A 57,671-nucleotide genomic window follows, 5' to 3' on the forward strand; every position below is an offset into this window, starting at 1 on the left:
TCGAAAACTCGTGCGTGTGATCGATGCGCTGCTACGCAACGGTCAAATCTACACGCCAAGAAAGGGGGAAGATCGATAGGGGTATCGATCTAACTGATTTTGTATCAAAACCCAGTTAATGACATCGGACAAGACTAGGCTTCTTAAGTATTGTCTTTTTTCGGATCATCGGACAATCGAATTTCCAATTTCGATGATTTTTCACCTTGACATATTACCGCAGGACTTTCCCCTCCATTATATCCCTTCTCTCTTTCTTCTTCACCGCCAACTTGTGTCGGAACCCCGCCATTTTTTGGCGGTGCGCACGCCAATTTTGGCGAACTAGACAAAAACACCCTCATCCATCCGATGAGGACGTTAACAACATATAATGCTCTGGAATGAATCCCAATTGTTTTGCTTTTTCCACCGCTTCTATCCGAGAGGATACACATAATTTTGAAAAAATACGCGATAGCTGTCTTTCTAGGCTCCGCTGGCTCATGCAGTGCTTTCTTGCAATCTCTTTATTGCTTAAACCGTTGGCAACCTCTATCAATATATTTTGTTCAAACATGTCGAGCGCGATATGTTCCACCTCTTCTCCCATCCTAGCTTTCACTTCGAAAAGCCGCAGCTGACGCAGAACATGTACAGGAATGACCGCCTCATCTCGTAGCGCACAGCGAATCGCTGTAATTAATTGCTCACTTGATGCGGTTTTACTGACAAAGCCTGTAATGCCTGATTCAATGAAATAATTTAAAAAAGGAACAATATCATATCCGGTATAGATGACAATTTTCGCATTCGGCTGTTTTTCGAGAATTCGTTTACTCAATTCGATACCGCTCATATCCGGCATACACCAGTCAAGTAAACATACATCATACGCACGTTGCTCGATCATTTGTTCTGCTTCGCTCGCAGATGTCGTAATGTCTACTTGAAAATCCCCTTCACATTCGAGCACATTTTTCGTACCTTCACAAACAAGAAGATGATCGTCGACAATTAAAATACGAGCCATGCTTCTCTCCTTTCCATACGTCTATAATGGGATGGTGATCGTTATCTCTAATCCAGAGCCATAGGATGACGCGATTTGGCATGTTCCACCTAATCCTTGCACACGCTCTTTTATTCCAAATAATCCTAAATTACCATGATGATCATTTAATTTTTCCATCTCTATTCCTACTCCATCGTCCACATAACGAAGTTGAACAGCCTCATCTTGCGTATCCAATACGAGTTGGAGCGTCGATGCTTGTGAATGTTTTACGGCGTTGTTTAACAATTCTTGTATGATCCGATAAATCGCCAGTTCCTGTTCTTCTCCTAATTTAGCTTGTATGTGAACATTCCACTTTACTTTTATATTCGTACGTAAATGAAATCGGTCAATAAGCTGCGAGATTGCTTGTTTTAGTCCCATTTGACTCAAAAATGGCGGTCTTAATTCATGACATATTTCTCTCGTTACATCAATTACATCTAAAATTTCCTCTTCCATGTCGCTTAGCCGCTTTTGCATATCTTCCGTGCCCATATATTGAATACGCAAGTTTTCGACTTTCTTTTTTAACAAAATTAAATCTTGAAGCAATGTATCATGCAAATCGATCGCAAGTTTTTTTCTTTCGCGTTCTGACCATTGGAACATCAACCGTGTAAACAAAATGGAATGTTCTTTTTCTTTTAAGCTGTCTAACTCTTTCAGTAACTCCTCTACTTTTAACATGTTTTCGATCGTCATACTCGTATAATAAACAATGGTAGATAGCCAATCTTTTTGCTCGGTGCGAAAGGAAAGAGGACGTTTCTTTTTCCCTACTAGCCATAAAGGTGTTTGACGAAATGAACCGATAAACACGACAAATAAGGAGCGATGTTCCGTTACGCGACCAATCGAAAGTGGAGCACCATTTATTTTTTGGACGATATTCGCCCAATGTTCTTCATTGTACTCAAAAGAAAGCGGTTCGTTTATGGACTGTATTACCTCTATTTTTTCTACGTCCAAAATTTCTTGCAATTCCTTTTCCAAACAATACATGGCTCCTTCTACTGTACGTTGTTTTTTCAGTTGTTCACTTATGCGATACAAACTCTCTTCATAAAAATGTTTTTGCATACGTAATTTTGCCCGCCATTTGCGGTCTAACCATTCTTTTATGTAAAAAGCAGCAAGAACGATGATATAAACGATAGAAAATAAAACAACAAGTTCAGCCCATTTGCTAGAGCGATGGATCCATTGATTGTACACAATCATCATAAAAAAAGATGGGAATAATGCAAACAAACCGAGATACTTTAACCGCTCGATGGAAAATGGCAGTTGAAACAGTTGATCTGTTGCCATTAAATAAAAGAAAACGATCGGTAAGGCGAAAAGAAAGCTAACTGTTAATTCCGCTGGCAATATCCATTTTTTCATCACTAGCATAGGAAGGCTATAAAAGAAAAGAAATGGGATCGTCGATAAACTAATTGCCAATAACAATCCTTTTACGGTATGTTGCTGTTCATCTTTTTTCAGATCAACGAACCCTTTTCCTAACAAAGCAAGAATGATAACCATATTGATAAAAAATGCCGTCAATAACACTTCCGTTTCACTTATCGAACGAAACGGTATAGACATCAGTGAAATAATAAACATCACAACGTTAAACCCATAAAGGGAAAAGACGATTTTTTTCGCAAACCATATCTTCTTTTCTTTTTCAAAATAGTTGTAAACAAAATGCAAAAATAGCGGAGGCAGCATGAAAAATACACCGCTGAATATTTGCCTTCCAAAAGGCGCATGTTTCGCCGATAAGCTGGCACTGATATAACAAAGCCCTGTCGATAACAACAAGTAAATCAGCACGGTCGCCGAACTACTATCTGGTCGCAAACGAAGCAAAAATATGCTTAAACGAACAGCGAATAGAAAAAAACATGTCGGCAAAATAATATAATACAACCACTGTTCCGTTCCATGCGCTAGATAGTCAATCACCAAAGTTTGGATTTGATTTCCTCTTTGAATAGTGATTGCTTTTGCTTGTTCAATCGTTTTGTATTTCTGAACCGTAAAATGGGACAGCGGAGGCTTTCCATCTATTTTTAACACTTGATCATAAATATGAATCCCATGTTTTTTTGCCCAGCCAAACTCATAAAGATCGTTAACAACCACAGCGCCCTTCTTTTCTACTACATCCATGCCGATCAATGGATGTTTCACATTTAAAACGGTTAAATATAGCGCTAAAATCGAAGCAAAAATCATGGCAATAACTGTTCGATTCATCGTGATCTACATCCAATATCCAAGCGGTCTAGTCGATTCGCTAAACACCTTTATCACCGCTTTTACCTCTAACTCACTTAAACCGATCAGGCTCACCGTACCATTTTGTAATTTTTCGATGACTTCCGGATGTTCGACTAAAAAGCGAATGATTTGTTGCATCACAATCTCCCTCCAACATCCTTAAATAAATGTTTTCAGCACAGATTTATACGCATCATCTACGTCTAGTTTTTCGATTTCTTGCAACGCTTTTTCCTTGTAAATTTGGCTCATCACTTTTGCGTAATAAAACGCTCCTTCCTGTCCCATTTGCTGAAGTGCTTTTTCTTTTTGGACATACATCCGATCGTAGTCCATATCGTTGTTGAAATACTGCTTCCACAAGTTATTTTGTTTGCTTTCTAGCATATACAAAATCGGAAGCGACTTTTTCTTTGCTTGAATATCAGCTTTTTTATCCCAGTTGTATAGCGCATCAAGGTCATTGTCGATTTGTGCTGCAATGCCGATGTAGCGAGCATACGTTTCAATCGCTGCGATGTCCTCTTTTCCTGCTAATAATGCTCCGATGACACAAGCCATCGCAACAAGAGAGCCTGATTTTTTCTCTACCATTTTTATATATTCTGCTTCTGTTTGTACGTCACACGCCACATCAGTCTGTTGTCCGTGTACACTTTGCAACAAGCAAGACGTAACATATGACAGTGCCTTTAATTTCTTTTCATCAGCAATGTGTGAATGAGCAATTACTTGCTGACCTAATAACAAAAACCCAATCGCAGTATGTACGGTAATCGCATCATCTTTTAACCGATCTTGATCGACTACATCATCCAATAAATCCCCAGCAAGCACGATCAATTCAATAGCCGCTGCGATATATGTTGAGTGATCTCCTTGTGTCGAAAACAAGTCATAATGCAAATAAGCCAACCGCCCAAACAACAAATCGCTCTCTTTCATATGTGACTCGATTGCCACCAGCATGTGTGCTTTCAGTCGCGGTTCCGACACCAATTGTTCCACGATTTCTTTCATTTGCTTCGCTATTTTTTCTTTTTCACTCATCCTATCGCACCTTGCACAAATATTTACAAATAGGGAATATTCGACAATTTCAATAAAATTCCTTCCTGAAAAATAAAAAGACTTGTCGAAGATTGTGACAAGTCTTTTGCTTTGCTATCACTTACTACCCAATAGAACGATTAGCATTGCAATAAAATTCTATACTTGTTGAAATCGTATATGTTGCACCATTATAGGAATATTTCCCTGACACAGTAATGACGTATGTGCGACCACCATCAATTAATTCCGCATTATATCCTGTCTGTGTCCACGTCCCACTGCCAGACGCTTTTGAGGAGATCGATTTAACTCCCGAAAACAGTTGTCTTTTATGAACATCACTATACTGAGTTTCAAAAGTCCCTGTCACATACAAAGTTTGAACGGTTTGTCCAACTTGGATCGTTGTTGTTTTTGTCTTTGAGGCAATCGATTGAGGAGTAATCGTCCCCGATTCTTTTATCCCCGTTTGATTGGAATTTGCCAATGAATCTTTTCCTATGCCAAATAAAATTCCTCCAACAAGCATTACCGTTACTGCTATGCTTACAAATTGACGAATCATTTTAAAAATTCCTCCTTTCGTTTTGATAGTTTGATTATAATTCACTTTTTTCCATTATTCACCGCCAACATGTTGTCGAACCCCGCCATTTTTTTGACGGTGCGCCCACCAATTTTGGCGGACTAGACAAAAATTTCCTTACCGATCCGACAAGGACATAAAAACCCCCATCCAATGCTCATGCATCAGATGGGGGACGTTTTATGCGCGCAATGTGGCGCCGAATTGTTGTTCGACAGCTTTGATCACTTGTTCGTGAACGTTTGTTACTTCTTCATCCGTTAATGTCCGTTCTGGGTCGTAGTAACGGAGCGAGAAGGCGATCGATTTTTTGCCTTCTGGAAGGCGATCGCCTTTGTAGACGTCGAAAATCGATACGTCCTTCAACAGTTCGCCGCCTGCTTCGATAATCGCTTTTTGCAACTCACCCGCGACGACATGTTCATCGACGACAAGGGCAATGTCGCGTGCAATCGATGGGAAGCGTGGAATCGCGGTATAGCGAATGTCGTCTACTTCCGCTTTCAGCAACGCTTCAAGGTCTAGCTCAAACACGTACGTTTCTTTCAAATCAAATTGTTTTTGCACGACCGGATGTAGCTGACCGATAAAACCAATTGTTTTGCCGTCTAGCAACATATCGGCTGTGCGCCCTGGATGAAGGTGCTCGCGTTTTGCTTGTTTGTATTCCACGCGGTTTTCTAATCCTAGCAACGCAAACAAACCATCTAAAATCCCTTTTGCAACATAAAAATCAACCGCTTTTTTCTCTCCTTGCCACAAATGCGCATGCCATACGCCTGTCACAACGCCTGCGAGGCGCTCTTTTTCGTTTGGCAGTTCGTGCTCTCCGTTAGCTAAGTATACCGAGCCAATTTCATATAGCGCAACGTTTTCGACTTGGCGGGCGCGGTTGTAGCTTGCCGCTTCCAATAAGTGCGGCACTAAGCTTTGCCGCAAGACGCTGCGTTCTTCACTCATTGGCAATGCCAAACGAATCGATTCCGCCGTTTCAAGCGCAAACATCGGCGCTTTTGCTTCATTTGTAAGCGAGTACGTAATCGCTTGGAACAAGCCCGCATCTTCTAAATAACGGCGCACGTGGCGGCGCTTTGCTTGATATGGGGTGAGTTTCCCTGGCTTTGCTTCCCCGACTGGAAGCGTTGCTGGCAAGTTGTCATAGCCATAAAGGCGCGCCACTTCTTCAATAATATCTTCTTCAATCGTAATATCGCGGCGGCGCGATGGAACGGTAATCGTAAACGTCCCGTTATCTTCTGTGAACATAAATTGCAAGTTGGTTAAAATGCCTGCGACTTCTTCTTTCGTAATTGTTGTGCCAAGCACGTTATTGATACGGTCTAATGTAATCGTGACAACAACATCTTTTCGTTGCAGCGTGTTCACTTCGACAACACCGCCAATGACTTCGCCGCCAGCATATTCCGCCATTAAAGCAGCGGCTCGGTCAAGCGCTTCTTTCGTGCGCGCTGGGTCGATGCCTTTTTCAAACCGTGTGCTCGACTCGCTGCGCAATCCGTGATCTTTGACCGCCTGACGAATGACAGGACTTATGAAATACGCGGACTCAATAAATACGGTCGTTGTGTCGTTTTTCACTTCCGAATTGGCACCGCCCATCACACCAGCTAAGGCGACAGGCTCTTTCCCGTTTGTAATGACAAGATGCTCCTCTGTTAACGTGCGCTCTACATCATCAAGCGTCACGATTGTTTCACCGGCTTTTGCGCGGCGAACGACAATTTCTTTTGAACCGAGGCGGTCATAGTCAAACGCATGAAGCGGCTGACCGTACTCAAGTAAAATGTAGTTCGTAATATCAACGACATTATTATGTGGGCGAATGCCGGCCGCCATTAAACGCGTTTGCATCCAAAGCGGTGACGGACCGATTTTCACGTTTTTCACAATGCGCCCTGCGTATAACGGATTGTCTTCTGGTGCATCGACGCGAACGGAAATGTAGTCGTGGACGTTTTCGCTGTTTTCTTGTAGCTCAACTGCCGGAAGCTTCACGCTCCGCCCTAAAATCGCCGCCACTTCATAAGCGACACCGATCATGCTTAAACAATCGGCGCGATTTGGCGTCAATCCTAACTCCAATACTTCATCGTCCAAGTTGAGCAATTCAAGCGCATCGACACCGACTGGCGCATCGCTTGGGAAAACGAAAATGCCGTCGGCGTATTCTTTCGGCACTAATTTTGACTCCACGCCGAGTTCTTGCAACGAGCAAATCATGCCATTCGATTCTTCGCCGCGCAATTTCGCACGTTTGATTTTCAAATTTCCTGGCAAAACTGCCCCGACTTTGGCGACAGCGACCTTTTGTCCTTTTGCCACGTTCGGTGCCCCGCAAATAATTTGCACCGGCTCCCCTTCCCCGATATCGACAAGACATTTGCTTAATTTATCAGCATTTGGATGCTGCCCGCGCTCAAGCACATGGCCGATGACCACTCCTTGCGCTCCTTTATTTAACACTTCCACACTTTCCACTTCAATCCCGCTTTTCGTAATGCGGTCGGCTAATTCTTTTGCGGTAATGCCTGCTAAATCGACATATTCCTGTAGCCATTTATATGAAACGAACATCCATTAAACCTCCCTTTACACCCGGTTAAATTGTTGCAAGAAACGAACATCGTTTTGATAAAAATGACGGATGTCGTCAATGCCGTATTTGAGCATCGCAATACGCTCCGGTCCCATCCCAAACGCAAAGCCCGTATATTTTTTCGAATCAAATCCTGCCATTTCAAGTACGTTCGGATGAACCATCCCGGCACCTAAAATTTCAATCCAACCTGTTCCTTTACATACGTTGCAGCCGTGCCCACCGCAATTAAAACACGACACATCGACTTCAACAGACGGTTCTGTAAATGGGAAAAAGCTTGGACGGAAGCGAATGTCGCGATCTTCGCCAAACATTTTGCGAGCAAACTCGCGCAACGTTCCTTTTAAGTCGCTCATGCGAATATGTTCATCGACGACAAGCCCTTCAATTTGCGTAAATTGATGCGAATGTGTCGCATCGTCGTTGTCGCGACGATATACTTTTCCCGGGCAAATGATTTTTACTGGACCGCGTCCTTGATGTTTTTCCATCGTGCGCGCTTGCACAGGTGACGTATGCGTGCGCAATAAAATTTCCTCTGTAATATAAAAGGAATCTTGCATATCGCGCGCTGGATGACCTTTTGGCAAATTGAGCGCTTCAAAGTTGTAATAGTCTTTTTCGACTTCCGGTCCTTCAGCAATCGTATAGCCCATGCCGATAAATAAATCTTCAATTTCTTCAATGACGCGCGTTAACGGATGATGATTGCCGCGTCTAATCGGACGTCCTGGAAGTGTCACGTCAATCGCTTCCGCCGCTAATTTTTTCTCGACTTCTGCTTGTTCAAGGGTTGCTTGCTTTGCTTCAAGCGCTGTTTGAATCACTTCGCGCACTTCGTTCACAAGCGCTCCCATGACAGGACGCTCTTCAGGAGACAATGCTCCCATGCCGCGCAGCACTTCTGTAATTGGACCTTTTTTGCCGAGATATGCGACGCGCACGTCATTGAGCGCTTTTAAATCGTTTGCCTGTTCAATTTTTTCAAGCGCTTCTTGTTGAAGCTGTTGTAACCGTTCTTTCATGTGAAATCCCTCCTTATTATGTATAAAAAATAAAAAACTCGCCCCTCACATAAGGGACGAGTGCACTCGCGGTACCACCCTTGTTAGCTATGCCGTTCGCATAGCTCACTTCATTCAGATAACGGCTTCCACCGGAACGCCTTTACATTTTGCATGCGCAAAATGGTCCAAGCGCCAACTCCCGAGGTGAATTCACTTGCTTCTACCATAAAAACGCTCGCAGTCTATGGCGTTTCCTCCCTGAATGGTGATCGGCAAGCTACTCTTCTCGATCATTGTCTTTCATATAATGAAATTCTTCATTTATTATAAGCAAATGGGGAATAACGTGCAAGGTAATCGTGCAAACATACGTTTATTTTTTCTGTAAATGATACAGTAAAATGCCTGTCGCAACGGCTACGTTTAACGATTCTGCCTTCCCATAAATCGGCACATATAAGTTTGTTGTCGTCTGTTGCAGCCACTTATCGCTTACTCCACTTCCTTCATTTCCAACAATTAATGCAAACGATGACGAAGGAGCGACAGAACGGTAGTCTACCCCATGTTGAAGCGATGTGCCATAAATGGGGATATGCTTGTTTTGGAAGCGAGCGATCCATTGACCAATATTTCCTTTTACAACTGGCAAATGAAACAACGAACCTTGCGTAGCACGCATGACTTTTGCGTTATATATATCGGCACTCCCCTCTCCGACAACAACAACATCTATCCCTGCCGCATCAGCGGTGCGAATAATCGTTCCTAAGTTTCCCGGATCTTGAACCGCGTCGATGAACAATGCCGTTTGTACACTATCGACGCTCCAATGTAGGTGCTTGCACACTGCGATAATTCCTTGTGGTGTTTCCGTATCGCTTAATTCACCGATCACCGCTTCAGTGACAATCACTATCGGAATATTGTCCACGTTCCAGCTTGTCGGAATCGTTTTCGTTTCAGCTAAAATAAGCTGTTCAACGATGTTGCTTTTTAAAGCTTCTTCGACTAAATGGAACCCTTCCACTAAAAATAGCCCCGTTTTCTCGCGTTCTTTTTTCGTGAGCAATTTTTTCCATTGCTTCACTTGCGGATTTTTCGTTGATTCAATGCGTTTCAATGCGTTTTCTTCCTTTCCTCTTCTCTCTCTATACATAATAACCGAAAAGCGCGCCAAAAATAAACGTGTAATACATAAAGCGAGGTGAAAAGACATGAATTTAAATTTGCGCCATGCGATTATGACGAACGTCGCTAACAATACGAAAGAACAGTTAGAGGACACGATTGTCGACGCCATTCAGCGCGGCGAGGAAAAATATTTGCCAGGACTTGGCGTCTTGTTTGAAGCGATTTGGAATCATTCTAATGAGCAGCAAAAAGAAACGATGCTTTCGACGCTAGAACAAGCAGTAAAGCAATGAACAAAGGGGAAGTGGCCACCCACTTCCCCGATTTTTTTAATCAAATGTAATTTCCTGCACCTTTTTCGCATCGAGCCGCTTGATGACTTCAACAAGCAACTTCACGGTTTGTTCGTAGTCGTCGCGATGAAGCATGGCTGCATGCGAGTGAATGTAGCGCGTCGGGATAGCGATAGTGAGCGCTGGAACACCGCTTGCCGTTAAATGAATCGCCCCTGCATCGGTGCCTCCGCCCGGCATCGCATCAAAATGATACGGAATGTTTAACTGTTCCGCAACATCAATGACAAACTCGCGCAATCCTTTATGCGACACAAGCGTTGCATCGTATAACACGATATGCGGACCCGCACCAAGTTTGCCCATCGCTTCTTTTTCCGACACGCCTGGGGTGTCGCCAGCGATGCCGACATCCACCGCAAAGGCAATGTCTGGTTGAATCGTGTGCGCCGCTGTTTTCGCCCCGCGCAAGCCCACTTCTTCTTGCACCGTACCAACGCCATATACCACATTCGGATGCTCCACATCTTTTAATTGTTTCAATACGTCAATGGCAATTGCGCAACCGATGCGGTTGTCCCATGCTTTGGCCAGCAACATTTTTTCGTTGTTCATGACGGTAAATTCAAAGTACGGCACAATCGAATCGCCTGGACGAACGCCCCAAGCAAGCGCTTCGTCACGGCTGGAGGCGCCAATGTCAATGAACATATCTTTGATTTCCACTGGTTTCTTGCGCGCTTCCGGCGGTAAAATGTGCGGCGGCTTCGAGCCGATGACGCCGGTGATGTCGCCTTTCTTCGTCATGATCGTTACACGCTGCGCAAGCATGACTTGCCCCCACCAACCGCCAAGCGGCTGGAAGCGGATGAAGCCTTTCTCATCGATTTGCGTCACCATAAATCCTACTTCGTCTAAGTGACCGGCAACCATAATTTTCGGACCGTTTTCGTTCCCTATCTTTTTCGCAATTAAACTGCCAAGACCATCGGTCGTTACTTCGTCGGCGTAAGGCGCGATATGTTTTTTCATCACTTCCCGGGCTTCCCGTTCATTGCCTGGGACGCCTTTAGCGTCCGTCAATTCTTTTAACATTTGTAACGTCGGATCTAATTTTGCCATCTTCAATCCCCTTTCACCGTCTCTTCCTCATTATACCGAAAACAATCGACGATGTACAAAAATTGGTTAATAATGTTGCGTTTGCCGTTCATGGTTCACTTCATTTTTCGCGATGTATGCGCGCTCGATTTGCTCCGGCGTAAATTGCAGCGCATGCCCAAGCGCCGCATACGAGCGCAGCAACGCTTCGTACGTTTCGAAAGTTAGCGACTGCCCAAACAAATGAATGGCTTGAAAAACGGTGAAAAACTGGGCAACGAGCGGTTTGCTTTCTTCAACGTTCGGCCACTCTATGCGCTCTGCCAACTGTAAATCTAACCCGAGCGATAAAATAAAATGCAGCCCATCCACGTATTCTTCTAAGATTGTTTCAAAAGAAGCAGGCGGTTTCGAGCTCCAAAATTTAAAACAGCGCGTTTCGTTTGCCAGTTCCCCTACTTCGACTAACAGCGCCAACAGTTTGCGCTCGACGAGATTTTCTCCCTTTAATCCGCGCTCGGTTTCAATTCGCTCATCTAGCTGCCGCTGCATCGTGTATAGACGGCGAATGTCCATGTACTCTCCCCCTTTAAAAAATGACCATTCTCTTAAGGAGAATGGCCATTCCATGCTTATTTATTTAAGTTTTCTTTTGCGATGTTTGCTAGTTGTGTAAACGCTGCCGCATCGTTTACTGCTAAATCTGCAAGCATTTTACGGTTCACTTCTACGCCCGCAAGCTTTAAGCCGTGCATTAAACGGCTGTAAGAAAGACCGTTCATGCGAGCAGCTGCGTTAATACGCGTAATCCAAAGTTTACGGAAATCACGTTTCCGTTGACGACGGTCGCGATATGCGTACATTAATGATTTCATTACTTGTTGGTTCGCGACTCTATATAAACGATGTTTAGAACCGAAATAGCCTTTTGCAAGTTTAAGAATTTTTTTACGACGTCTGCGCGTTACTGTTCCGCCTTTTACACGTGGCATGTATATTCCCTCCTACGAATGATCGTTATTTTACGTTGTCAAGCAATTGACGAATGCGTTTGAAGTCGCCAGAAGATACAAGCGTTGCTTTGCGAAGTTTGCGTTTTTGTTTTTGTGTTTTGTTGGCGAATAAATGGCTAGTAAATGCATGAGAACGTTTTAATTTCCCAGTGCCCGTCTTTTTAAAACGCTTTGCAGAGCCTTTATGTGTTTTCATTTTTGGCATAAGGTGTATCCTCCTCGTTCGATTATTTATCGTTTTTCGGCGCTAACACTAAAAACATGCTGCGTCCGTCCATTTTTGGTGCCGATTCCACGACACTAATATCAGCGCATGCTTCAGAAAAACGGTCTAATACACGTTGACCAATTTCTTTATGCGTAATTGCCCGCCCTTTAAAGCGAATCGTCGCTTTCACTTTGTCTCCTTTTTCAAGGAATTTGCGTGCGTTGCGGAGTTTCGTGTTAAAATCGTGCTCTTCAATCGTCGGGCTTAAGCGCACTTCTTTGACGTTAATGACTTTTTGCTTTTTGCGCGCTTCTTTTTCTTTCTTTTGTTGCTCGAAGCGGAATTTGCCGTAGTCCATAATGCGGCATACCGGCGGTTTCGCGTTTGGCGCCACCATCACTAAATCAAGGTTCAGTCTTGCAGCGATTTCTAACGCCTCTTGCTTTGATTTAATGCCTAATTGTTCGCCGTTTTGGTCAATTAAACGAACTTCACGTGCACGAATGCCTTCGTTAACGATAAAATCTTTGCTAATAACTAGCCACCTCCAAGGTTTTTTCCGAATGACTTGTTTGTTTTTTGCACCCTTTGCGAAAAGCTTCTTCATTTCGAAATAAAAAACGTGGATGCATACGACACCCACGCTCATTACGCTCTATAACCGAACCGTAACAACCTGCCAACAGCGAATGGCGTCAGCCAGGTGAGAAGCGGGTGCTTCTGCTTTTGTCACAAACAAGTATTCTATTCGACTTATGTAGTATACCATGTTGGAAGCGGCATGTCAATTTTTTATTCCCTGCTTTCGCACAACATGTTTCATTATACCGAATGTTATTACTGTTGGCAACTATTTTTTTAAAACCTGCGGAAGAAACTTCCGCAGGTTCGGTTAACGGCGCGCTTCTCTTTTTAACGTTGCGATAAAGTCTTCAAGCGCCATCGTTTCGCTTTTTTGTTCTCCGTATTTGCGGACGTTGACCGTTCCTTCTTTCATTTCGTTATCTCCGACTACCAGCATATACGGAATTTTTTGTATTTGTGCTTCGCGAATTTTATAGCCGATTTTCTCATCTCGCTCATCGACTTCCACGCGGAATCCTTGTGCTTGAAGCGCTTCTTTTACTTTGTATGCATAGTCAACATGGACGGCAGGCGACACTGGAATGACTTCGACTTGCACCGGCGCAAGCCATGTCGGGAACGCTCCCTTATATTCTTCAATTAAAAACGCCACAAAGCGTTCCATCGTCGAAACAACGCCGCGGTGAATGACGACCGGACGATGCGGTTTTCCGTCTTCGCCAATATACGTTAAATCAAAGCGCTCCGGCAGTAAGAAATCAAGCTGAACGGTCGAGAGCGTTTCGTCTTTTCCAAGCGCTGTACGTACTTGCACGTCTAATTTTGGCCCATAAAACGCTGCTTCTCCTTCTGCTTCGTAATAGTCGAGCCCTAGCTCGTCCATCGCTTCACGCAACATCGTTTGCGCTTTTTCCCACATCGCATCGTCATCGTAATATTTTTCTTTATCTTGCGGGTCGCGATATGACAGACGGAAGGAATAGTCATCAAGCCCAAAATCTTTATACACTTCAAGAATTAAGTTGACGACGCGCTTGAATTCGTCTTTGATTTGATCTGGACGGACAAAAATGTGCGCATCGTTTAGTGTCATTCCCCGCACGCGTTGTAAGCCGGTCAACGCCCCAGACATTTCATAGCGATGCATCGTTCCAAGCTCAGCAATGCGAATCGGCAGCTCACGATAGCTATGCATTTTGTTTTTGTAAATCATCATATGGTGCGGACAGTTCATCGGACGAAGCACGAGTTGCTCATTGTCCATTTCCATCGGTGGGAACATGCCATCTTTATAATGATCCCAGTGTCCAGACGTTTTATATAGCTCGACACTGCCAAGCACCGGTGTGTAGACGTGTTGGTAGCCAAGTTCTAATTCTTTATCGACGATATAGCGCTCAATTGTACGACGAATCGTCGCCCCTTTTGGCAGCCAAAGCGGCAATCCTTGTCCTACTTTTTGCGATGTCGTAAACAGCTCTAATTCTTTTCCTAGCTTACGATGGTCGCGTTCTTTCGCTTCTTGCAAGAGGCGAAGGTATTCGTCGAGCGCTTCTTTTGTAAAGAACGCCGTACCGTAAATGCGCTGCAACATTTTATTGTTGCTGTCGCCACGCCAATATGCTCCGGCGATGTTTAGCAGCTTAAACTCTTTAATTTTTCCTGTCGATGGGACATGAACGCCGCGGCAAAGGTCAAAAAATTCGCCTTGTTCATAAATCGAAACGACTTCTCCTTCTGGGATGTCGTGAATTAATTCAATTTTCAAATGATCGCCGATTTCTTCATATCGTTGAATTGCTTCTTCACGGCTTACTTCTTTCCGGACAATTTCTAAGTTTTCTTTGACAATTTTCCGCATTTCTTGTTCGATTTTCGGAAGGTCTTCTGGTGTCAACGACTCTTCCATGTCAATATCGTAATAAAAGCCATTTTCAATAACAGGACCAACGCCAAGTTTTACATTTTTATACAACCGTTTAATCGCCTGTGCCATTAAATGGGCAGTGCTATGACGTAAAATGTCCAGCGCTTCTGGCATCTCTTGTGTAATAATGGAAATTGCTCCGTCTTCCGTAATTGGCGTCCGCAAATCAAGTAACCGCTCGTTGAGTTTTCCAGCAATCGCTTTTTTCTTTAGTCCTGGGCTAATCGATGCAGCAATTTCTTCAGTCGTAATCCCTTTCGGAAACTCCTTTACCGCTCCATCTGGAAACGTAATTTTCACTACTTCTGACATCATTTTCACTCCTTTTCGATAAATAAAAAAACTCCTCCCTCACACAAGGGACGAGTTTGTTTCGTGGTTCCACCCTTCTTCCCATCGCCAACAGCGATGGCTCGAATAGCATAACGGCGCCTTCTCCGTCACCTATTACTCGAACAAGTCTTTCACAGGTGAAGTTCCGAGGTGGTAAGTGCATTTTTCGTGTTAGGAAGGTTCCAGCCTAGCCTTCCCTCTCTGGAAACCGTAAAAATACACCCATGTCCTCATCATCACTTTTCCGTCGATCCATTATGTACGTAATTATAAAATGAGAATGTGGAAAAATCAAGTCACTCTACCGAAAACGAATGGCGGAACGCCTGACTTGGGCAAAAGCGAAGCCGCTCTTGAAATACATTTTGCAACGTTTGCAGCATACCGTCATCCGGCTCGTCCGTATACACGTAAATCGTCTTTGGCGCAAGCGACACGAGCGGCGCTAAGACGGTAGAATCAATATACATTGGCTGATTAACTAGCTTGCGGTCAATCCATTGTTTCAGCTCTGTCTTAGGCACATAATGAAACTGTTCGTCAAAAAAGAAAAATTCCGGCGGACGATGCACGAGATGAACAACTGACCATTTTGTCTCGCGCATCGCAACATAGTCGCGCAACAGCTGCACAAACGTTTGATATTCCTGCTCTAATTTGTACTCATCAATCGCTAGTTCGACATAATGGGACAGTAATTCAATATACGGTTTTAATCGAAACGTCACGAACGATGCTAAAGAAAAGGAAAGCCCATCTTTTAAAAACGGCAATAGCGCGTCCATAATAAGCGCCTCGCGCGACTGTCCGTGCTGGTTTCCATTTCGATAGTCATGCCTTTCCCCGTCAAGAAAAGAATGGGCAAGCTGCAAAATTTGTTGCTGTTCTTCTTCGTCATTATAATAAAACGTACCTGAAATAATCGATAATAATAGCCGGTCTTCCATAAAACGCAAAATAAACTGAGCAACCGTTCGTGCGACCGCAGCCAATCCATTTTCTTCTGCACGTTCGAGATGAATAGTCACTACCCGATCGTCGCTATGCTCACAGCTAAAGAGCGGGTCAGCGTCTGCTTGCAACAAGCAAAGAAATTTTTCTAGCTCGTTGGTTTGTTCAAAATAAATGTTGATCAATGTCGTCCCCCCTTTATCAGTGAATGCTTGTTCTATATATATGGGGGGACAACTTTATTTAGAATCAGAAAAAGCTAGTTGCGGCCATCTACGTTTCCATGCGGCGGTTTCGTCCTTTAATTTCGACGGGCTGTGCTAAATAACGGATGCGCTCCATAATGCGCGCCGCTTTCATTTGTTCTTCTTCGCCTCGTTGCGAATACGTTAAATGATGGGCGAGTTGCTGCAAGTCAAAATTCGAGGTAAAGAAAGTCGGCAAATTTTCTAACATCCGGTATTGTAAAATCGGCCCCAATAAATCGTCGCGAACCCAACTCGACATCGATTCTGCACCGATGTCATCAAGCATAAGCACCGGCACTTTTTTCACGTATTCTAGCTTCTCATTAATCGTCTGGTCGTGAAGCGAACTTTTTAGCTCACGGAAAAATTCGGGCACATACACGATAAGGGACGCAATATTTTTTTTTGCTAATGCGTTCGCAATTGCACCAAGAATGTATGTTTTTCCAACACCAAACGAGCCGTATAAATATAGCCCTTTCATTTTCTTCCCTGGCTCGTAGGTAGAAACGAACGTTTCTGCCAATTCAATTGCCTTCATTCGTCCTTCATCAGTCAAATCAACGTCTGATAACGAAGCTTGCAAAATTTCCCTTGGGACAAATAAACTTTGAATTAATGCTTCTTGCCGCTTGCGGTCATCGTGCTTCACTTTTGTCGGGCAGCGGTCGTACTGAACGTCAATCGCATTGCCTTGCCAAACGAGGCGGGGATGATACCCTTTCAACAAATTTTGGCACGATTCTAAGCTCGGACACCGCTGGCAGTTTGTCGTTTGTTCCATAAATTCGTATAGCTTCACAAGGCTGCGGTCGAGAATGTCTTCGGTTATTTTTTCTTTATGTGCACGCAAAAACGCTTGAACTTCCCGATGGGAGAGCACTTGTTGCTTTAGTTGTTCGTAGCGCTTTCGGAAATCTTGCCGATGAAGCAGGCGGCCAAGCAGTTGGTTCATATGTTCCATCTTCCCACATCCTATTACTCATTTCGATATTTTTTCAGCCGCTCTTCTAGTTCGCGGCGTTTTGCTTCGAGGTCGCTCGGTGTTTGTTCGCTTTCTTTTTGACTATAATCCATGTTGAGCCAATCCGGCAACATTTCTTTGCGCACCGTTTTCCGGGCAGGTTTTTTCTCTTTGTCGATTGCCCAACTTTGGTATTTTTGCGCTTCTTTTTTCGCCAACTCCATTGCTTCTTTGACAGTGCGAATTTTTTTTCGCGCCCAATGGCTAGCAATTTTTTCGACATATGCTTTCGATAGCTTCATATCGGTGCGAAGCATAACGTAATAAATTAAGACGTTGACAACACCAGGCAACAGCTTTTGTTGGAACATAATGTCTTCAATAAGCTGTAAATCGCTCATCGACGGTTCTGCTCCACCAGAAATTTCCATTAATAGCTGACGCGGAGAAATCGTTTCCAACTGCTTTATCAGCTGTTCTTCCTTCGTTTTCGGCTCGACGTCCGTCATCGTCCGATACGCAAACGGTTGGACACGCATGCTTAAATGCGGCAATTCGTCGCCACGTTCAAACTGATACCAGTCGCGCGCCGCCTTTCGCAGCGCTTCAATGTCGATATGTTCCGTCGGATCGATGACATCCATGACAAGTTTTTGCATTTCTAGAGGGTTAATTCCATACAAAAACGCAAGCTTTTTAATCGCTTCCCGCACTTTTGCCGTAATCGCTCGCTTTGGAACGATTTGTTTCGAAAGCCCCGCAAAAAATAGCTCAAAATCGAATACTTCTTCTCCAAGCGCATACGTTTCATTGCTTCGGTCGAGATAGGTGCGTTCTTGCGAGAGGGATAAGTCGTTTTTCGCCTCTTCATTCATCGTAGTAACCATTTGCTCTGGATGAACGGACGCAAACACGTCATTAAACGAACGGGTAATCGGAGAAAAATGCTGCGTATCAAGCGCCGGTATGGAGAAAAATTGTTTTAGCTTTTGGAATTTTGTCCGCCCAACGCGATTATAAAGAAAGACGTTTAACATCCCGTCATTAAAAAATTTTTCGGGCGAAAGCGGTGGCTGCAATTCATAAATAAATTGTTTCGGGTCTTTCGATTCGTTGACGTACGTTTTTAATAGCCCGATCCCTTCTAATTTTAGCCGCTCTTCGTAAATGTCTTTTAAGCTGCATTGCATAATCGCCATTAAACTATGGTGCGTTGTTTCTGACGTGAGAAACTGCTGGTCTAGTTCACCCCATAGCGTCATATATAAACTAAACGCGCGAGAGCCGATTAACGGTTGATATAAAAGTGTTATTACTTTCCGATCAAAGTCATGGAGCATACCGTTGCTGCGCACGATGTACCGATCGACAGGAATCAGTTCTTTCCAATGATGTTCCATGCTATCGACCTTCCTTCATTTGATTAAAAAAAGGGCTTTCCATCACGCGAATCAAGCCCTTTACTGCTGTTCTTTTTTAATTAATTCTTTCAGTTCTTCAATAAAGACGTTTAAGTCTTTAAATTGCCGGTATACAGAGGCGAAGCGGACATATGCGACTTCGTCGATTTTCGATAGACGTTCCATGACCATTTCACCAATCGTTTCGCTTTTCACTTCCGCCACTCCACGGTGGCGCAACTCTCGTTCAATTTCCTGTGTTACTTTCTCTAATTGTTCTAACGCTACCGGTCGTTTTTCGCACGCTTTAATGAGCCCACGCAATATTTTTTCTTGGCTGAACTCTTCACGTGTGCCTTCTTTTTTCACAACGATTAACGGCATTTCTTCGACTTTTTCAAACGTTGTAAAACGATAATGGCATTGTTCGCATTCTCGTCTACGGCGAATAGAACGCCCATCGTCGACAGGGCGCGAATCAAGCACCCTTGTTCCGAGATGGTGGCAAGTTGGGCACTTCATCATTACCACTCCTGTTTCATCCATTAATTCCGGAACCGATATACGGCAACCGTTTGTCCAACTGTTCGTACAAATCTAAAATGACGCGACGGCTAAAGCCGAAATCAAACGTCGTGTCGGTCGTCACCGAAAAGTCAATCGCAGTTTCTAACGGGCGAACGGAAATGACGGTAATGACAATAAACGCCTTTTTCCCGCTTCGTGTCGTTGCGCTAAATTCCCCTCGCTCTTCGGATACAGAGAGGAGTTCATAGTGCGGAGACGATTGAAGGAATTCTTTCACTGCTTTCATTGCCTGCCCGTTTGTCGCCTTATAGTACCGGCTACGCAACCGTTCATCTTCATGCGTTTCGTTCGTTTCGCAATGATTCGTAAAAACGTATTTCCATTTGTTCCAAACACTCATTTTTGCCGCTCCTTGCGAAATTCTTTACTATTATGATACCACTATTGGCATCCATATGTACAATTAAAAAAAGAGGTGCATTTGCCACCTCTTTTTAGTTCCCGTCATTACAGTGCTTTTACGTTTTTCAATTCAATCGGACCCATTCCGCGCGGAAGTTCAATCGTTTCGCGCGTTTGTGCTCCTAACGCTTCCGCAATGTAATCTGCGGCAATCGTCGGATCTAAGTTTCCACATGTATACACGTCGATGCTTGCATATCCATGCTCTGGGAAGCTGTGAATCGTTAAGTGTGATTCAGAAATAATGACGACTCCGCTTACTCCTTGTGGCGCGAATTTATGGAAAGCAACTTCACGAATTTCTGCGCCAGATTTTAATGCTGCATCAACAAATGTCTTTTCAATAAATTCGATGTCATTCAGCTTATCAAAATCGCATCCCCATAATTCTGAGATAACGTGACGACCCATTGTGTCCATCAAAAGTCCCCCTTTAACTTATTTTCCAAAAAAATAAACATGAAATTCTTTTGCATAATGGCATGTATAACTACCACGGGGGAAAGTTAGTCCAAAGAGGTCCTAACCCTTTAAGTAGTCACATTACCGTGCGTTTAAGAAGTTCACGAATCATAGTATACTTTGTTTAGTTTTTTTTTGCAATACACTTTTTTATTTTTTTCTCAAATGAGAAAAGCGCTGACGAATGCCAGCGCTTTATGCGTTCACTTTTAATTTTTCCATTAGCTTGTGGGCGACTAAATTTGCTAAATCAACGACACGGCACGAATAGCCCCACTCATTGTCATACCAAGCGAGCACTTTCACTTTCCGACCTTCCATTACCATCGTGGACAGACCGTCAATAATGGCGGAGTGTGGATTTGTGTTGAAATCAATAGATACAAGCGGTTCAGTCGTAAAATCGATAATGCCTTTTAACGAACCGTTCGCCGCACGAATAAACGCTTCGTTTACTTCATCGACCGTAACTTCTCGCTTCAAGTCAACGACTAAATCGACAAGCGAAACGTTTGGTGTCGGAACGCGAAGCGCCATGCCGTGCAGCTTTCCTTTTAAATGTGGCAAAACGAGCGCTAACGCTTTTGCCGCACCTGTCGTTGTCGGGATAATGGATTGGGCGCAAGAACGAGCGCGGCGCAAATCTTTATGCGGGTTGTCGATATTTTTTTGGTCGTTCGTATACGCATGAACGGTCGTCATCAATCCATTTTCAATGCCAAATGTTTGGTCGAGTACTTTCACGACAGGAGCTAAGCAGTTTGTCGTGCACGAAGCGTTTGAAATGATGAAATGGTTGTCAATATCGAGCATCTCTTCATTCACGCCCATGACGATAGTGACATCTTCGTTTTTTCCCGGTGCGGTTAAAATGACACGCTTTGCCCCTGCTTCTAAATGGAGGCTTGCTTTTTCCTTCGAATTGAATTTCCCTGTCGCTTCAATGACAATATCGATATCTAGCTCTTTCCACGGGAGCTGTTGCGGGTCGCGCGAATTGAGAAGCAGCACTTTCTTTCCGTTCACTAAAAGCCCATCTTCAAGTGCAACTACTTCTCCTGCAAATTTGCCGTGAGTGGAGTCATATTTTATTAAATGAGCTAACGTTTCTGGTGGATAGCTCGCATTAATCGCAACGATAGTTAAGTTTTCGGCGTCGATGGCATTTCGAAACACCATTCGTCCAATTCGTCCAAACCCATTAATCGCTACTTTCGCCTTCATTAAATTTTCTCCTCTCAAATATATGTTATACTAATTATCACTTATTCACATAAATAGTATAACATATTTTCAATATTTGTGTAGAGGAAATCGTACAAAAAATAAAAAAGACGTCCTATTTTTTACAGGACGTCCCATTCGCTTAAAATCGTTAAAAGCTGTTGTCTCGTTTGATCAATTGTTCCGTTATTATCAATCACAGCATCGGCGTATACTTTTTTTTCGCTTAGCGGCATCTGTGAATGAATGCGGGCAAGCGCTTCTTCTTGCGAAAAGCCGTTCCGTTTCATTAACCGCTCGAGCTGAATGGCATCGTCTACATAAACGACAATGATTTTATCGACAAAATGGGTGAGATTACTTTCAAACAAAAGTGGAATATCAAGCACGACGACCGGATTTTTTTGAAGAATCTCGTCCCGCTGTTCAAGCATTTTTTTTCGCACTGCTGGATGGACGATAGCGTTTAGCTGGTTTCGCTTTTCTTCGTCATGAAAAATAAGTGCTCCTAATTTCGCGCGGTCGATTTCCCCGTTTTTTTGCAAAATATCCTTCCCGAACGTTTCGACAATGCGGACGTACGCTTCTTCCCCGACGTTCACGGCTTCGCGGGCAATCCTATCTGCATCCACAACAGGAATGTTCCACTCTTTTAGCATATTCGCTACCGTGCTTTTTCCGCTGGCAATCCCCCCAGTTAATCCAATCGTTAGCGCCATTTTCCTCCCCCTTTTTATTGTTGGCACTGCGCACAATAATGCGTGCCGCGTCCAGCAACGATGATTTTTTGCACAAGGTGCCCGCATCGTTTACATGGCTCTCCTTTACGACCGTACACAAACAGTTGTTGCTGAAACGTTCCTGCTTTTCCTTCTGTATTCACATAGGAACGAACCGTGCTCCCTCCGTGTGCAATCGCCTCTTTTAGCGTCGCTGCAATTTCGCGATGAAGCCGTTCGATTTCTTCCGCTGTCAATGACGAAGCTGACCGCTCGGGGTGAAGCTGCGAGCGGAACAACGTTTCATCGACATAAATGTTGCCGAGCCCAACGACCACCGTTTGGTCTAACAACACGCTTTTGAGCATTCGATTCGTTTTTTTTAGCTTATCCATGAGAAATGCTGGCGTAAATGCCGCTGAAAACGGCTCCGGCCCTAACTTTGCTAACGGAAGCTCTTTCTCTTCCTCTCCTGCTTTAAATAGGTGCATCGTTCCAAACTTTCGCACATCCCGATACCGCAACTGCGTCCCGTCATCGAAATGGAGGATGACGTGCGTATGCGGTTCGAGTGGCTCAGAAGCAGGCGCTACACGATAGCGCCCTTCCATGCGCAAATGCGAAACGAGCACATAGTCGTCCAGCAAAAATTTCAAAAACTTTCCACGGCGTTCGATGCCGCGAACCGTTTGCCCTTGCAGCATTTCCGTAAACGTTGCGACGTCCGGCTTTTTAATAATATTTTCCCAAAATACTTCCACACGTTCAATCGTTTTGCCGGCGGTTAACGGAAGAAGCGTACGTTTCACCGTTTCCACTTCTGGTAATTCTGGCATGGTAAATCCCTTCCTTTACTTCGCGTCATACCATGTTGGTCCGAAATGATAGTCCACTTTTAACGGGACACGCAATTCGATGGCGTGTTCCATGACTTCTGGAACGATTTTCGTTAATTGTTCCACTTCATCTTTCGGCGCTTCTAAAATGAGTTCGTCATGCACTTGCAATAAAATTCGTGCGCGCATTTCTTCCTTTTGCAAACGTTCCGCTAAATCAATCATCGCCTTTTTAATAATGTCTGCCGCACTTCCTTGAATCGGCGTATTCATCGCTGTCCGCTCGGCAAAGCTGCGCAAATTGAAATTACGGCTTGTAATGTCAGGCAAATAACGGCGGCGATGTAAAAGCGTCGTCACGTATCCGGTCTGCTTCGCCTGCTGCACAATGTCTTCCATGTATCGTTTCACCCCAGGAAAACTCGCAAAATATCGTTCAATAAATTCCGCCGCTTCTTTGCGGGAAATGTTTAAGTTTTGCGATAAGCCGTAGTCGCTAATGCCATACACGATACCGAAGTTCACCGCTTTTGCATGACGGCGCATTTGCGGCGTTACTTCTTCTGCGCTGACGTGGAAAATATCCATCGCCGTTTTCGTATGAATGTCTAAATCTTGTTGAAACGCTGCAATTAAGTTTTCATCGTTGGCGATGTGCGCTAGCACGCGCAACTCGATTTGAGAATAATCGGCAGCAAAAATGACCCACTCTTGCTCTGATGGAACGAACGCCTGGCGAATTTTCCGCCCCTCTTCTAGCCGAATCGGGATGTTTTGTAAGTTCGGCTCCGTCGAACTTAGCCGTCCTGTTTGCGTTAGCGCTTGGTTAAAAATCGTATGCACTTTGTTCGTGTCTTCATGGACAACTTTTAGCAATCCCTCAATATAGGTAGACTGCAGTTTGCCAAGCTGACGATAATGCAAAATTTTCTCGACAATTTCATGTTGCGGTGCTAATTTTTCTAACACATCTGCTGAGGTGGAATACCCCGTTTTTGTTTTTTTCAACGCTGGCAATTGCAATTTTTCAAATAAAATCGTCCCGAGCTGTTTCGGGGAGTTAATGTTGAACACTTGCCCTGCAAGCTCGTAAATTTCTTTCTCTAACGCTTGTAGCTGTCCTTGAAGCTCTTCTCCCATCGCTTTTAGCCGTTCCACGTTAATGGTGATCCCTAAAAATTCCATGTCCGCTAATACGAGCGTGAGCGGCAATTCCAATTCAGTAAATAATGCATATTGTTCGTTTGCTTTTAAATCAGCAATGAACGTATCTTTTAGCGCGCGAATTGCCGCTGCTTTCCGGACAAGATGTTCTGCCAATGCGGATTCATCCGGCACTTTCTGCTTTGCCCCTTTTCCGTACACGATTTCGTCCGGTTGCACGTCTGTATACTGTTTTGTCTTCGCTATCGAAGCAATGTCTTCTGTCGATTGTGACGGATTTAAAAGATAAGAGGCGATAAGCAAGTCAAAATCGACCCCACGCATTGCAATGCCTTTCCATCGTAACGCGACAATGGCCCGCTTTGCATCAAATACACTTTTTTTCATTTTGTCGTCTTCTAGCCATTGTTTAAAGGTCGCCGACGACAAGGCGATTTCCACCGGAATAAAAAAGTTCCCTTTTTCGTTTGCAATGGCAAAACCAAGAATCGGAGCTTTATGATAGTTTTCTTCCAACACTTCGACAACAACAGCAGCATCGTCTGTTAGAATTTCTTTTGTAATATGGTCGACGATGGTATAGGAAATAGCGTTTAAATGCGCTGGTTGCTCTTGTTCTATCGGAGCAAGTTTTCCAAGCAACGATTGAAAACCAAGCTCTTTAAAGAGGGCGGTTACTTTTTCTGCATCGTACCCCTCGTATTTCGTGTCTTCGAGTGCAATAGCAAGCGGGGCATCGCGCAAAATGGTCGCTAGTTGTTTGCTCATCAACGCTACGTCTCGATATCGTTCAAGGTTTTCTTTTACTTTTTTCCCGCTTACTTGCTCTAGCGAATCCAATAATTGCTCAACCGTACCGAACTCTTTTAACAGCTTCAGCGCCGTTTTTTCCCCGATGCCCGGCACCCCTGGAATGTTGTCTGATGCATCGCCCATCAAACCTTTTAAATCAATAATTTGCGCAGGGGTCAGCCCGTACTTTTCTTTCACTGTTTCTGGTGTGTACGATTCGACGTCGGTAATTCCTTTTTTCGTAATATGAACCGTTACATGTTCGGATGCTAATTGTGTTAAATCGCGGTCTCCTGAAATAATTTTAACGTCAAACCCTTCTTTTTCCGCTTGCGTGCATAACGTCCCGATAATATCATCTGCTTCATATCGATCTAGCTCATACGTACGAATGCGGTATGCCTCCAATAATTTGCGCAAAAATGGAAACTGCTCCGACAACTCCGGCGGCGTTTTTTGCCTTCCGCCTTTATACTCGCCAAACGTTTCATGGCGAAACGTCGTTTTGCCTGCATCAAATGCTACTAATAAATGGGTTGGCTTTTCTTCTTCCAAAATTTTCATGAGCATCATCGTAAATCCGTAAATCGCATTTGTATGAATGCCTTTATCGTTATGTAAAAGCGGCAACGCAAAAAATGCACGATAGGCAATGCTATTGCCGTCAATCAATACTAGCTTCTTCACTCGTTCTCCCTCCTCCGATTTCGCTGCCCTTATTGTATCACGATTAACGAGGGAATGAAAAAAAGACGAGAACATTTTTTCGTTCTCGTCTTCAAGGGTTGGCTCCCTAGATGAAGGGGTTTTCAGTTTCAGCTTACCAAACGTTTGTGAATAAAGCGTAAAACGGGTGTTAACGTTTTGTAAATTTATACTTCTTTCGGAAAATGAACGGTAAACGTCGTGCCTTTGCCGATTTGGCTTTTGACGGTAATATAGCCGTGATGGGCTTCGACAAGATGTTTGACGATTGCCAGCCCAAGCCCTGTTCCACCAGAATTGCGGCTTCTTGCTTTGTCGACACGGTAAAAGCGCTCAAAAATGCGAGGAATTTCTTTTTCGGCAATGCCAATGCCCGTATCTTCGACATGAACGAGCACTTCCTCTGGCGATTCTTCCACGCGAACGATGACATGTCCATCTGCTGGCGTATACGTCAGCGCATTCGTAATTAAATTAATAAAAATTTGTTTGAGACGGTCGCTATCGCCGACGATATACACGGAGTCGACAGCGTCTACACGCAAATGAATATTTTTTTCTTCCGCTTTTCCGATAAACATTGTCATTAATTCTGTCAATAGTCTGGTGAGGTTGACTTGCTCAAAGCGAAGTTGAAACCCGTGCTGTTCGATTTTCGATAAATCAAGTAAGTCTTGAATTAAACTTTGCAGCCGTTCACTTTCTTTTAAAATAATTGATAAAAAGTGTTCTAATGCCTTCTCATCTTTCATTGCTCCGTCCAATAATGTTTCGGCAAAGCCTTTGATGGACGTAATCGGTGTTTTTAGTTCGTGCGATACGTTTGCAACAAAGTCTTTGCGCATCTGTTCTAGCTTTTTCAATTCCGTAATATCATGGAACACGAGCACAATCCCTTTCCATTCGGCGTTTGTCCCAATAATTGGTGCCCCGTATACTTCAAAATATTTTCGCTCAATGTCAACGGTTAAGACGAGCTGTTTGCGCACTCTCGTTTCTTTTATAAAAATTTCGTCGACGAGCTGAGTGATTTCTTTATAGGGAAACACCTCTGTATATAGCCGATGTAAGTAATCGACAGGACGAATATGGAAAATTTCCTTATACGCTCGGTTCACTAAATTAATGTATCCGCGACTATCGATTAAGATTAAACCGCTGCCAACGTTTTCAATCAGTGTATGCAACCGGTCGGTTTGCATCTCTTGAATTTTGCTCATTTCTTGTAAGTTGCGCGCTAAAATATTGAGCGAATGCGTAAGCAGCCCTGTTTCTTCTCCATGGTGTGTTTCATACACTCTCGCTTTGTAGTTTCCGCGGGCTAGTTCAAAGGCAACTTTTGTTGCGGCTTCGATTGGTTTCATGTGCTGTGCTGTAATTTTCAATCCTACTAATACAATGACAATTAGCGCTGCACCTAAACTGCTAACTAGTACCGCCCAGATTTGTTGCGTCACTTTTTTTAAAGAATGGACAGACGTACTTAAAATAACGTATCCAGCGGCTTTTTTTGCATGTGAAAACGGCACGATGTAATAATAAATGTTTTGTTTTTCTGCCGTGATCGATGTATTTTTTTCTCCTTTGCTATGTAAAATATCGCGGACGATTTGTTCATGGGCACCATCACTAATAGTAGAAATTTGCCCTGTATCGATGACGATTTTCTCGTTTTCATCAAGAACGGTAATGCGCGCAGATAACGTATCGCTCATCTGCACGATTTGCGGACGAGCTATATCGAGCGGCTCGCTTTCAAGCAAAAGCGCAATCATTTTCGTTTCTTTTTCGATTCGTTTATTCATCGTTTCCACATAAAAATCTTTAAACAACTGCCCTAACAACATGCCAAGGCAAACGAGCACTGTTACAATAAGTGAAACGAGCGCTACTACAAACCGAAAGCGAAAATCAGTCATCGCTCTTTGGCTCCTCAAGCTTATAGCCTAGTCCGCGAATTGTTTTAATATAGAGCGGCTTTTTCGTATTTTGTTCAATTTTTTCGCGCAAATGGCTAATATGGACGTCGACGATGCGCGTATCTCCGGCAAAGTCATAGTTCCATACCGCGCTCAATAACTGGTCACGCGTTAATACCCGCCCTTTATTTTTCGCTAAATAGACAAGCAATTCAAATTCTTTTGGCGTTAGTTCTAATAAGTTATCGCGAAAGTATGCTTCATATCGGTCTGGGAAAATGGACAATTCTCCGATGACGATCTTGTTGTTTTCTTCCTCTACTGGCGCTGCCACCGGCTGAATGCGCCGCAAAATCGCCTTCATGCGCGCCACGACTTCGCGTGGGCTGAACGGTTTTGTCATATAATCGTCTGCGCCAAGTTCAAGCCCGAGCACTTTATCAAATTCGTCGTCTTTTGCTGTCAACATTAAAATCGGAACCATGATTTTTTGTTGACGCAGTTGCTTGCACACTTCGATACCATCCATTTTCGGAAGCATTAAGTCAAGAATGATTAAATCTGGTTGCTCGAGAATCGCTTTTTGTAAGCCTTCTTCTCCGTCACTTGCTGTGATCACTCCAAACCCAGCTTGTTTTAAGTTGTATTCTAAAAGTGTGACAATAGATGGTTCATCGTCGACAATTAACACCTTTTTACTCATCTTTTCCTCCTAGTAAACAAACGGTTTTTTTTATTATACCACATAAAAAAGACTGCCTCTTTAGGCAGCCTAAAAGTTTTCAAGTACGTGGCTATCAAGCCATGATAGAGCATATGGCGGACAAACGACTAGCGTCCCTTCGAGCACTTTTTCTCGTTCATCGCGCAACGCTTCCACCGCAATGGTGATCGAGTGGGCGTCGACATCGACCGCTTTTACCTCAAACCAAAATTGCAGTTGTTCATAATGATAAACCGGCTTTAAAAAATGGAGATCGTGCCGTTCGATATGGCTTCCTGGTCCCGGCAAATATTTCGAAACGGCAGACGTAATCATTCCTGTCAGCATAATCGTCGGAACAATCGGCTTTTTCCATGGCGTTTGCGACGCGTAGTCATGCTGGATATATAGCGGGTTGGCGTCATCGGTTAAGCCAAGGTACAACAATAAATCTTTATCTTCAATTTTCGCGTTAATGACTAATTTTTCTCCGACCGTGATTTCAGAAATGTTTCTCCCCAGTTTTCGCTTTTTCAGCATTGCTTACACCCCTTTGTTTAGAAAGCGTTTTCATTCATATAGAAACAAACATTCGGGAACGACCCGAATGTTTGCGTTCGTATTATTCTAGTACTTTCATAACGTTTTTGACGGATTCAACCGATTTCGCAAGTGCTGCTTTTTCTTCGTCAGTAAGTTCAAGCTCAATTACTTTTTCAATGCCGTTGCCGCCCAAAATCGTCGGTACGCCTAAATAAATACCTTCGTAGCCATATTCCCCTTCAAGATAAGCAATCGCTGGAAGAACACGGCGTTGATCTTTAATGATCGCTTCGACCATTTCGACAAGCGAAGCAGCTGGCGCATAGTAGGCGCTACCGTTGCCAAGCAAGTTTACGATTTCGCCGCCGCCTTTGCGCGTACGTTCGACAATTGCATCTAGCCGTTCTTTCGGGATGAGCGTCTCAAGCGGAATGCCGCCTGCATACGAGTAACGAACGAGCGGAACCATGTCGTCACCATGCCCGCCTAATACAAAGCCAGTAATGTCTTTGACGGAAAGATTTAGTTCTTGTGCGACAAACGTCCGGAAGCGCGCTGTATCCAGCACACCTGATTGACCGATGACGCGGTTTTTCGGAAATCCAGACTCTTTGTACACCGTGTACGTCATCGCATCGACTGGATTGGTTAATACGATAATGTAGCAGTTTGGCGAATATTTGACGATTTCTTTCGTGACGGCTTTCATAATTTTTTGGTTTGTTGTCACTAAGTCATCGCGGCTCATGCCTGGTTTGCGAGCAATTCCAGCCGTAATGACAACAATGTCCGAATCTGCCGTATCCGCGTAGTCAGATGTGCCGATAATGTTTGCATCAAACCCTAATACCGGGCTTGATTCTAGCATATCAAGCGCTTTTCCTTTCGTCGGGTTTTCTAGCTGCGGAATATCGACTAATACGACATCCCCAAGTTCTTTTTGCGCTAAAATAAACGCCGTCGTCGCTCCCGTAAAGCCAGCGCCAATGACCGATATTTTTTTGCGTTTCATCGCCATTTTCCCCATCCCCTCTCGGCTTTATTCCATATTACGAATTAACGCATCCGCAAACTCTGAGCATTTCACCTCTGTTGCCCCTTCCATCAGGCGAGCAAAGTCGTACGTTACTACTTTCGATGCAATCGTTTTTTCCATCGAATCAATAATCAATTTTGCCGCTTCGTTCCAGCCAAGATGTTCAAACATCATCACGCCTGACAAAATAACAGACGATGGGTTCACTTTATCCAATCCTGCATATTTCGGTGCTGTACCGTGTGTCGCTTCAAACACCGCGTGACCTGTTTCGTAGTTAATGTTTGCCCCAGGGGCAATACCGATGCCACCTACTTGTGCAGCGAGCGCGTCAGAAATGTAGTCGCCGTTCAAGTTCATCGTTGCCACAACGTCAAACTCGCGTGGACGAGTTAAAATTTGTTGCAAGAAAATATCCGCAATAGCATCTTTAATAATGATTTTTCCTGCTGCTTCTGCTTCTGCTTGCGCTTTGTTTGCTGCATCTTTTCCTTCTGTTTCCACGATGCGGTCGTATTCTGCCCAAGTGAATACTTTATCACCAAATTCTTGCTCTGCTAATTCATAGCCCCAGTTTTTGAACGCCCCTTCTGTAAATTTCATAATGTTTCCTTTATGCACGAGCGTCACCGATTTGCGTCCATGCTCAATTGCATAGTTAATCGCTGCGCGGACAAGGCGTTTCGTTCCTTCTTCGGAAATCGGTTTAATGCCGATACCAGACGTTTCTGGGAAGCGGATTTTGCGAACGCCCATTTCGTTTTGTAAGAAATCAATCACTTTTTTCACTTCTGGCGTTCCTTTTGCATATTCAATCCCCGCATAAATGTCTTCTGTGTTTTCGCGGAAAATGACCATGTCCGTATCTTCTGGACGCTTAACAGGAGAAGGTACGCCGTTAAAATAACGAACTGGACGCAAGCAGACGAATAAATCTAACTCTTGGCGAAGCGCAACGTTTAATGAACGAATTCCGCCACCTACTGGCGTCGTAAGTGGTCCTTTAATCGCAATTATGTATTCCCGAATGACGTCAAGCGTTTCTTGCGGCAACCATTCGCCTGTCAATTTGTATGCTTTTTCGCCGGCAAGTACTTCTTTCCAGACGATTTTCTTTTCGCCTTTGTATGCTTTTTCTACCGCTGCTTCTAGCACGCGAGAGGCAGCTGCCCAGATGTCAGGACCTGTTCCGTCTCCCTCAATAAACGGAATAATCGGATTGTTTGGTACGTTTAACACACCGTTTGTAACCGTAATTTTTTCACCTTGCACTTGTAACAACCTCCAATGTATTTAATGTGAAGGGCGAGGGCATATAAATTCCCCGCCCTTATTCCCCTTTGCTGTCTTAGCCTCTTTGCTCGATCGGCACATACGACCGCTTCGCTGGTCCTGTATATTCGGCACGCGGGCGGATGAGGCGGTTGTTTTCATATTGTTCTAAAATGTGCGCAAGCCATCCAGACATCCGGCTTACCGCAAAAATTGGCGTAAATAAATCATGGTCGATTCTTAAACAATGGTACACAGATGCAGAGTAAAAATCAACGTTTGGTGGTAACGCTTTCGTCGACGTAACAATCTCTTCGATTTTTGCCGACATTTCATACCAATGCGGCTCCCCGACAAGCTTCGTTAATTTTTCCGACATTTTTTTCAAATGTTTCGCGCGTGGGTCACCTTTTCGGTATACGCGATGGCCAAAGCCCATAATTTTTTCTTTGTTTTCAAGCTTTTGACGAACGTACGGTTCTGCGTTTTCCACCGTGCCGATTTCTGTCAACATTTTCATGACCGCTTCGTTTGCCCCACCATGAAGCGGACCTTTAAGGGCGCCGATAGCTGCCGTAATGCCTGAGTAAATGTCAGACAATGTCGCAACACAGACGCGCGCGGTAAACGTCGAAGCGTTCAATTCGTGGTCTGCGTGCAACACGAGCGCTTTATCAAATGCTTCTACGGCAATCTCATTCGGTTCTGTCCCTGTTAACATATACAAAAAGTTGGCAGCAAATGTTAAATCTTGGCGTGGTGCAACTGGTTCCAGTCCTTTGCGAATGCGCGAAAATGCCGTCACAATCGTCGGAATTTTCGCTTGCAAGCGAATCGCTTTTCGATAATTTGCTTCCGGTGTCATCACATCCGCTTCCTCGTCATACAACCCTAATAATGAAATCGCCGTCCGCAACGCTGCCATCGGATGCACTTTATCGATTGGATATAGTTTAAAATGCTCGATAATTTCGTTTGGAACTGCTGCGTTTTCTGCTAGTTGTTTTCTTAGTTGTTCCAACTGTTCTTTCGTTGGCAATTCGCGATGCCAAAGCAAATAAACAACTTCTTCAAAAGTGGCATTTTCGGCCAAATCGTCAATATCATAGCCGACGTACGTTAATGTGTCATCGATGATGGAGCTAATGCTAGAAGTCGTTGCGACAACCCCTTCAAGACCGCGTGTTACTGTCATACACACCTCTCCTTTTCTCTAAAAAGATTCCCCTTCTCCCATTATGTGCTTCATGGTGCGAGAGCGAGCGCTTGCTCGAAATGGTGAAACAAAAACGAAAAAGAAAATGCTTACATTTTATATTGTATTCATATTGTCACCCATTCATTGATGCGCGACAATAAGAATATCCACAACTATCGTGCAGACAAAGAAAAGGGCGCTTGTCTATATTATAAACAATTATCTGACTTTTGTGAATCAAAACTGCTTATTCTTGTTCAATATTATCATAAAAAAACGATTTTCATAAATATTCTATCACCTTGATTACCATATACGCAATGCCTGCCCCAATTAACGGTCCGACGGCTACTCCGTTAAAAAAGGAAACGGCAATAATTGTGCCAAGCACAAGTGCAGCGGTAATATGGGGATCGGTCGATAGTAGCGTAATGCCGCCCCGTGCAACTAAGGCAACAAATATCCCAGACAAAAGCGCCACCCATGCCGAAACGGATTGGAGCGACGCGATAAGCTGCTTAAACCCTATTTCTCCCGTCGCAATCGGTGCTAATACCGCGATCGTAATAATCGTAACTCCCCATTGAATGCCTTTCGTTTGAACCAATGGCAACCACTTCTCTAACCCGATTAGCTTCAGCACTAATAAAAATGCTACGGCAACGATTAGCGATTCGTTTTTCGCCAAAACCCCAATCCCTAACAAAAGAAGCAGAAAGATTATTGCATGCACATGTCGTCGTCCTTTCTTCTAATGATGAAACTTTTTGTTTTTCATAGGCGTATAATACAGTATAATATGATGTATACGGAAAAAATTAGGAGGTGGAAATTTGTCTTCGCAATATATTCAACGGCTAGTTCGTTTTCTTCTTGTCATTGCCGCCGTTATATTTGGCTCTATTGCTATTTACTATACCGCTACCGTTACATACCCGTTCATTATTGCATTTTTGCTTGCCTTTTTCATGAATCCGCTCGTGAACTATTTAGAAAAGAAAGCAAAGATGCCGCGAGCGCTTGCGGTGATCGTGTCTTTAATCGCGCTGTTTGCCGTATTGGCAGGACTCGTTACGCTTTTAATCGTTGAAATCGTTTCTGGCACTCAATATTTAGCGGAAGTAGTACCGAGCCATTTTCAGACGCTTGTCGTCTACATCGAAGACATCGTCGCAAGCCAAATCATTCCGCTCTATAAAGATTGGGCTGCATTGTTTAAAAACTTAGATGCTAGCCAGCAAGATACGATTATGAACAATATTCAGTCGGTCGGAACGAAAATAGCGACGACGGTCGGTCAATTCATTCAAGGCGTATTGCAACATATTCCTAAGTTGCTCGGATGGCTACCGAACGCCGCAACAGTGATCATTTTTTCGCTACTCGCTACCTTTTTCATCAGCAAAGACTGGTACCGTCTAAACGGTGCCGTGCAGCGGCTATTGCCAACAAGAGCGCGGACAAGCGGGCAAGCGGTGTTTCTGAACTTAAAGCGCGCGCTATTTGGGTTTGTAAAAGCACAAGCAACGCTCATTTCGATTACGACCGTTATTGTGTTAATCGGATTGTTGATTTTACGCGTCGATTATGCCATTACGATTGCACTTATTATCGGGATTGTCGATGTTTTGCCGTACTTAGGAACAGGCATTGTGTTTGTGCCATGGATTATATACGCTGCGATGAGTGGGGATGTACCGTTTGCCATCGGATTAGGTGTTTTATATGTCGTCGTTCTCGTTCAACGGCAAATTATGGAACCGAAAATTTTATCTTCCTCTATCGGTCTTGATCCACTAGCCACGTTAATCGCGCTGTTTGTTGGCTTCAAGCTACTTGGGTTTCTCGGGCTAATCGCTGGTCCTGTTTTGCTTGTTGTGATCCGCGCTTTACACAGCGCCAATGTGTTTCATGACCTATGGCGGTTCATTAAAGGATAGCCCTTCGCGCGAGAAGGGCTATTTTGCTATGACATGTCATAGTTGCATTCGTTCATAGACGTTTGATGAAAAATAAGTTTGTTTCAAATAGCGACTTCAGCCAGCGGGCAAGCAACGGCTTCATCCATCTTCGCGTTGCTGGAAGCAGCAACAAAAGACCGATCATATCCGTAAAAAAACCTGGCGTTAACAATAAAAGACCTCCCGCAAGCACACAAATGCCATCCAATACGGCACCGCTCGGCAAACGACCGTACATCATATCCCGCTTTGCCGCTTCAATCACTGCTATCCCTTGGCGTTTCGCAAGCGCTGCCCCTAACACCCCTGTTAACAAAATAAGGGCAACGGTCGACCACACACCGATCAGTTGACCGGAAAGGGCAAATAAAGCCACTTCCACTGCAGGAATCAAAAGAAAAAAGACAACAAGCCATCTCATCACGTTTCCCTCCCGAAAAAATAAAACAGAGAAGAGGTCTTCTCTGTTTTATTTTAGCTTATAATACGCTCGCATGTCCTTGATAAATCGCGCCGAATCCTGCATCGACCGTGATTTCTTGTCCATCTTTTAAAATCGATGTCGCGTTTTGAACACCGACGACGACCGGAATACCAAGGCTTAAGCCGACAACGGCCGCATGGCTTGTTAGTCCGCCTTCTTCTGTAATGATTGCCGCTGCTTTTTCTAATGCTTTCACCATATCAGCATCCGTGCTATACGTGACGAGAATACCACCGTCCATCATTTTGTTAAGCGCTTCTTCCGCTGTTTTGGCAATCACGACTTTGCCAAACGCTGATTTTCTGCCAATTCCTTGCCCTTTTGCAATCATATCACCGATGACATGGACTTTCATTAAGTTTGTGGAGCCTGTTTCTCCGACTGGAACGCCTGCTGTAATAACTACTAAATCGCCATGTTTCACAATGCCAGATTTCACCGCTGCTTCGACGGCAATATCTAGCATTTCGTCCGTTGAATTGACTTGTGGAGCAACTTGCGGATAAACGCCCCATACAAGCGCTAACTTTCGCGATACCGCATCGCTTGATGTAACCGCGACAATTGGTGCTTTCGGACGATATTTGGAAATCATACGCGCCGTCTGCCCGCTAACGGTTGGCGTCACAATCGCGGCAACATCAAGGTTTAACGCCGTATGCGCTACCGACTGACCAATCGCATCGGTAATGGTCGTTCCACTTTGCTTTGTACGCTGTGCTAACAAATCGCGATACTGAAGCGCTTGCTCTGTGCGCAACGCAATGCGGTGCATCGTTTTTACTGCCTCAACTGGATAAAGCCCCGCTGCTGTTTCTCCGGAAAGCATAATCGCATCCGTGCCGTCGAAAATTGCGTTCGCCACATCGCTTGCTTCCGCTCTCGTCGGACGCGGATTGCGCTGCATCGAATCGAGCATTTGCGTCGCGGTAATGACCGGTTTGCCGAGCGCGTTACATTTTTTAATCAGCTCTTTTTGCACGAGCGGAACTTCCTCGGCTGGAATTTCTACTCCTAAGTCTCCGCGCGCAACCATCAATCCGTCGGCCACTTCTAAAATTTCGTCAATATGGTCGACGCCTTCTTCGTTTTCGATTTTCGGAATAATTTTAATATCAAGCGCATCGTTTGCCTCTAGCAACTCGCGAATTTCTAATACGTCGGCTGCACGGCGAACAAACGACGCAGCGATAAAATCGACGCCTTGGCGAATACCGAATAAAATATCTTGGCGGTCTTTTTCCGTAATGCCAGGTAAATTGACGCGCACACCTGGCACGTTAACACCTTTTTTATTTTTTAACACGCCGCTATTTAATACTTTCGTCACGATTTCCCGTGCTTGTTTGTCGACCGATAACACTTCTAAGCCAATTAAACCGTCATCGAGAAGAATTTTATCGCCAGCTTTTACGTCGTCAACGAGTCCTTCATACGTAACCGAAAATTTTTCCTGTGTTCCAAGCACTTCGTTCACTGTCACGACGACTTGCGCCCCTTCTTTTAACTCGATGGCGCCGTTTTCCATGTTATGTGTTCGAATTTCTGGCCCTTTCGTATCTAACAAAATGGCAACGTTTTTTCCTGTCCGCTTCGCCGCTTCGCGAATGTTTTGAATGCGCTGGCCATGCTCTGCATAATCTCCATGGGAGAAATTTAAGCGCGCTACGTTCATCCCCGCTTCAATTAATTCGACGAGCTTTTCGACGCTTTCGCTTGCAGGACCAATTGTACATACAATTTTCGTTTTCCGCATGTTTTCCATTCTTCCTTTCCGTTTGTCCTCTGGTAACGATACCACGTTTTTTAGATCGAAAGCTCTTTTGACAGCTGATACATTTTTTGGTCCACTGTATGCTGTTTTGCTAACGCTTCAATAATGTCATGATCGACTAATTGGTTGTTTTGAATGCCGACGCATCTTCCACCTTTTCCTTCTAGCAGCAATTCGACCGCACGCGCCCCAAGCCGGCTTGCAAGTACGCGGTCAAACGCCGTTGGAGAACCGCCGCGCTGCACGTGCCCTAACACCGTAACGCGCGTTTCAAAACCTGTTGCTTCTTGAATTTTTTTCCCGAATTCAACGCCGCTTCCAACGCCTTCGGCTACAATAATGATACTATGCTTTTTCCCGCGTTCATGTCCGCGCTTTAGTCTTGCAATAATGTCGTCCATATCATAGTCTGCTTCTGGGATTAAAATCGACTCCGCTCCACCTGCTAATCCTGCCCAAAGCGCAATATCGCCGGCATGGCGACCCATTACTTCGATGACGTACGTACGCTCATGAGATGTCGCTGTATCACGAATTTTGTCGATAGCATCAATGACGGTATTTAATGCTGTGTCAAAGCCAATCGTAAAATCCGTTCCCGGGATATCGTTGTCGATTGTTCCAGGTACGCCAACACAAGGATAGCCATGTTCGGTTAATTTTTTCGCTCCTTGATACGAACCGTCTCCACCGATAACGACTAGCCCTTCAATTCCATGCTTTTTCAACTGTTCGATTCCTTTCAGTTGACCTTCGAGCGTTTTAAATTCTGGACAGCGTGCCGTATATAACATCGTTCCCCCACGATGAATAATATCGCCGACATCACCGATTTCTAGCTTCTTAATTTGCCCGGCAATCAATCCTGCATACCCGTGGTAAATTCCGAACACTTCGACGCCATGATAAATGGCTTTACGCACGACTGCCCGAATCGCCGCGTTCATTCCTGGAGAATCGCCACCACTTGTTAATACACCTATTCTCTTCATCTCGCTCACCTCGTATTCTTGTTTCATACCCCTCAGAAGTCCGACCTCATACATTGTATAAAATACCATGAAGCATACCCGAAAACAATAGATAACCCGCTGTTTTCACAAATGTTTATTTTTCTTTCCATTTTCGAGTAGGCAAAAAGCTGCCCCATTAAAAGAGACAGCTTATTTTACGCCAAGATAATCGCGAGAAAACGTAAATTTTCCAATCTGTTTAAATTTTTCGTATCGCTGTTCGACTAGCGCATGCCCATCTAATGTGAGTAGCTCTTTTAGCGACTGTTTCAACACCTGGTCAATCGCTTTTGCTTGTTCGTCCACATCACGGTGCGCCCCGCCGCGCACTTCTGGAATAATTTCATCAATGACGCCAAGCGCTTTTAAATCGGGTGCCGTAATTTTCATCGTTTCCGCTGCCCGCCGCGCTAATGAAGCATCTTTCCATAAAATTGCGGCGGCTCCTTCTGGAGAGATGACGGAATACGTTGAGTTTTCAAGCATGTGAATATGGTTGCCAACCCCAAGTGCCAATGCGCCACCGCTTCCTCCTTCCCCGATGACGATGCAAACAATTGGCACTTTTAGCCCTGCCATTTCAAACAAGTTGCGGGCAATCGCTTCGCTTTGGCCGCGCTCTTCTGCCGCTTTTCCTGGATATGCCCCTTTCGTATCGATAAAGCAAATAATCGGACGCCCAAACTTTTCTGCTTGTTTCATTAATCGCAACGCTTTTCGATATCCTTCCGGATGCGGCATCCCGAAGTTGCGGCGAATATTTTCTTTCGTATCTTTTCCGCGCTGATGCCCGATAACAGTGACAGGCAGCCCGTCGTATTTGGCGATGCCGCCGACAATTGCTTCATCCTCTCCGAATAAGCGGTCGCCATGGCATTCCAAAAAGTTCGTAAATAGGCGTTGAATGTAATCAAGCGTTGTCGGTCGGTTCGGATGTCTTGCGATTTGCACGCGATCCCACGGCGTTAAGTTCGCGTACGTTTCGTTTTCTAGCTTTTCCAATCGTGCCTCTAATTTTTCAATTTCCGCAGATAAATCGACGTCCGCCGTTTTTGTAAATTCTTTTAGTTCACTAATTTTTTTTCGCAGTTCGATAAGCGGTTTTTCAAATTCTAATTCTCCCACCATCCGCCATCCCCCCTTGCTTGATGGATATCTAATACGTTCGTTAACGTTTCTTTCAGCTCGTGCCGATGAATAACTGCATCGAGTTGTCCATGTTTTAATAAGAACTCTGCGGTTTGAAAATCTTCTGGCAATTCTTCACGCACCGTTTGTTCAATGACGCGGCGACCAGCAAAGCCAATGAGTGCCCCCGGCTCGGCAAAGTTATAGTCTCCAAGGGAAGCAAAGCTTGCCGATACCCCTCCAGTCGTCGGATGGGTCATCACCGAAATAATTAAGCCCCCCTCTTCACTGAACCGTTTGAGCGCTGCGCTCGTTTTCGCCATTTGCATTAAGCTTAGCACTCCTTCTTGCATGCGCGCACCGCCAGAAGCAGTAAAAATAAGAAATGGGACTCCTAGTTCCTGCGCTTTTTCTACCGCTCGCGTAATTTTTTCGCCAACGACCGAGCCCATACTTCCCATACGGAAGGCGGAATCCATCACTGCAATGACAAGCGGATACCCATTTAACGTTCCTTCACCGGTTACAACAGCTTCGTTTAAATTGGATTTCCGGCGATCCGCCTCAAGTTTTTCGAGATAGTCTGGAAATTGAAGCGGATTTTCCGAAATCATCTCCGCGTCGTACTCGCGGAAGCTTCCTTCATCTAAAAGGCTGGCGATTCGTTCGCGCGACGGCATCGGGTGATGGTAATGGCAGCTAATGCATACACGTAAATTTTTCACGAGTTCTTTTGTATACATAATTTTTTTGCATTTCGGGCATTTCGTCATAATCCCTTCTGGAACATCTTGTTTCATTTGTTCCGAAGGAATCGAAGCATATTTTTTCTTCTTGGTAAACAGCTCTTTAAGCAAGAGGCGTCCCCTCCTTTGCCAATGTAGAATGTATTCTAGTCGGCAAACGAATCGTTTGCCGGCTACAGCAGAAAAGCTAGGAATAGTCATTTTTAATGGTTAATCAATACGCCTATACTCTGAAAATATGTTGCGAATGGTTGTCCAGTCGCGCGTTTGGAATGATTGTGCCATTTGCTCATAAAACATATGCGGGAGCGAAATCGCTCCATGCTGCGATTGGTAAAAGTCGTTTAATACGCGCCAAATTCGCTCGAGCAAATAGTTATTTCCCGCTTTTACTACCCATTGAAAAAACGTTTCGTAGTCAAGCGGTTTGGTTAGCAATTGCTCTAGTTCTTGAACGTGTTCCTCCGTCCGTCGTTTGCAAGCTAACGACAAGCACATTTCCTCAATCAGCCATTTCGTTTCAGCTAAATCTTCTTTTGCTCTTTTTTCTTGCAAAATAAACATTCCTAACAGCCCGATAAGCTGATGGTCACCGAACTCTTTTAAATACGTCCCTTCCCCTCTTCTCGTTTCAATAATTCCGAGAAACTCAAGGGAACGGAGCGCCTCTCGGACCGAAGAACGACCAGCGTTCAGCCGTTCAGCTAATTCCCGTTCAGAAGGAATTTTATCGCCTGCACTTAATCCATCTTCTTCAATGATACGATACAGCTGTTGCAAAATTTCTACGTATACTTTCGACGTCATCGTATTCGATTTCACCTGCTTTGTACCATAATATGCACAACGGCTTCTTCATAACCTTTCCATTATAAAAATAGCACATGATTGCTCACTAACTTCATAGCCCTTCGTTGAACATCGGAACGAGTCTGGTCTGACCACTTAACGTTTATACAATATAATAAAACAACGAAATAGTAAAGAAAAGATTATTTCACTACGACATACGGCCCTCCTATCAATGTTTTGAGTTCCATTACACATTTGCTCGAAGCGTTCACGTAATAATCCGGCGATAGTTTGACCGTTTTCCGTTCGTGCTCGTAATAAAGTACAACCGGAACGGTGCCGCGGTATCGCTGCAACAGCTGCTTCAATGACGCCAGCTTCGGAATATGATGAGGGCAAATTTTAATAAAAAGCGTTTCTTCGCTAAGTGCGGTAACATTTTTAATGATGATTTTCCCGTTTCCGCCGCGTGTTTCGACTTTCCCTTCAAGCAGCACGATTTCTCCTCGTTTTAGCAACGATTGATAGTGACGATATGCCGCTGGAAAGGCGACTGCCTCTATTTCTTCGCTCTCATCACTAATAGTGAAAAACGCCATTTCTTCCCCATTTTTCGTCCGTGTTTTTCGTTCGCTTACCACGTAAGCCCCGACGCGAACGTATTGGTCGCTTCGTTCTTTTAGCGCGTCAGCAATTGACGTCGCTCCCGCTGCCTGCAACCGCTCTATTTTAGCGGAAATAGGATGCGGAGACACATACACACCTAGCAGTTCTTTTTCGTGCGCAAGTTTTTCCTCGAGCGACAACGGTGGCGCTTCCACATATTTCGGTTTAAACGAAAATTCGCTCGCAAATATGTCTTCGCCAATATACGGTCCCATTAAGTCTGCATGCTCAAGCGCTGCGTCTAACGTTGCAAGCAACACTGACCGCTCAACGCCAAATTCATCAAAACAACCAGCTAAAATTAACGATTCGATTGTTTTGCGGTTGACCGTTTTTTTAGACAATCGGACACAAAAGTCGAATAAATCGGAAAAAGGTCGTTTTTTTCGTTCGTCGACAATCGCTTTTACTGCTATCGCGCCGACATGTTTTATGCCAGCAAGGCTAAAGCGGATATGTCCGTCTTCGATGGCAAAAGAATAGTAGCTTCGATTAATAGAAGGCGGGAGCAAGGGGATACGTCTTTTGCGCATCTCCTGCATATACTCCGCTAGTTTTTTTTCATCGCCAATGGCGCTCGTTAATAACGCCGCGTAAAAATAAAACGGATAGTGCGCTTTCAAATACGCCAATTGATAAGCAAGTAAACTATAAGCGACCGCATGGCTTCGATTAAATCCATAGTTGGCAAAGCGAACGATGGCATCGTATAGTTCATGAGCAATCGTTTCGCTATATCCACGCTCGATGCAGCCGTTAACAAAATGCGTTCGTTTTTCGTCAAGAATTTCTTTTTTCTTCTTGCCAACCGCCCGCCGCAATAAATCAGCTTCCCCTAACGAAAACCCAGCCATTTTCGCTGCGATATGCATAATTTGCTCTTGATAAATAAGCACCCCATAAGTTGACTGTAAAATTGGTTTAAGGTCTTCGTGCAAGTACGTCACTGCTTCTTCGCCATGTTTGCGGCGAATGTATACTGGAATAAATTCCATTGGTCCTGGGCGGTAAAGCGCATTAACGGCGACGATGTCTTCGAATTGCGACGGTTTCAGCTGCCGAAGCACTTGCTTTATTCCTTCCGATTCGAGCTGAAAAATGCCGCTCGTATCCCCATTACTTAACAGTTCGTATGTTTTTTTGTCATCTAATGGGATATTCGTTAAATCGACCGATTGTTTTGTTTTTTGCTGAACCAATTTCTGAATGTTTCCAATCAACGTTAATGTGCGGAGCCCGAGAAAATCCATTTTTAATAAGCCAAGCTGCTCTAGTACGTCCATCGCGTATTGTGTCAAGTAAATGTCCCCGTGCCCTTGCTGCAACGGAACGATATCGGAAAGGGGCTGCTCGCTAATTACTACCCCTGCTGCATGGGTTGATGTATGGCGCGGAAGTCCCTCAAGTCGTAGCGCCGTCATAAAGAGCTGGTGCATTCGTTCCGAAGCGTGTACTTCTTTACGAAATGCAGGCACGTCGTCATATGCTTCTTGCAGCGTCACCCCTAATTTGTGCGGAAGATATTTCAACAGTTGTTCTACTTCTTTAGCCGTCACTCCCATCGCTCTTGCCACATCGCGCAGCGCAGCTCGCGCACCAAACGTGCCGAACGTAATAATTTGTGCGACATGCTGGGTTCCGTACTTTTTTGCAACATATTGAATCACTTCATCCCGCCGATCGTCTGGAAAATCAATGTCAATATCCGGCATCGAAACGCGAGCAGGATTTAAAAACCGCTCGAACAGTAATCCATATGGAATCGGGTCAACGTTTGTGATGTAGAGGGTATACGCAACAAGCGAGCCAGCCGCCGAACCGCGTCCTGGTCCGGTCATTATTCCTTGCTTTCGAGCAAAGTTCATAAAATCCCAAACAATTAAAAAATAGTCGCTGAAATTCATTTTTTTAATCATTTCTAGCTCATACTCGAGCCGCTCAACGTACACAGGAGATGGCGATGCGAGTCGCTCTTGCAATCCTTCGAAACAAAGCTTCCGCAAATAATCATGGGCATTTTCATTGTTAGGCACAGGATATTTCGGCAGCTTCCTCTCTCCAACTCGAATATCGATATGACATTGGGCCGCAATTTTTTCCGTATTGGCAATCGCCTCTGGAATATCGGCAAATAAGGAAGCCATTTCCTCCGCTGATTTTAAATAGTATTCGCCGCTTTCTAGCCGCTTTCCTTCTTCATGGATTTTTGTCCCTCGCTGAATGGCAAGAAGACACTCATGCACAAACGCGTCTTCTTTTTCGAGATAATGAACATTATTCGTTGCAACGAGCGGAATGTTTGCTTCCTTGCTTAAACGAATTAGCTCGCGCTGCCACGTTTCTTCTTTTCCGTGTCGTTGAATGGCGATATAAAAATCGCTAGTAAATAGTCGTTTATATGTATCCGCTACTTCTCTTGCTTTCTCCCATCCGTTTTGGGCAAGCAACGTTTCAATCTGTCCATCGTTCCCCGGCGTTAGCGCAATAAGCCCTTCTCGGTAATGCCTTAACCATTTTTCAGGGATTCCGTCTTGCGCTTTCGTTTGGATGGCACTGCTTATTTTCAGTAAATGACGATAGCCGATGTCGTTTTTTGCTAACAGCACAAGTGGATACCCTTTTTCTTCTAATTTCACCAACGCAACCATCCCGATAATCGGCTTAATTCCATATTTTTGGCACTCCTTGTAAAACGGAATCGCGCCATATAATACGTTTTCATCGGTCAACGCTAACGCATGGAAGCGTAAGTCGCTTGCTTTTTTCACTAAATCATTGATTTTCGCTGTCCCGTTTAATAAACTATACCCGCTCCGTACATGAAGGTGAACAAACGCCAATGGCTTTCCCTCCTTTTTCCTTATTATAGTCGACAAAACTTTCGTAACGCAAAACATACTTCGTTTCGTTTGTCCATATATATGAAAAGGAAAGTGGATGAACGAAAGGAATGGGCAACGATGGAGATGAAGCTGTCATTTTTCCCAGCATTAGTACAAAGTTATTTTCTTGCTCTCGGGGTATTATTAGGTGGGGCGATTATTGGTGGGATTGGTGCGTTTTTAATGGGGCAGCCGCCGCTTACGTCGATGTATCGGTTTGCGCTTGATTTAAAAATTTGGGCGGTCGTTTCGGCGATTGGCGGAACGTTCGATACGTTTTATACCGTCGACCGCGGCTTGTTTTCTGGCGAAACACGCGATTTAGTGAAACAAATTTTTCTTATTCTTTCAGCGATTGGCGGGGCACAAACAGGCGTGACGATTATTACATGGTTGACACAGGAGCACATTTCCTCATGAGAATTCCACCGTATTATCACGAACGAACGTGGCAACGTTTTTTCGCCGGAGCTGCCGTCGGAGCCGTGATTAGCTGGGTTGTATTTCTTTATTTATTCGGTGCCCTGCAAGAGAAACAAACACGCCGAATTGCCGAACTAGAGGATAAAATTGTCGATTTGCAAAACGATATTCGCATTTGGCAAGAAGATTACGTAAAGTTAAACAAGGCGAATAAAAAGAAACTTACCGTCCAAGAAATTCGTGTCCATCTGGCGAATGCTGAACAATACAAGCTTGATTCGTATACAACATTTCATATCGAAGAAAGCGTAAAGGAAGATATTTCTCATTTAATTGCTAAAGATATGGAAACTGTTTACCAAAGCAAAGAACTGTTAAAGAAGGCGATTGAAAATAAAACGTATACGATGAACGAGCAAACATATCGTTTAGAAGTAACCGAGCTTTTTTTATTTACGACGTTATCGATAGAAGTGAAATTAAAACCCGTCAATAACTAAAAAGGGGGCAACATGAGCCCCCTTTTAGCTTGTACGGCACGCCGCTTCTAAATCAGCAATCACTTGGTCAGCTTCGTCCCATGAATCAATCGTGGCACCAGCCGCAAACGGATGGCCGCCGCCGCGGTATTTTTTCGCCACTTCATTGATGATGACTCCTTTGGAACGTAGCCGCACGCGAATGTCTTTTTCTTCTTCAATGAAAAATACCCATGCGCGAATTCCTTCAATGTCCCCTAACAAACTAACAAGCTGCGATGCTTCCGAAGGTGTCACACCGTATTGTTCAAGCAGCGCTTTCGGTATTTTCACAAACGCCACTCCTGATCCGGAAAGTTCAAAGTTTTGCAGCACATAGCCGCTTAAATGGGCAACGTTCACCGGTGTGCGATACAACTCATTGTATAGCTCGGTCATCGAGAACCCATATTGGATGAGCTCGCTTGCATATTGGAACGTTTTTGCACTCGTTCTTGAGAAAAGGAAGCGGCCAGTATCGCCAACAATGCCAGCATAAATTAAACGAGCCGCTTCTTTTGTCATGACTAGTCCTTTTTCTTTCCCTGCTAAATAAAACTCATAAATCATTTCGCTTGTCGAGCTGGCATTTGTATCTACCCAAACGATGTCACCATATGGGTCTTCGTTCGGATGATGGTCGATTTTAATAAGTTTTTGCCCTAGGCGATACCGTTCATCACAAATTCGCTCTCGATTTGCTGTATCACAAACAATGACGAGCGCTTGTTCGTAAACGTCGTCGCTAATTGTGTCGAGCCGCCGTAAAAAATGCAATGATGGTTCTTCTTTCCCAACCGTATAAATTTTTTTGTCGGGAAACGAAGCTTTTAACATTTCTGCTAATCCGCCTTGTGAGCCGTACGCATCTGGGTCCGGGCGCACATGGCGGTGAATGATAATCGTATCAAATTGCTCGATCATCTGTAAAATAGCGAGTGCTTGTTCTTTCATTCTTAACTTCTCCTCTTTCCTGCGATAGTTTTCTTTCATTATAAGGGAAAACTATGTACAATGGTAGAGAGAAAGGGTGGTGGAATAAGTGCCGGTATTGGTCATTCTCATTATTTTTTCGTTATCGTTTTATGCTTATTATAAGATGAAGTATTTTCGGAGCCACCGTCCAGCGGAACGCCGCTGGATTTCAGCGAAAGCGAGCATGGCGCTTGGCTCATTCGTCTTTTTCTTTGGCGCTAACCAATTTTTCCTTTATTCCTCTACGGTGACATACGTTGTCGGCACGATTTTTTTACTGATTGGCGGCGGAAGCATATGGGCTGGCTATCGCGCATATAAACATTATTTGCCGCTTGTTATCGAGGAAGCAGCGCAACTAACAAAAAACGGTGGATAATCCACCGTTTTTTGTTATCTATCCATCAACTGGCACATCATCATCGCTTTCCCGACAACTGCCCCGTCATGGTATACTTCCACATCGACTTTCCCGAACTTCCGGCCGATTTCTAATAACCGCGCTTTAATATCAATAGTACTGTCAATTTGCACTGGTTTAATAAAATAAATCGTGATGCTTTCCATTACTAAATCGCCGCGCTTATACAAACGAAGTGCTCGCGTTGCCGCTTCTGTTACAATCGTCGTGAAAACGCCATACGACAACGTTCCTAAATAGTTCGTCATTTGCGGCGTAATTGTGCAACGAAAAACGTTTTCCGTTTTCGAGTGTGGGTCGAGTTCTTGAAATTGGCTCGTAATAATATCGTCGATCGTTTCGCCGACTTGCGGTTGCCGCTGAATCATTTGCAGCGCCTTCAGCACGTCTTGGCGGCTAATGATTCCTTGCAGCCGGTTATGGTCGTCGACGACCGGCAACAGTTCAATTCCTTCCCAAACCATCATGTGCGATGCGGAGGCTACCGATGTTTTTCCGTTGACAGTAATCGGATGTTTCGTCATCACTTTTTCAATCGGAAGTTGTCGGTCGCAATCTAGCACATCTTTTGATGTCACCATTCCTTGCACTTTGAATTGATGGTCAACGACAGGAAAGCGGCTATGCTTTGTTTCCCGATTCAGCTGGTACCACTTTTCGACAACATCGGTCGTTTGTAAATACACCGTTTTTTCGAGCGGAATCAAAATGTCTTCGACAAGCACAATTTCTTTTTTAATCAATTGGTCGTAAATCGCCCGGTTAATCATCGTGGCGACAGTAAACGTATCGTAGCTTGTCGAAATGATTGGTAGTTGCAATTCATCGGCTAATTTTTTGACATGATCTGCCGTATCGAAACCGCCAGTAATTAAAACAGCTGCGCCAGCTTCTAACGCAAGTTGATGCGCTTTCGTTCGGTTGCCGACAATGAGTAAATCCCCTGCACCTGTATAGCGCATCATCGCTTCAAGCTGCATCGCGCCGATAACAAAGCGGTTTAACGTTTTATAAAGCCCTTCCCGCCCGCCTAATACTTGACCGTCAACGATATTAACGACTTCAGCGTACGTTAGCTTCTCAATATTTTCTTTCTTTTTCCGTTCAATACGAATCGTACCGACGCGCTCAATTGTACTGACATACCCTTTGTTTTCTGCATCTTTAATCGCGCGGTATGCCGTTCCTTCGCTCACGCCCATCTCTTTTGCGATTTGTCGAACGGAAATTTTTTCGCCGACTGGCAGGCTATCAATATATTGCAAAATTTGTTCGTGTTTTGTCGCCAAATGTCTTCACCCTTTGTCCAATGTCTACTTCCTATTATACGAGTGAACGAATGACGATTCAATGTGCCCCATCTGCTTGCGGCAAGAAAAAAGAGCCTCGAGGGCTCTTTTATAGTTCGATGCTTTCGCCTGGACGTAATACTTTTCCAACGCCTGTTTTTAGCATCGACACAAACTGCTCTGGGTCTTGCTGAATGACTGGGAACGTATTGTAGTGAATCGGTACGACCGTTTTTGCCCGCAGCCATTCTGCCGCAAGCGCCGCATCTTCTGGTCCCATTGTAAAATTGTCGCCAATTGGTAAAAAGGCAACATCAATTTCATTTCGCTCCCCGATTAGCTTCATATCGGAAAATAACGCCGTATCCCCCGCATGATAAATCGTTTTTCCTTCCGCAGTAAACAATATCCCGCACGGCATGCCTGTATAAATGATTTGTTTATTTTCATCAATGTAGCTAGAGCCGTGGAACGCTTGCGTTAATTTCACTTTTCCGAAACCAAATTGGTGCGCCCCGCCAATATGCATCGGGTGCACGTTCACCCCTTGCCAATTTAAATACGTCGCTAGCTCAAACGGTGCAATGACGAGGGCGTTGTTGCGCAGTGTAAGCGGAACGGTATCACCGACATGGTCGCCGTGCCCGTGCGTCAATAAAATGACATCGACGTTTACTTTTTCTGCAGTTAAGTCGGTTAGTTCATTTCCGGTAATGAACGGATCGATAAAAATCGTCGTGCCGTTCGTTTCAATTTCCACAAAGGAATGTCCATGATACGTTAGTTTCATCTTCTCTTCTCCTTTCGCATTTTTTCCTTCGTATGTATTTCGCATTTCTTTTTTAAATTCCTTTTTTGTTTACAATTTCTTTCGTTATTGGTACGCTCAAAAGTAGAAAAATAATAAAGAAGGGGATACGATGAATCAACGATTACATCATTTTTCTAAATGGCTACAAGAACAACATCTTTCTTTCGCCTTCATTACGTCAACACCGAACGTTTTTTATTTAAGCGGATTTTATAGCGACCCGCATGAGCGGCTACTTGGCTTGCTTGTTTTTCCAAACGAAGAACCTGTGCTAGTTTGCCCACAAATGGAAACCGAACAAGCAAAGCGCTCTGGTTGGGCGTATTCGCTCATTGGCTATAGCGACACCGACCATCCGTGGGAGCTGATTGCCAACTATCTAAAAAAACTTGCGCTCCCAATCGAAAAAGTGGCAGTCGAAAAAAGCCATCTTTCGCTCGAACGGTTTGAGCAGTTCTCCACCTATTTTCCGGCTTGCACGGTAGTAAACGCCGAAGAAAAGTTGCGCGAGCTTCGCATGATAAAAGAAGAAAACGAAATTGCTATTTTGCGTCAAGCAGCGGCGCTTGCCGATTTTGGCGTCGAGGTCGGCATACAGGCAATTGCCGAAGGAAAAACGGAATTGGACATTATCGCAACGATTGAGTATGAATTGAAGAAAAAAGGCGTCCGCGAAATGTCGTTTGCAACAATGGTCTTAACTGGTGAAAAAACAGCAGCGCCGCACGGTGTTCCTGGCTTAACCACTATTCAACGGGGCGATTTTGTGTTGTTTGATTTAGGCGTCGTCCTCGATGGATATTGTTCAGATATTACAAGAACAGTCGTTTTCGGAACACCGACCGACGAACAGAAACGTATATATGAAACCGTCCTAAAAGCGCAACTTGCCGCCATCGCTGCTTCTAAACCAGGGACAGCCGTCGGAACGGTCGACCAAGCCGCAAGACAAATGATTGAAGAAGCAGGATATGGGGAATATTTTACCCACCGTGTTGGCCACGGGTTAGGGATTGAAATCCATGAATATCCATCCATGAACGCAACAAATCCGCTACCGCTCCAACGCGGAATGGTGTTTACGATTGAACCAGGCATTTACGTCCCGTCTATCGGCGGTGTGCGCATTGAAGACGATGTGCTAATTACCGAAACTGGTGTTGAAGTACTGACAAACTATCCGAAAGAGCTAATGATTGTATAAACAAGCGGCGAACGGCTGCTTGTTTTTTTATCGGTAGCGGTGAATGACGTCTAACCCGCCAGTAATGTCAATGACTGAACCGGTAATCATGTCGGAGTTTTCATCACATAAAAAGGCAATGACCCGTGCAATATCTTCCCCTGTCCCCGAGCGACCAATTGGGGTCATCTCGTCCCGTTTTTTTCGTGATTCGGCAATCGTCGCTTCTTTCATCTCGCCTAAAATGTTGCCAGGGCAAATCATATTCGCCGTTATCCCGTATTCTGCTTCTTCCACCGCAATCGTTTTCGTTAATGAAACTAATCCAACTTTTGCCGCACTAAATGCTGCACGATGTAGCCAGCCTGGTGCGCTCGCTGCCCCTTGGAACCCGTATGTAATAATGCGACCGAACCGTTGTTCTCGCATAATCGGAATGGTTTTTTTAAATAGATGAAAGACTGCACTTAAATTCCCTTCAATCATTTCATACCATTCGTCTTCCGTATAGTCTGCCAGTTTTTTTCGTTCAAAAATGTAAGGACCGGCATTATTAATTAAACAATCAATGCGACCGAATCGCTCAAATGCTTGGTCGACAAGCGCATGCAAATCTTCTTTTTTTGTCACATCCCCTTTAACAAATTGCAGCCGTTCGGATAGATGCGCATATTTTTCTTTCAGCGACTGCACCGCTAATTCGTCGCTTCGATAGTTAACGGTGACAGAATAGCCTTCCTCAAGCAATCGTTCTGTCACTTTTCGACCTAATCCTTTCGCACCCGCTGTAATGAGGGCGTGTCTCACTAAAACTCCTCCCCATGAACAATCTCTCTCTTTACTTTACTACAAATGTAGCCAAAAAGGCACGCACAGCGCACGAATGATAAAACCATCACGGTAGAATACTACCGTGATGGCTTATTTATTCCCCCGCTTCTCGGCGCGGATGGTAATATCCTTCCTCTTGCTCAATGACGCCGCTTTGATAGGCGTCCATAATTTGCTCACTAATTGCTTGTACCGCCTCTTCATCATATAGAGACTGTCTGACATCGCGTTCTTTTTTCATCCTTCCCACCTCTTTTCATAAAAATGTAATGATACCAATAGTTTTCCTTGTCCTTTGTATGCTATACTTACATTAAAGTTAGCATTTCTATCCAAAAGGGGAGTGGAGAAAATGGCAGTGACGTACAAAACGATTGTTGTAGCTGTCGATGGTTCGAAAGAGGCAGAATGGGCGTTTAAAAAAGCGATTGAAATCGCAAAGCGAAATGACGCTGCACTTGTACTCACCCACATCATTGACGTACGCGCACTCGCAGCTGTAGAAATGCATGATCGTGCGGTTGTGGAACGTTCAGAGCAGTATGCAAAAGAATTGCTAGAAAACTATCAAAAACAAGCAGCGGAAGCAGGGGTAAAAGAAGTTAGCGTAGAAATCGAATTTGGTTCACCGAAAGTGAAAATTGCCAAAGACATTGCTCCGAAACATCATGCGGATTTAATTGTTTGCGGCGCTACTGGATTAAACGCTGTAGAACGCCTGTTAATTGGAAGCGTTTCTGAACATATTACCCGCTATGCAAAATGCGACGTCTTAGTCGTGCGGACAGAAAAAGAATTAGAAATTTAAAAAATGCGAAGGCAACTGATTAGCTCTCAAAGCCAAATAAAATAATAAAACACTCCGTAACACGTTTACGGAGTGTTCATTGTTTTCTTCGCTTTTTCAATTGCTTTTCGCACTTCGGCAAATCCAGTTCCCCCTGCGCTATTGCGGCGGTTTACAGCAGTGTATGGGTCGAGCGCTTCATAAATGTCTTCCTCAAACAGATTCGACGCTTCCTTATATTCCGAAAGCGGCAAGTCTGCTAAAAAAATCCCTTTTTCAATACATGTCAACACGAGCTTCCCAACAATTTCATGTGCTTCACGAAACGGAACGCCTTTTTTCGCTAAGTAGTCCGCTAATTCTGTTGCATTCGAGAAATCTTGTTTGACTGCTTTGTTCATCGCTTCCGTACGAACTTCCATCGTCGCAATCATGCCAGCAAAAATTTTTAACGAACCAGTTACCGTTTTTACGGTATCAAACATGCCTTCTTTATCTTCTTGCATATCTTTGTTATACGCCAATGGCGTTCCTTTCATGACCGTTAACAAGCCAACTAAGTTTCCGTACACCCGTCCTGTTTTTCCACGAATAAGTTCGGCCATGTCCGGGTTTTTCTTTTGTGGCATAATGCTGCTTCCTGTGGCAAACGCATCATCGATTTCGATAAATTGAAATTCTTGGCTCGACCAAATAATTAACTCCTCACAAAACCGCGACAAATGCATCATTAAAAGCGAACTGTTGCTTAAAAATTCAATGATAAAATCGCGGTCGCTAACCGCATCGATACTGTTTTCATAAATGCCATCAAATCCAAGCAAATCCGCGGTGTATTGCCGATCAATCGGAAACGTCGTACCAGCAAGCGCCCCAGCGCCAAGCGGTGACTTATTAATGCGCTTGAGCGATTCCGTAAACCGCTCACGGTCACGTTCAAACATCCAAAAATACGCAAGCAAATGATGAGCAAATGACACCGGCTGCGCCCGCTGCAAATGCGTATAGCCTGGAATAAGCGTTTCGACATGCGCTTCTGCTTTTTGGACTAGTACGTGCTGCAATTCGCGAATTAATTCAATAATTTCTTGGACGCGCTTGCGTAAGTAAAGGTGCATATCGGTCGCTACTTGGTCGTTGCGGCTTCGTCCGGTATGCAATTTTCCACCAACTGAACCGATTTCATCGATTAACATTTTTTCAATGTTTAAATGAATATCTTCATAAGCAACGGAAAATTCGAGTTTCCCTTGCTTTGCTTTTTCTAAAAGCGACAGCAAGCCAGCTCTAATTTTTTCCGCATCTTCACTCGGCAAAATGCCGCATTTTCCGAGCATCGTCGCATGAGCGATGCTTCCTTCGATATCTTCTTCGACTAATTCTTGGTCGAATGGGATCGATGCGCCAAACTCATCGACCCATTCTTCCGCTGTTTTCGTAAACCGTCCGCCCCAAAGCTTTTTCACACGGTCACCTTCTTTTGATTGTTCACGATGCTATATACTTTCGTCGGCAAGCCGAATAAGGAAATAAAGCCAACGGCTGCTTGATGATCGAATTCGTCTTCTGCTGTGTATGTGGCAAGCTTTTCGTCGTATAAGGAAAACGGCGATTTCCGTCCTTCGATAATCGCATGGCCTTTAAACAACTTCACCCGCACAACGCCAGTAACATTTTTTTGTGTTTCTTTTAAGAACGCAAGAAGCGCATCTTTTAATGGGGAAAACCATAGCCCATTATAAATGACTTCCGCTAATTTTTGTTCGATAAGCGGCTTAAAGTGCGCGACTTCTTTCACAAGTGTTAAATCTTCTAGTTCTTTATGCGCTTTAATGAGCGTAATCGCTCCAGGGCATTCGTACACTTCGCGCGATTTAATGCCGACAAGGCGGTTTTCGACATGGTCGATACGCCCGACGCCATGTTTGCCCGCAAGTGCGTTCAATTCTAAAATAAGCGACGCAAGCGAATATTCTTTGCCGTTTAACGTTTTTGGCACGCCTTGTTCAAAGCCAATTTCAATCATGTCGGGCACGTCTGGTGTTTTTTCAAGCGCTGCTGTTAATTCATACGCTTCTTCTGGCGGTGCGGCCCATGGATCTTCTAAAATCCCACATTCATTGCTGCGTCCCCATAAGTTTTGGTCAATCGAAAACGGGCTATCTAAGTCGATTGGAATCGGAATGTTATGTTTTTTTGCATATTCAATTTCTTCTTCCCGCGACCAGCTCCATTCACGTACTGGCGCTACGACTTCTAAGTTCGGGTTTAATGCTTTAATCGATACTTCAAACCGCACTTGGTCGTTTCCTTTCCCTGTGCAGCCATGCGCCACTGCTACTGCCCCTTCTAGCTCGGCAATTTCTACTAGCTTTTTCGCAATTAAAGGACGTGAAAGCGCCGATACGAGCGGATATTTTCCTTCGTAAAGGGTGTGTGCTTGCAATGCGACAAGCGCATATTCGTTCGCAAACTCTTCTTTCGCATCGATAACGTACGATTTAACGGCGCCGACAGTGAGCGCTTTTTCTTTGACAAAATCAAGATCTTTTCCTTCGCCGACATCTAAACAGCATGCAACGACGTCATACCCTCGTTCTTGTAACCACTTAATCGCAACAGATGTATCTAAACCGCCCGAGTAGGCTAACACAATTTTCGGATTTGCCATATGTTTTCCCCTTCCTTTTCACATAAATATACTTAAATATAAATAATTATTCATTTATTACAATATCACTTTATCAGCTTTTACTGTCTTTTTCAATAGTTATTCATCAAAAAGTATAAAAATACTGTTCGAATTCGTTGGTCTTTTTCACATTTTTTTGTACAATAAACAGTAAGAAAGTGAGGGGGAAATCGTGTTTGCATATGATGAACGACTCGGCATTCGACTGCCAGTGCTTGAAAAAGCGTGGGAAGAGTATAGCGAGAAAGAACAGCATGCTATTTTGTTAGAGTGGGAAAACATTCGTGGGGTGATTCCTGACCGAATCGCGGAACTCGAACAAACGATCAATCAAAAACAAGCAGAATTGAGCGACGAAAGCGACTTTGCTCGCTCGTGCCGACTCAATTCCGAAATCGCAGAATTAGCTTCGGTCATTAACGATTTATGGATTTGGTATCGGTTGAATCAAACGGTCTCTGCCAAATTGCATCAATAAAGGCGGCTTAAGCCGCCTATTATAAAAAGGTAAGAAAGTATAAATTTTGGGCTCCCGCGGTTAGGATGGGAGCTGTCTAGCTCCAAGCGCCATCGGCTCGAGTCGCTCCGTCCCTTCTTTCTGCGGCGACACACTGAGTTTGCTTCTTTGAAATATCCCGCGCAAGCCAAAGCTTTGCTTTGGCTGAGCCTCCTCGGTGGGGCTTGTGCGATCTTCGCCGATAGGCGGGCGCTTTGCGCTTTTCTTAATCTTTGCGAATTTCGCGAATGACGTGGCGCAGCTCTGGCAAAATGAGTTTTGTCATCGCCAACCGTACCGCCCCCGTCGAACCCGGCGTCGAAAAGATTGCCGTATTATTCGCGACGCCAGCGATCGCGCGTGACAGCATCGCCGCGGAGCCGATATCTTCCGTATAGCTAATCATGCGAAATAGCTCGCCAAACCCAACAATTTCTTTTTCGATGATTTCTTTAACCGTTTCAATCGTCACGTCCCGTTTGGCAATTCCAGTGCCGCCATTTGTCAGCACTACATCGATTTCTGCATGTTCACAGCCATGGAGAACCGCAGCGTGAATCGCTTCTTTTTCATCTTTCACGATTTCGTAATCCACGATTTCGTGCCCCGCCTCTTTCAAAAGCTGCATCATTAATTGACCACTTTTATCTGTTTCTTCCGTTCTTGTATCGCTTACGGTTACCACTTTACAGCGAATGACGCGCGGTGCTTCTTTTTTATGTTCGTTTACGCTCATTAGCATCTACCTTTCGTCATTTGTTCATTTCTATTATACAAAAAGCTAGACATAACGCGATGTCTAGCTTTCCTTATCTTATACTAATCTTGCTAATCTAACTGTATCGCGGGCGATCATGACTTCTTCATTCGTCGGAATCACTAATACTTTTACCGGCGAGTGCGGATAGCTGATGAACGCTTCTTTGCCGCGCACTTTGTTGAGCGCTGGATCCCAGTAGACGCCCATAAACTCAAGGCCGCGCAATACTTTTGCCCGCACGACGTCGCTATTTTCCCCAATTCCCGCTGTGAAAATAATCGCGTCGACTCCGCACATGCGCGCCGCATAGGAACCAATATATTTATGAATGCGGTTCGCAAACACTTCGAGCGCTAATTCTGCCCGCTCGTTTCCTTCCGATGCTGCTTTTTCAATGTCGCGCAAATCGCTCGAAAACCCAGAAATCCCGAGCATTCCGCTTCGCTTATTCAATACTTCAATCACTTCTTCGGCAGTTTTTCCTGTCTTCTCCATAATGTATGGAATCAATGCTGGGTCAATGTTTCCGGAACGTGTGCCCATCGCTACCCCAGCTAACGGCGTAAAGCCCATCGACGTATCGATCGATTTTCCGCCTTCCACTGCCGCAATACTCGCTCCGTTCCCAAGGTGGCACGAAATAAGGCGCAATTGTTCAATCGGACGTCCTAGCAACTCTGCCGCTCGCTGCGTGACGTATTTATGGGATGTCCCATGGAAGCCGTACTTCCGGATGCCGAATTTTGTATAATATTCATACGGAAGGCTATATAAAAACGACTGTTCTGGCATCGTTTGGTGGAACGCCGTATCAAATACCCCAACCGCAGGCACGTTTGGCAATACTTCTTTAAATGCTTTAATGCCGACAATGTTCGCTGGGTTATGCAGTGGCGCAAGCTCAGAAAGCTCTTCAATTTCTTTAAGCACCTCGTCTGTAATTAACACCGAATCGCTAAACTTCTCGCCACCATGAACGACACGGTGGCCAATTCCGTCAATTTCGGCAAACGACTGAATAATGCCAAACCGAATTAATTTATCTAAGAGCATTTTCACCGCAACCGCATGGTCCGGAATTGCTGTTACTTCTTGCACTTTTTCCCCGTTCACAACAATCGTAAAAATCGCATCTTCAAAGCCGATTCGCTCGACCATTCCTTTCGTTAACACTGCCTCGCTCGGCATTTCAAACAGCTGAAATTTCAGCGACGAGCTTCCTGCGTTAATCGCCATAATTTTTGACATATAAAAACAACTCCTTTAAAGCGCTTCTCCATTAGTATTCCAAATCCGACAATCCTTTTTCATTTTACGCATGATTTTCTTGTGTTTTCAAGCACTTCACGAAATTGTAACCGATTGCACGGAATATGTTTTTATATTCACAAAATTCGAATCAAGCAAACGCCCTTTCCGTTCGTTCGCAAAAATCGCTTTCAAATTGGCTTAATAAGCGAAAAGAGCCCTTGTTAGAGCTCTTTCTTTTCTTCAACAAACCATTCGTCGATTTTATGCATCATCGCCGTCATCGCTTGTTTATTCGAAAACTTCGGAAGTTCAATAAGTAGCGCTTTTTTCGGTGCTTTCACTCGAGCGCCTTTCTTTTGCAAAATAAAAATGCTTTTCGCTGCTTGCTCGTTTTTAAACATCGACAGCGGGAGTTGCAGCAATCCTTGAATGATAGTATGTTCTTTTAAAAACGCATGAAGCTGTGGTGCTTGGTCGCTCGTAAATAGCGAGTTTGGAATTAAGAAAAACAAATAACCGCCTTCTTTTGTATAATGGACGCTTTGTTCGATAAACAAATGGTGCGCGTATGAATGCCCGCTTTCCGCTTTCAGCACAAACCGCGATGCGTTGTCATCGTTCGGATAATAGCCAACAGGCAAATCGCAAATGACGACATCGGCATGATCAACAAATAGCGGTTGTAAGCTATCTTGGTTAAAAAAGTGGACAGGGTGTTTTTGCAAATTCGCATTTACGTACGCTAATTTCATTAATAAATCATCGACATCGATACCGTAGCTTTTCACTTGTTTATTTGACAAATGATTGAGAACCGCCGTTAATAAATTGGCGGTACCAACTGCTGGGTCAAGAATCGTTAGCGCAAAATAGTTAGCGGTAAATTTATTCACTAAATAACTCATAAATAAGCTAACCGCATCCGGTGTCATTTGATGGTGCGGTTGCGTATGCTCTTTCATTCCTTTCAACACTGCAAGCTGGAACGACTTGCGAATTTCTTCGTTCGTAAACCGCTCAAGCAACATTTGTTTGTACGCATTTTTTAACCGCTTTTTATTGAGTTCGCTCACTTCTTCTTGCAATACATCCCCATGAAAAACATTCTCGCCCGTTTCCGCCACCGCTTCTAAATAGGTGCAATGCAGCTCTTCTTGTAAAATAAGCGCCGTTTCATCAAATAACGTAAATAATCGCTCAATTGGTGTCATGTATTTTCCCCCTTCGTAATGGGTGTCCAATTTTTTATTGTATGTCGTCTTGGCGCCGTTTTCAAATAAAAAAGACCCCGAACCTTGGGGCCTTTTGCTTATTTCGCTGCTTTTGCCGCTTCAATCGCTGCTTCGTAGTTTGGATGGTTTGTTGCTTCCGGTACGTATTCGACGTATGTGACAGTGTCGTTGCTGTCGACGACAAATACCGCACGAGCAAGCAAACGCAATTCTTTCATTAAGACACCGAACGCTTGCCCGAACGACACATCGCGATG

The 57,671-nt window shown here is 44.3% G+C and carries 57 protein-coding genes and 3 other annotated features (1 of these 60 running past the window's edge); of the genes, 8 read left to right on the forward strand and 49 right to left on the reverse strand.

Annotated features, from left to right (window positions below):
* Positions 1–340 precede the first annotated feature (340 nt).
* From GGR02_RS12135 to GGR02_RS12170, 8 genes are all read right to left on the reverse strand, one after another.
* Entirely contained in the window at positions 341–1,012 is a 672-nt protein-coding gene (locus GGR02_RS12135; RefSeq protein WP_183185229.1) for a response regulator transcription factor, read from the reverse strand.
* A gap of 21 nt (positions 1,013–1,033) precedes the next feature.
* The gene (locus GGR02_RS12140) at positions 1,034–3,289 is read right to left on the reverse strand and encodes an ATP-binding protein (RefSeq protein ID WP_183185231.1); all 2,256 of its coding nucleotides are present in this window, start codon (positions 3,287–3,289) and stop codon (positions 1,034–1,036) included.
* Positions 3,290–3,295: 6 nt separating this feature from the next.
* Positions 3,296–3,451 (reverse strand): competence pheromone ComX, encoded by a 156-nt coding sequence (comX, locus tag GGR02_RS12145; protein ID WP_183185232.1) that lies wholly within the window; start codon positions 3,449–3,451, stop codon positions 3,296–3,298.
* 21 nt (positions 3,452–3,472) lie between these two features.
* A complete protein-coding gene (locus GGR02_RS12150; protein ID WP_183185234.1) occupies positions 3,473–4,363 on the reverse strand; it encodes a polyprenyl synthetase family protein in 891 nt (296 codons plus the stop codon).
* Positions 4,364–4,487: 124 nt separating this feature from the next.
* Complete coding sequence (locus GGR02_RS12155) at positions 4,488–4,931, reverse strand: hypothetical protein (protein WP_221210841.1); 444 nt, start codon at positions 4,929–4,931, stop codon at positions 4,488–4,490.
* 201 nt (positions 4,932–5,132) lie between these two features.
* Positions 5,133–7,547: a phenylalanine--tRNA ligase subunit beta gene (gene pheT, locus GGR02_RS12160; RefSeq protein WP_183185238.1), complete on the reverse strand. Its 2,415-nt coding sequence runs from the start codon at positions 7,545–7,547 to the stop codon at positions 5,133–5,135.
* Between the two features lie 15 nt (positions 7,548–7,562).
* Positions 7,563–8,597, reverse strand: coding sequence for a phenylalanine--tRNA ligase subunit alpha (pheS, locus tag GGR02_RS12165; RefSeq protein ID WP_183185240.1), 1,035 nt, complete (start codon positions 8,595–8,597; stop codon positions 7,563–7,565).
* 49 nt (positions 8,598–8,646) lie between these two features.
* Positions 8,647–8,882 (reverse strand) — a binding site (T-box leader).
* A 70-nt stretch (positions 8,883–8,952) separates the two neighbouring features.
* Positions 8,953–9,702: a TrmH family RNA methyltransferase gene (locus tag GGR02_RS12170; protein WP_183185242.1), complete on the reverse strand. Its 750-nt coding sequence runs from the start codon at positions 9,700–9,702 to the stop codon at positions 8,953–8,955.
* Between the two features lie 94 nt (positions 9,703–9,796).
* Between GGR02_RS12170 and sspI the strand changes: the two genes are divergently transcribed.
* A complete protein-coding gene (gene sspI / locus GGR02_RS12175) occupies positions 9,797–10,006 on the forward strand; it encodes a small acid-soluble spore protein SspI (protein ID WP_183185244.1) in 210 nt (69 codons plus the stop codon).
* A 36-nt stretch (positions 10,007–10,042) separates the two neighbouring features.
* Here the strand turns inward: sspI and GGR02_RS12180 are convergent, their stop codons facing one another.
* From GGR02_RS12180 to GGR02_RS12290, 23 genes are all read right to left on the reverse strand, one after another.
* Positions 10,043–11,128 (reverse strand): M42 family metallopeptidase, encoded by a 1,086-nt coding sequence (locus GGR02_RS12180; RefSeq protein WP_183185246.1) that lies wholly within the window; start codon positions 11,126–11,128, stop codon positions 10,043–10,045.
* Positions 11,129–11,194: 66 nt separating this feature from the next.
* Positions 11,195–11,683, reverse strand: coding sequence for a dUTP diphosphatase (locus GGR02_RS12185; protein WP_183185248.1), 489 nt, complete (start codon positions 11,681–11,683; stop codon positions 11,195–11,197).
* A gap of 56 nt (positions 11,684–11,739) precedes the next feature.
* Positions 11,740–12,099, reverse strand: coding sequence for a 50S ribosomal protein L20 (rplT, locus tag GGR02_RS12190; RefSeq protein ID WP_066327564.1), 360 nt, complete (start codon positions 12,097–12,099; stop codon positions 11,740–11,742).
* 25 nt (positions 12,100–12,124) lie between these two features.
* A complete protein-coding gene (rpmI, locus tag GGR02_RS12195; protein WP_066327566.1) occupies positions 12,125–12,325 on the reverse strand; it encodes a 50S ribosomal protein L35 in 201 nt (66 codons plus the stop codon).
* A gap of 22 nt (positions 12,326–12,347) precedes the next feature.
* A complete protein-coding gene (infC, locus tag GGR02_RS12200) occupies positions 12,348–12,935 on the reverse strand; it encodes a translation initiation factor IF-3 (RefSeq protein WP_183185250.1) in 588 nt (195 codons plus the stop codon).
* A 1-nt stretch (position 12,936) separates the two neighbouring features.
* Positions 12,937–13,060 (reverse strand) — a sequence feature (ribosomal protein L20 leader region).
* Positions 13,061–13,220: 160 nt separating this feature from the next.
* Entirely contained in the window at positions 13,221–15,152 is a 1,932-nt protein-coding gene (gene thrS, locus GGR02_RS12205) for a threonine--tRNA ligase (RefSeq protein WP_183185251.1), read from the reverse strand.
* A 43-nt stretch (positions 15,153–15,195) separates the two neighbouring features.
* Positions 15,196–15,419 (reverse strand) — a binding site (T-box leader).
* A gap of 50 nt (positions 15,420–15,469) precedes the next feature.
* Positions 15,470–16,309: a putative sporulation protein YtxC gene (gene ytxC, locus GGR02_RS12210; protein WP_183185253.1), complete on the reverse strand. Its 840-nt coding sequence runs from the start codon at positions 16,307–16,309 to the stop codon at positions 15,470–15,472.
* Between the two features lie 88 nt (positions 16,310–16,397).
* Complete coding sequence (gene dnaI / locus GGR02_RS12215; RefSeq protein ID WP_183185255.1) at positions 16,398–17,336, reverse strand: primosomal protein DnaI; 939 nt, start codon at positions 17,334–17,336, stop codon at positions 16,398–16,400.
* A 14-nt stretch (positions 17,337–17,350) separates the two neighbouring features.
* The gene (locus GGR02_RS12220) at positions 17,351–18,736 is read right to left on the reverse strand and encodes a replication initiation and membrane attachment family protein (protein ID WP_183185257.1); all 1,386 of its coding nucleotides are present in this window, start codon (positions 18,734–18,736) and stop codon (positions 17,351–17,353) included.
* 60 nt (positions 18,737–18,796) lie between these two features.
* Entirely contained in the window at positions 18,797–19,258 is a 462-nt protein-coding gene (gene nrdR, locus GGR02_RS12225) for a transcriptional regulator NrdR (RefSeq protein ID WP_183185259.1), read from the reverse strand.
* A gap of 16 nt (positions 19,259–19,274) precedes the next feature.
* Positions 19,275–19,664, reverse strand: a complete 390-nt coding sequence (locus GGR02_RS12230) for a cytosolic protein (RefSeq protein WP_183185261.1) — start codon at positions 19,662–19,664, stop codon at positions 19,275–19,277.
* Between the two features lie 107 nt (positions 19,665–19,771).
* The gene (gene speD / locus GGR02_RS12235; RefSeq protein ID WP_066327582.1) at positions 19,772–20,146 is read right to left on the reverse strand and encodes an adenosylmethionine decarboxylase; all 375 of its coding nucleotides are present in this window, start codon (positions 20,144–20,146) and stop codon (positions 19,772–19,774) included.
* A gap of 237 nt (positions 20,147–20,383) precedes the next feature.
* Positions 20,384–21,412 (reverse strand): glyceraldehyde-3-phosphate dehydrogenase, encoded by a 1,029-nt coding sequence (locus GGR02_RS12240; RefSeq protein WP_183185263.1) that lies wholly within the window; start codon positions 21,410–21,412, stop codon positions 20,384–20,386.
* Between the two features lie 122 nt (positions 21,413–21,534).
* Positions 21,535–22,131 carry a dephospho-CoA kinase gene (gene coaE / locus GGR02_RS12245; protein ID WP_183185266.1) on the reverse strand — a complete coding sequence of 199 codons (597 nt, stop codon included), beginning with the start codon at positions 22,129–22,131 and terminating at the stop codon, positions 21,535–21,537.
* Positions 22,132–22,145: 14 nt separating this feature from the next.
* Positions 22,146–22,967: a DNA-formamidopyrimidine glycosylase gene (gene mutM, locus GGR02_RS12250; protein WP_183185268.1), complete on the reverse strand. Its 822-nt coding sequence runs from the start codon at positions 22,965–22,967 to the stop codon at positions 22,146–22,148.
* A gap of 15 nt (positions 22,968–22,982) precedes the next feature.
* Positions 22,983–25,610: a DNA polymerase I gene (gene polA, locus GGR02_RS12255; protein ID WP_229706196.1), complete on the reverse strand. Its 2,628-nt coding sequence runs from the start codon at positions 25,608–25,610 to the stop codon at positions 22,983–22,985.
* Positions 25,611–25,795: 185 nt separating this feature from the next.
* Positions 25,796–27,547 carry a two-component system histidine kinase PnpS gene (gene pnpS, locus GGR02_RS12260; RefSeq protein WP_183185272.1) on the reverse strand — a complete coding sequence of 584 codons (1,752 nt, stop codon included), beginning with the start codon at positions 27,545–27,547 and terminating at the stop codon, positions 25,796–25,798.
* On the reverse strand, positions 27,540–28,250 hold the full coding sequence (locus GGR02_RS12265; RefSeq protein WP_183185274.1) for a response regulator transcription factor: 711 nt from the start codon (positions 28,248–28,250) through the stop codon (positions 27,540–27,542). The genes pnpS and GGR02_RS12265 overlap by 8 nt, the downstream gene beginning before the upstream one ends.
* 69 nt (positions 28,251–28,319) lie before the next feature.
* Positions 28,320–28,790 (reverse strand): MaoC family dehydratase, encoded by a 471-nt coding sequence (locus GGR02_RS12270; protein WP_183185276.1) that lies wholly within the window; start codon positions 28,788–28,790, stop codon positions 28,320–28,322.
* Positions 28,791–28,872: 82 nt separating this feature from the next.
* Complete coding sequence (gene mdh, locus GGR02_RS12275) at positions 28,873–29,811, reverse strand: malate dehydrogenase (protein WP_183185278.1); 939 nt, start codon at positions 29,809–29,811, stop codon at positions 28,873–28,875.
* Positions 29,812–29,832: 21 nt separating this feature from the next.
* The gene (icd, locus tag GGR02_RS12280) at positions 29,833–31,101 is read right to left on the reverse strand and encodes an NADP-dependent isocitrate dehydrogenase (protein WP_183185281.1); all 1,269 of its coding nucleotides are present in this window, start codon (positions 31,099–31,101) and stop codon (positions 29,833–29,835) included.
* A 76-nt stretch (positions 31,102–31,177) separates the two neighbouring features.
* Positions 31,178–32,296 carry a citrate synthase gene (citZ, locus tag GGR02_RS12285; RefSeq protein WP_183185283.1) on the reverse strand — a complete coding sequence of 373 codons (1,119 nt, stop codon included), beginning with the start codon at positions 32,294–32,296 and terminating at the stop codon, positions 31,178–31,180.
* A gap of 286 nt (positions 32,297–32,582) precedes the next feature.
* Positions 32,583–33,032 carry a DUF441 domain-containing protein gene (locus GGR02_RS12290; RefSeq protein WP_229706198.1) on the reverse strand — a complete coding sequence of 150 codons (450 nt, stop codon included), beginning with the start codon at positions 33,030–33,032 and terminating at the stop codon, positions 32,583–32,585.
* Between the two features lie 100 nt (positions 33,033–33,132).
* Between GGR02_RS12290 and ytvI the strand changes: the two genes are divergently transcribed.
* The gene (ytvI, locus tag GGR02_RS12295) at positions 33,133–34,239 is read left to right on the forward strand and encodes a sporulation integral membrane protein YtvI (RefSeq protein WP_183185285.1); all 1,107 of its coding nucleotides are present in this window, start codon (positions 33,133–33,135) and stop codon (positions 34,237–34,239) included.
* A gap of 52 nt (positions 34,240–34,291) precedes the next feature.
* On the opposite strand, the gene GGR02_RS12300 is transcribed toward ytvI, so the two are convergent.
* The 7 genes from GGR02_RS12300 to dnaE form a co-directional block, all read right to left on the reverse strand.
* Positions 34,292–34,681 (reverse strand): FxsA family protein, encoded by a 390-nt coding sequence (locus GGR02_RS12300; protein WP_183185286.1) that lies wholly within the window; start codon positions 34,679–34,681, stop codon positions 34,292–34,294.
* 58 nt (positions 34,682–34,739) lie between these two features.
* The gene (gene pyk / locus GGR02_RS12305; RefSeq protein WP_183185288.1) at positions 34,740–36,500 is read right to left on the reverse strand and encodes a pyruvate kinase; all 1,761 of its coding nucleotides are present in this window, start codon (positions 36,498–36,500) and stop codon (positions 34,740–34,742) included.
* 50 nt (positions 36,501–36,550) lie between these two features.
* Entirely contained in the window at positions 36,551–37,510 is a 960-nt protein-coding gene (gene pfkA / locus GGR02_RS12310) for a 6-phosphofructokinase (RefSeq protein ID WP_183185290.1), read from the reverse strand.
* A 171-nt stretch (positions 37,511–37,681) separates the two neighbouring features.
* Entirely contained in the window at positions 37,682–38,659 is a 978-nt protein-coding gene (gene accA / locus GGR02_RS12315) for an acetyl-CoA carboxylase carboxyl transferase subunit alpha (protein ID WP_183185292.1), read from the reverse strand.
* Positions 38,644–39,516 carry an acetyl-CoA carboxylase, carboxyltransferase subunit beta gene (gene accD, locus GGR02_RS12320; RefSeq protein WP_183185294.1) on the reverse strand — a complete coding sequence of 291 codons (873 nt, stop codon included), beginning with the start codon at positions 39,514–39,516 and terminating at the stop codon, positions 38,644–38,646. Before accD ends, accA begins: the two co-directional genes overlap by 16 nt.
* Before the next feature lie 99 nt (positions 39,517–39,615).
* Positions 39,616–40,212 carry a FadR/GntR family transcriptional regulator gene (locus GGR02_RS12325; RefSeq protein ID WP_183185296.1) on the reverse strand — a complete coding sequence of 199 codons (597 nt, stop codon included), beginning with the start codon at positions 40,210–40,212 and terminating at the stop codon, positions 39,616–39,618.
* 185 nt (positions 40,213–40,397) lie between these two features.
* Positions 40,398–43,703 carry a DNA polymerase III subunit alpha gene (gene dnaE / locus GGR02_RS12330; RefSeq protein WP_183185298.1) on the reverse strand — a complete coding sequence of 1,102 codons (3,306 nt, stop codon included), beginning with the start codon at positions 43,701–43,703 and terminating at the stop codon, positions 40,398–40,400.
* Between the two features lie 120 nt (positions 43,704–43,823).
* Here dnaE and GGR02_RS12335 point away from each other — a divergent pair, with 120 nt between their 5' ends.
* Both GGR02_RS12335 and ytrI read left to right on the forward strand, forming a co-directional pair.
* Positions 43,824–44,165, forward strand: coding sequence for a YtrH family sporulation protein (locus GGR02_RS12335; protein WP_066327642.1), 342 nt, complete (start codon positions 43,824–43,826; stop codon positions 44,163–44,165).
* Positions 44,162–44,668, forward strand: a complete 507-nt coding sequence (gene ytrI, locus GGR02_RS12340) for a sporulation membrane protein YtrI (protein ID WP_183185300.1) — start codon at positions 44,162–44,164, stop codon at positions 44,666–44,668. Before GGR02_RS12335 ends, ytrI begins: the two co-directional genes overlap by 4 nt.
* A 24-nt stretch (positions 44,669–44,692) precedes the next feature.
* Here the strand turns inward: ytrI and GGR02_RS12345 are convergent, their stop codons facing one another.
* Complete coding sequence (locus GGR02_RS12345) at positions 44,693–45,640, reverse strand: DHH family phosphoesterase (protein WP_183185302.1); 948 nt, start codon at positions 45,638–45,640, stop codon at positions 44,693–44,695.
* A gap of 88 nt (positions 45,641–45,728) precedes the next feature.
* Between GGR02_RS12345 and GGR02_RS12350 the strand changes: the two genes are divergently transcribed.
* Complete coding sequence (locus GGR02_RS12350; protein WP_183185304.1) at positions 45,729–46,040, forward strand: YtpI family protein; 312 nt, start codon at positions 45,729–45,731, stop codon at positions 46,038–46,040.
* Positions 46,041–46,054: 14 nt separating this feature from the next.
* Here the strand turns inward: GGR02_RS12350 and GGR02_RS12355 are convergent, their stop codons facing one another.
* Both GGR02_RS12355 and GGR02_RS12360 read right to left on the reverse strand, forming a co-directional pair.
* Positions 46,055–47,371, reverse strand: coding sequence for a CBS domain-containing protein (locus GGR02_RS12355; RefSeq protein WP_183185306.1), 1,317 nt, complete (start codon positions 47,369–47,371; stop codon positions 46,055–46,057).
* A 109-nt stretch (positions 47,372–47,480) separates the two neighbouring features.
* Positions 47,481–48,161, reverse strand: coding sequence for a metal-dependent hydrolase (locus GGR02_RS12360; RefSeq protein ID WP_183185308.1), 681 nt, complete (start codon positions 48,159–48,161; stop codon positions 47,481–47,483).
* Between the two features lie 130 nt (positions 48,162–48,291).
* Here GGR02_RS12360 and GGR02_RS12365 point away from each other — a divergent pair, with 130 nt between their 5' ends.
* Positions 48,292–49,386, forward strand: coding sequence for a M24 family metallopeptidase (locus GGR02_RS12365; protein WP_183185310.1), 1,095 nt, complete (start codon positions 48,292–48,294; stop codon positions 49,384–49,386).
* A gap of 27 nt (positions 49,387–49,413) precedes the next feature.
* Here the strand turns inward: GGR02_RS12365 and GGR02_RS12370 are convergent, their stop codons facing one another.
* Together GGR02_RS12370 and GGR02_RS12375 are read right to left on the reverse strand one after the other, a co-directional pair.
* Positions 49,414–50,172, reverse strand: coding sequence for an SDR family oxidoreductase (locus GGR02_RS12370; RefSeq protein ID WP_183185312.1), 759 nt, complete (start codon positions 50,170–50,172; stop codon positions 49,414–49,416).
* Positions 50,173–50,290: 118 nt separating this feature from the next.
* Entirely contained in the window at positions 50,291–50,437 is a 147-nt protein-coding gene (locus GGR02_RS12375; protein ID WP_183185314.1) for a hypothetical protein, read from the reverse strand.
* Between the two features lie 111 nt (positions 50,438–50,548).
* Between GGR02_RS12375 and GGR02_RS12380 the strand changes: the two genes are divergently transcribed.
* Entirely contained in the window at positions 50,549–51,004 is a 456-nt protein-coding gene (locus tag GGR02_RS12380; protein WP_183185316.1) for a universal stress protein, read from the forward strand.
* A gap of 65 nt (positions 51,005–51,069) precedes the next feature.
* Here the strand turns inward: GGR02_RS12380 and argH are convergent, their stop codons facing one another.
* Both argH and GGR02_RS12390 read right to left on the reverse strand, forming a co-directional pair.
* Positions 51,070–52,449 (reverse strand): argininosuccinate lyase, encoded by a 1,380-nt coding sequence (argH, locus tag GGR02_RS12385; RefSeq protein ID WP_183185318.1) that lies wholly within the window; start codon positions 52,447–52,449, stop codon positions 51,070–51,072.
* On the reverse strand, positions 52,446–53,654 hold the full coding sequence (locus GGR02_RS12390) for an argininosuccinate synthase (RefSeq protein WP_183185320.1): 1,209 nt from the start codon (positions 53,652–53,654) through the stop codon (positions 52,446–52,448). Before GGR02_RS12390 ends, argH begins: the two co-directional genes overlap by 4 nt.
* Before the next feature lie 193 nt (positions 53,655–53,847).
* Here GGR02_RS12390 and GGR02_RS12395 point away from each other — a divergent pair, with 193 nt between their 5' ends.
* Positions 53,848–54,153 (forward strand): hypothetical protein, encoded by a 306-nt coding sequence (locus GGR02_RS12395; protein ID WP_373286631.1) that lies wholly within the window; start codon positions 53,848–53,850, stop codon positions 54,151–54,153.
* Positions 54,154–54,397: 244 nt separating this feature from the next.
* Here GGR02_RS12395 and GGR02_RS12400 read toward each other — a convergent pair whose 3' ends face one another.
* The 4 genes from GGR02_RS12400 to tpx all read right to left on the reverse strand — a co-directional run.
* A complete protein-coding gene (locus GGR02_RS12400) occupies positions 54,398–54,907 on the reverse strand; it encodes a MogA/MoaB family molybdenum cofactor biosynthesis protein (protein WP_183185322.1) in 510 nt (169 codons plus the stop codon).
* Positions 54,908–54,985: 78 nt separating this feature from the next.
* Positions 54,986–56,179, reverse strand: a complete 1,194-nt coding sequence (locus GGR02_RS12405; protein WP_183185324.1) for an acetate kinase — start codon at positions 56,177–56,179, stop codon at positions 54,986–54,988.
* A 224-nt stretch (positions 56,180–56,403) separates the two neighbouring features.
* On the reverse strand, positions 56,404–57,393 hold the full coding sequence (locus tag GGR02_RS12410) for a class I SAM-dependent methyltransferase (RefSeq protein ID WP_183185326.1): 990 nt from the start codon (positions 57,391–57,393) through the stop codon (positions 56,404–56,406).
* Between the two features lie 98 nt (positions 57,394–57,491).
* A protein-coding gene (gene tpx / locus GGR02_RS12415) for a thiol peroxidase (protein ID WP_183185328.1) crosses the window boundary here: on the reverse strand, positions 57,492–57,671 show its end. 321 nt of this gene lie beyond the right edge of the window; the window shows 180 of its 501 coding nt (coding positions 322–501); its start codon lies beyond the right edge, outside the window; its stop codon occupies positions 57,492–57,494.

The sequence above is a fragment of the Anoxybacteroides voinovskiense genome (assembly GCF_014196205.1).
GTDB lineage: Bacteria > Bacillota > Bacilli > Bacillales > Anoxybacillaceae > Anoxybacteroides > Anoxybacteroides voinovskiense.

Coding starts and splice junctions, on each gene's coding strand:
- GGR02_RS12335 (WP_066327642.1), top strand. CDS start 43,824: ATGGAGATGAAGCTGTCATTTTTCCCAGCATTAGTACAAAGTTATTTT.
- GGR02_RS12410 (WP_183185326.1), bottom strand. CDS start 57,393: ATGACACCAATTGAGCGATTATTTACGTTATTTGATGAAACGGCGCTT.
- GGR02_RS12380 (WP_183185316.1), top strand. CDS start 50,549: ATGGCAGTGACGTACAAAACGATTGTTGTAGCTGTCGATGGTTCGAAA.
- pyk (WP_183185288.1), bottom strand. CDS start 36,500: ATGCGGAAAACGAAAATTGTATGTACAATTGGTCCTGCAAGCGAAAGC.
- pnpS (WP_183185272.1), bottom strand. CDS start 27,547: ATGACTGATTTTCGCTTTCGGTTTGTAGTAGCGCTCGTTTCACTTATT.
- GGR02_RS12135 (WP_183185229.1), bottom strand. CDS start 1,012: ATGGCTCGTATTTTAATTGTCGACGATCATCTTCTTGTTTGTGAAGGT.
- GGR02_RS12220 (WP_183185257.1), bottom strand. CDS start 18,736: ATGGAACATCATTGGAAAGAACTGATTCCTGTCGATCGGTACATCGTG.
- nrdR (WP_183185259.1), bottom strand. CDS start 19,258: ATGAAGTGCCCAACTTGCCACCATCTCGGAACAAGGGTGCTTGATTCG.
- rpmI (WP_066327566.1), bottom strand. CDS start 12,325: ATGCCAAAAATGAAAACACATAAAGGCTCTGCAAAGCGTTTTAAAAAG.
- GGR02_RS12400 (WP_183185322.1), bottom strand. CDS start 54,907: ATGAGCGTAAACGAACATAAAAAAGAAGCACCGCGCGTCATTCGCTGT.
- thrS (WP_183185251.1), bottom strand. CDS start 15,152: ATGTCAGAAGTAGTGAAAATTACGTTTCCAGATGGAGCGGTAAAGGAG.
- GGR02_RS12360 (WP_183185308.1), bottom strand. CDS start 48,161: ATGAAACTAACGTATCATGGACATTCCTTTGTGGAAATTGAAACGAAC.
- mutM (WP_183185268.1), bottom strand. CDS start 22,967: ATGCCAGAATTACCAGAAGTGGAAACGGTGAAACGTACGCTTCTTCCG.
- mdh (WP_183185278.1), bottom strand. CDS start 29,811: ATGGCGATGAAACGCAAAAAAATATCGGTCATTGGCGCTGGCTTTACG.
- pheT (WP_183185238.1), bottom strand. CDS start 7,547: ATGTTCGTTTCATATAAATGGCTACAGGAATATGTCGATTTAGCAGGC.
- sspI (WP_183185244.1), top strand. CDS start 9,797: ATGAATTTAAATTTGCGCCATGCGATTATGACGAACGTCGCTAACAAT.
- GGR02_RS12390 (WP_183185320.1), bottom strand. CDS start 53,654: ATGGCAAATCCGAAAATTGTGTTAGCCTACTCGGGCGGTTTAGATACA.
- GGR02_RS12240 (WP_183185263.1), bottom strand. CDS start 21,412: ATGAAGGCGAAAGTAGCGATTAATGGGTTTGGACGAATTGGACGAATG.
- coaE (WP_183185266.1), bottom strand. CDS start 22,131: ATGGCGCTAACGATTGGATTAACTGGGGGGATTGCCAGCGGAAAAAGC.
- GGR02_RS12300 (WP_183185286.1), bottom strand. CDS start 34,681: ATGAGATGGCTTGTTGTCTTTTTTCTTTTGATTCCTGCAGTGGAAGTG.
- GGR02_RS12150 (WP_183185234.1), bottom strand. CDS start 4,363: ATGAGTGAAAAAGAAAAAATAGCGAAGCAAATGAAAGAAATCGTGGAA.
- GGR02_RS12365 (WP_183185310.1), top strand. CDS start 48,292: ATGAATCAACGATTACATCATTTTTCTAAATGGCTACAAGAACAACAT.
- GGR02_RS12140 (WP_183185231.1), bottom strand. CDS start 3,289: ATGAATCGAACAGTTATTGCCATGATTTTTGCTTCGATTTTAGCGCTA.
- GGR02_RS12185 (WP_183185248.1), bottom strand. CDS start 11,683: ATGGACATTCGCCGTCTATACACGATGCAGCGGCAGCTAGATGAGCGA.
- GGR02_RS12375 (WP_183185314.1), bottom strand. CDS start 50,437: ATGAAAAAAGAACGCGATGTCAGACAGTCTCTATATGATGAAGAGGCG.
- ytrI (WP_183185300.1), top strand. CDS start 44,162: ATGAGAATTCCACCGTATTATCACGAACGAACGTGGCAACGTTTTTTC.
- speD (WP_066327582.1), bottom strand. CDS start 20,146: ATGGACACAATGGGTCGTCACGTTATCTCAGAATTATGGGGATGCGAT.
- GGR02_RS12155 (WP_221210841.1), bottom strand. CDS start 4,931: ATGATTCGTCAATTTGTAAGCATAGCAGTAACGGTAATGCTTGTTGGA.
- pfkA (WP_183185290.1), bottom strand. CDS start 37,510: ATGAAGAGAATAGGTGTATTAACAAGTGGTGGCGATTCTCCAGGAATG.
- GGR02_RS12270 (WP_183185276.1), bottom strand. CDS start 28,790: ATGCTGAAAAAGCGAAAACTGGGGAGAAACATTTCTGAAATCACGGTC.
- infC (WP_183185250.1), bottom strand. CDS start 12,935: ATGAAGAAGCTTTTCGCAAAGGGTGCAAAAAACAAACAAGTCATTCGG.
- GGR02_RS12325 (WP_183185296.1), bottom strand. CDS start 40,212: ATGACGTCGAAAGTATACGTAGAAATTTTGCAACAGCTGTATCGTATC.
- rplT (WP_066327564.1), bottom strand. CDS start 12,099: ATGCCACGTGTAAAAGGCGGAACAGTAACGCGCAGACGTCGTAAAAAA.
- GGR02_RS12265 (WP_183185274.1), bottom strand. CDS start 28,250: ATGAGTAAAAAGGTGTTAATTGTCGACGATGAACCATCTATTGTCACA.
- dnaI (WP_183185255.1), bottom strand. CDS start 17,336: ATGGAACATATGAACCAACTGCTTGGCCGCCTGCTTCATCGGCAAGAT.
- GGR02_RS12345 (WP_183185302.1), bottom strand. CDS start 45,640: ATGAAAGAACAAGCACTCGCTATTTTACAGATGATCGAGCAATTTGAT.
- comX (WP_183185232.1), bottom strand. CDS start 3,451: ATGCAACAAATCATTCGCTTTTTAGTCGAACATCCGGAAGTCATCGAA.
- citZ (WP_183185283.1), bottom strand. CDS start 32,296: ATGACAGTAACACGCGGTCTTGAAGGGGTTGTCGCAACGACTTCTAGC.
- GGR02_RS12180 (WP_183185246.1), bottom strand. CDS start 11,128: ATGGCAAAATTAGATCCGACGTTACAAATGTTAAAAGAATTGACGGAC.
- GGR02_RS12405 (WP_183185324.1), bottom strand. CDS start 56,179: ATGTCAAAAATTATGGCGATTAACGCAGGAAGCTCGTCGCTGAAATTT.
- accA (WP_183185292.1), bottom strand. CDS start 38,659: ATGGTGGGAGAATTAGAATTTGAAAAACCGCTTATCGAACTGCGAAAA.
- pheS (WP_183185240.1), bottom strand. CDS start 8,597: ATGAAAGAACGGTTACAACAGCTTCAACAAGAAGCGCTTGAAAAAATT.
- GGR02_RS12230 (WP_183185261.1), bottom strand. CDS start 19,664: ATGAGTGTTTGGAACAAATGGAAATACGTTTTTACGAATCATTGCGAA.